Origin of the sequence: Chryseobacterium hagamense, assembly GCF_007991455.1 — a bacterium.
Lineage (GTDB): Bacteria > Bacteroidota > Bacteroidia > Flavobacteriales > Weeksellaceae > Chryseobacterium > Chryseobacterium hagamense.
The window spans coordinates 115,344-170,919 of the sequence record NZ_BJYJ01000008.1 but is presented as its reverse complement, the minus strand read 5'-3'; the positions used below and the strand labels follow the sequence as shown (position 1 = coordinate 170,919).

Here is a 55,576-nt window from a genome sequence, read left to right as displayed (position 1 = left end):
TGGACGAAGAATGTTATTTCTTCCTGATGGCCTCCATGCGGAAGATGAGACTGAATATTCCTCTACGTTATACCCTGGAATTTTTCCAGTCGCTTTTCAGGAAAGAGGTGATCGAAGGAAAAGGCATGGTAAACGGGATTATCAATTTTCAGGTATTCCGGAATTCCGACGGTGTTACACTTTCAAAATCGTCTGTTTCCTATCTTTACGATGTAACTGAGAAAGAAGATGTGCTTGCCGTTCATGAAAGGGTCTTGGAAATGGACCTGATCAAGGAAATCAATGTGAATAACAACCTTTTAAGCAATATCCGTGTTCACAGTCCGGAAAATATTTACGGATCGATTTATGCCCAGGAAAATGACCTGGATGATGTTATTCTTCTCAACCCCAATAAAAGGATCGCCCGCACCACTACCGGGAATCTTCTGTTTCTGGAAGGAGACGTCATCAAAGTCCCGAAACAGACGGAAGGTGCTTACATTTCGCCTTTGATGGAAAATTTCGTGACCTTTCTCCATAAAAATAACCTGGCCGATATCCAGGAACACGAGATCATCGCCTTCGAATCGCAGAAAGCTGAGGAGATCCTGTTGATTTCCGATGAAAAAGGAATCTTCTCCGTAGGAAAGATCCGGAATAAAACATTCGGCAATACCCGTTTCAGGGAACTGACGGAGGACTGGAAAAACATTTTTTTATAACAGATATTTTCATATAAATTTATATAAATGAAACCCGGTCATGTTTGGCCGGGTTTATTGATAAGCGAGAAGCGTTATAAAAAATAAATGATACCTATTCTGTAAACATCCCGCTGAGCATGATAGTAACCAAGTAGTAAATCATCATATTGCTTTGTAAATCCTTTTGAAAAGATTCCCTCTATAATAAAATGTTTTGAAATTTTATAATTCATCCCCATATCTCCGCTTATACCGAATCTTTTACGGAAATAATATGGCTGGCTTTCCTCACTGTCAGGAATATAATTAAATTTTGGACCGATAATTATAGATAAATTATTGTAAATGTTAGCTTTATAATAAATAGGCATTTCCAAGAAAGTTATTGCGTCTGTATAGGAAATAACAAATCCGGATTGGATATATGATTTTTTTGTGATTTGTTTTTCCAAAGCTATTCCACCATAAAGTTCTCCTTCATTGCTTAGATAGCCTGATGGTTCGCTATTTTCATCTATTGCATTTACATTGGAGTAGTTCCAGCCTGTTTTTATACCGTACTTTACTGGATATTTTTGGGAGTATGTGAAAACAGCCGATAGTAAAAATAAGGCAATAAGGGAAGATCTGGAAAAGTTCATCTTAATTAATAAAATAAATTAATCCAATTCTATACACATCCCGGCGGGCATTATAGTAAGTTAATACCAAATCATCATATTGTTCGGTGAATCCTTTTGAAAAACATCCCTCTATAACAAAATGTTTTGAAACCTCATAATTTAGGCCAATGTCTCCGCTGATACCGAATCTTCTTCTGAAATAGTAAGGCTGGCTTTCTTCACTGTCAGGAATATAATTCAGTTTCGGACCTGCAATTAGAGACCATCTTTTATAAAAATTATATTTATAGTAAATGGGAAGTTCTAAAAACGTGACCCGATCAGTAAAAGAAATTAATAAGTTTGATTGAATACAGGATTTTTCGGAAATTTGTCTTTCAAACACAAAGCCTGCATAAGCTTCATCAATAATATCGCTAAGATATCCGGAAGATTCGCCTTTTTCATCTACTGCATTTACGTTGGAGTAATTCCAGCCGGCTTTTATACCATACTTTAGAGGATATTTCTGGGAATAAGTAAAAACAGAGGAAAGAAAAAATAATGTAATGAGGGAAGGTTTAGAAAAAATCATACTCTCCATCTTAATTAATAAAATAAATTAATCCTAATTTATAAACATCTCGTCTGGCCTGATAGTAGGTTAGTATCAAATCATCATATTGTTTTGTGAAACCTTTCGAAAAGCTACTTTCAATCATAAAGTGATCAGATATTTTGTAATTTAATCCAATGTCTCCACTGATACCGAATCTTTTTCGGAAATAATAAAAATTGTTATACTGTTCATCTGGAATATAATTAAGTTTCGGACCTATTATAAATGAAAATTTTCGGTAAAAATCATGCTTGTAATAGATGGGTAATTCAACAAATGTTACCGATTCAGTATATGATACCGTAGGAGCAACCTGCAGATATGATTTACTTGAAATTTGTTTCTTTAAAATAAAACCTGCGTAGGCCTCATCAATAATATCACTTACATAACCCGAAGGTTCACCTTTTTCATCCACAGCATTTACATTGGAGTAGTTCCAGCCTGCCTTTATACCATACTTTACTGGATATTTTTGGGAAAATAAAAAAGTTGAAAAGAATATCAGTGAAAATTTAAGAAATTTCTTGATACTCTTATCTTTGTTAGAATATATCATTCTGTTATGTGACTTATTTTCTAATTACAAATATTGATACTGAAATTATTAAAAATAATACGCAACACCTATTCTAAAAACATCTCTTTTAGCATCATAAAAAGTTAATATATTATCATCATATTGTTTGACAAGTTGCTTTGAGTAATAGACCTCGATATTAATCTTTTTAAAAATTTCAAAATCAACACCAAAATTAGCAGAAACACCCATTCTTCTTTTAAAATACAATGAATGATTATATTGTTCATCCGGTATATAATCAAGTTTTGGACCTCCAATTACAGATAGTTTTTTATAAAAATTGTACTTATAAAAGAAGGGAGCTTCTACAAAAGTAATGACATATGAGTATGATACCAAAGCTCCAGATTGGAGGTAGGATCTTTTTGTGATTTGTTTTTCTAAAACTAAACCCCCATACAATTCCCCGCCATTGCTCAAATATCCTGAAGGCTCTCCTTTTTCATCTATTGCATAAATATTAGAAAAGTTCCAGCCTGCTTTTATACCGTACTTTAAAGGATATTTTTGGGAGTAAGTGAAAACAGCCGAAAGTAAAAATAAAGCAATAAGAGAAGATTTAGAAAAGTTCATCTTAATTAATAAAATAAGTTAGTCCAATTCTATACACATCCCGGCGGGCATCATAGTAAGTTAATACCAAATCATCATACTGCCTGGTAACTCCTTTTGAAAAACTGCCCTCGATAACAAAATGTTTTGAAATCTCATAATTCAGTCCTATGTCTCCGCTGATACCGAATCTTCTTCTGAAATAGTAAGGCTGGCTTTCTTCACTGTCAGGAATATAATTCAGTTTCGGACCTGCAATTAGAGACCATCTTTTATAAAAATTATATTTATAGTAAATGGGAAGTTCTAAAAACGTGACCCGATCAGTAAAAGAAATTAATAAGTTTGTTTGAATATAGGATTTCACACAAACCTGCTTTTCTAATACAAAACCTGCGTAGGCCTCGTCAATAATATCACTTACATAACCCGAAGGTTCGCCTTTTTCATCTACAGCGTTTACATTGGAGTAGTTCCAGCCTGTTTTTATACCGTACTTTAAAGGATATTTTTGGGAGTAAGCAAAAATAGTTAAAAATAAAAACAAGACATTAAGGGATTTTCCCTCAATGCCTTTATGGAATTTAATATACTTCATTTTCATAAGAATTTCCTTCCTGTTTGTGTACGCTAAAGAAAACATTCTTTTTAACGGCCAAATCTCCGAGTAAATATTCTCTTTGCTTAACTTTTTTCCTTCTTTTTTCTTTACCGGTTAAGGATTGACTGCCATAATCATTACACTGATAGGCGGTTGCTGTTTTACCATAAAAACCAGTGTAAATGGTTGCTTTGAATTTCTTCCATTTCCCTTTTTTCTTTCTATACGATCTTGTGTAAGTTTTCATTAGTGTCTGCCCTGGGAAATTAGGAAAATGGGCATCTTTGAATTTATGTTTCCAAACTATTTTTCTTTCAGGACTAAATAAATATTCACCTTTATCCTTAATCTCACTATGGCAATAACCGCCTTGTGGAGCAGGAACAGTAGCAACAACGGTTACTCCTGAATCTTTATACGGTTCTACAGCTTGGGATACCTGTCCTTGAGTAGCCCCGTTGATGTTGATCGGCTGTTGCGTAGGGTTGGTAATGTTGTTTAATGCAGTCAGGATATCAGTTGCTGTTCCGATATCATTGATAGCAAAGCTTGCGTATCCCCAATCATATCTTTTATAAAGCGTGTAACCATTTTTGCAGTCACCAACAATAAATTCCGAGCCTAAGCTCAATAAAGCCCTTTCGGTCTCATCATCTATATAATATTCATCAGGAGAAGTATTTAAATCCCAGGCTCCGTCAACCTGCTGATCCAGCCACGCATCATCCAGATTTGCCAGATGTTGTCTGAGTGAGCAGAACTTCAATTCTTTTTCAAAATCAATTAGTGGTTGATTCTCGTCGAAATCTACCGATTCGGCATAATCATCTGCTTCCGTATCCGTCATACCTGCGGTCTGCTGATCGAAAGCGTCATTATAATCTTCAATCTGCTGATCTAATTTTACAATAGCGTTCTCGTAATCCTGCAGGGTAGGAAATATTAAGATGTTATTCTGGCATGAAGTCGCGAGACTGTTGTCCAGATTTACAGCCTTTATACCGGGAATAACAGTACTTGCCGTAGAATTCTCAAAAAAGTCACAAACGGATTTCCGTCCTTTAGCTGATGTTTTTGCATTTGAATTGGAGTTTGTTTCAGAATCAAATTCTCTCTCGGAAGAGCAGGAATAAATTAATGAGCTGGCTATCAGGCTCATGATTAAAGTTTTTTTCATATGAGTATTTTTTTTACTCGACAAAAATAGGTGAATTTTTATGGTACCACAAAAATATTTATGAACAAATTATTAATTTTTTTTAATCCCATGCTATTCAAAAAGTGGAGTTATTTGTTTTACAGATATTTTGCAAAATACTTTCTATACAATAAAAAATTCTAAATCAGTTAGATATATCACTCTAAATTGACAAACCCGGTAAACAACCTCTGACAGTCCTTTACCGGGTTTTATTCTGAACAGGTCAGAATTTGTATTTTTATTTTAGTATTCTTTAAAAATTTCTGTAAATTTTCGGGCAATTTCCTGTCGGCCTTTTTCGCTGGTCAGGTATTCCCGGTCTTTGGTACTGTTCATAAAACCCAGCTCTACCAGTACCGTCGGTGCTTTGGATTCTCTTAAAATATGGAGGTTTTTCTCGCCGGCAATAAAGCTTGGATTAAATTTTTGGGAAATTTTTTCTGCCAGTTTCCGGGAAGCATCTGTATTTTGGGTGAAAATTTCCTGTCCGGACCTTTCCGATTCTTTATGGGGGCTGCTGTTCATATGCAGGGAAATAACCATTTCAGGATTCAGCTTGTTGATCAGTGTCGTGCGATCACTCAGCGGGCTTTCGGTATCATAATCCCGTGTCAGAATCACTTCATAGGTATTTTGAGTGCTGTTGAACTTCTGAATTTCTTTACCGATACGGAGAACGATGTCTTTTTCGTAAACACCTTCCCGGGTACTTCCCATATCGGTTCCGCCGTGGCCGGCATCGATAACGATCAGTTTTTTATTTTCAGGAGTAAAAGATAAAAAGGCTGCTGCGAAAAAAGAGGCCGCAAAAAGTTTTATTCCTTTCATATCGTCTGGATTTTGGTCTAACAAATAACGGAAATCTTAACCTTAAACTTTGTTAATGGATTCCTAAAGTTTGTTAAACTTTTATACGGATAATATAGGGGATTATCTAATTCAGTGAAATGTCTTCAGGAGAATTGGCCCAGAGCAGGAATTCTCCGCCCAGGTTCTGCATGATGGATTTCCATAAAGTCTGGTCATTGGGTAAAGTATAATCCAGATTATAAACGTCTACAACCGTCCATACTTTCCGCTGGATTTCACCGTCCAGTTGCAGGGCGGTCCATCCGGAATATCCTGAGAATATTTTCACATCGTTGATGTCCAGCTCTTCGTTCAGGACGGCACTGATAATCTTTTCGATATCTTCGGTAAGATAAAATTCAGGGGTAATTTCCGTATAGGCTTCAGTTACTTTTTTACCCTTTACAATAAAGAAAACCTTGTCGTTTTCTACAGGGCCGCCGTCGTAGACCTCGATTTTAAAATCAAAAAAATCTTTGAACTTACTGCTCATCTGGCTGTTCTTCTTGTTCAATATTAAACCGAACGCACCATTTTCGTTATGCTCTACAACGAGGACTACCGAGCGGGAAAAAATATCGCCGGAAATGTCAGGGGTGGAAATTAATATTTTACCTTTGTAAGAGTAATTCATACTCAAATTTAATAAAAAATATTTATGGAAAACCTGCACGATAAGAGAAAAGTGTATGATAAATCCCAACTTATTGAAAGTGAGATAAAACAAAACCCTATTGAGCAGTTTCGGGATTGGTATCTGGAAGCAGGAGAGAATCCGGATATTTCCGAGGCCAATGCCATGGCGGTTTCTACGGTGGAAGAAGACGGCTGCCCGCGTACCCGGATGGTTTTGCTGAAAGCCTATACGCATGAAGGGTTTATTTTTTACACCAATTACGACAGTAAAAAAGGCCGTGCCATAGAGAAAACCCATAAAGCCTGTCTTCATTTTTTCTGGCCGGGTCTTGAGCGGCAGATCATTATTAAGGCAGAGCTGGAGCGTGTAGCGGAAAACCTCAGTGACGGGTATTTCCATTCACGTCCGAAAGGAAGCCAGCTGGGTGCCGTAGTTTCTCCTCAGAGCAGGGAAATCCCGGACCGCAGGTTTCTGGAAGCGAGACTGAAAGAACTGGAGCTGGAGTATGCAGATACGGAGGTGCCGAGACCCGAAAACTGGGGCGGATACCTGGCAAAGCCTTATGAAATTGAATTCTGGCAGGGAAGGCCCAACCGGCTCCACGACCGGATTATATATGAACTAACGCAAGACTTCGACTGGAAAATCTCCAGACTGGCACCTTGAATTATCAATTATTAATGTGAACCCCAAGTAGAATTCGCATGAAAAGGCTGGAAGAGGAGTGCCGGATGCCGGAAGTTTCTCTTATCAAAAATAGGATCAAAGTTCCTGATGATAAACTGCATCTTTTGTCATTCTACCAAAAGTCCTTCTGTTTAAATCCTGAATTAAACAGCATTAATTTTATCTTTAATTAAATAATAGCTTGAATATAAGCTAAATATGATCAAAATTATAATCTTAAGTCCTGAAGGGACGGCTTATCACAGAATAGGATAAGATCCTGTCAGAAGCATGGAACATTGATTTATCCTACGAAGGGTCATTCTATTTAATTTCCTGACTGAATTAACCTTATTTAAAAAAAAAAAATAATTAAATATCTGAATATTAGTTGAATACAGCCAAATTTACGCTATTTTAAATCAGAACATAAAAAAAACCTCATCGCCTGATGAGGTTTATTTTTGTAATCGGAGTGATTATTTTTTCTTTTTACCGGCAGCAGGAGCAGGAGCGTTTGCTGAAGCTACGGCTGATGAAAGATCAGCACCTGCCTTGAACTTAGCAACTGTTTTTGCTTCGATGTTGATCGGCTTTTTCGTTGCAGGGTTGATTCCCTGTCTTGCAGCTCTTTCAGCTACAGAGAAAGTACCGAATCCTACTAAAGAAACCTTTCCGTCTTTTTTCTTCAAAGTAGTCATTACGTTGTTAATGAATGATTCTAAAGCAGCTTTAGCCGCCACTTTGGAAATCCCTGCATCCTTTGCGATTGCGTCGATTAATTCAGACTTGTTCATAATTTTTATTATTAAAGTTAGTTCGTTATAAGAGCAAATATAATACTATTTTGTAAATGTGCAATTTTAATGCAAAAAAATAATTAATTTTTTTAATTTTAAGTAAAATTGGTTAAAATATGATAATTTGATATTTTACGAAAAATCTACGTTACCCGTTACTAAAATCATGCCAATTGCTTATCTGTATTGACTTTAGTAAAATGTGAATTTTATTTTTGCTATTTATTAAATCCTGAATTTGATAGCAAGAATTAATGGTTTTGAGGATATGGTTATAAATTCGGTAACTAAAATCTTCAAAAATTACATTTAAAGAAATTAAACTGCTGTGTATCTGTTAGTTTTAAATTCATTTTAAAAGTCGGTTTTGTAAATTATTATTAATAAATTTGCATCATGTTAATAGAAGTTTTTAAGTCTAAAATTCACAGGGTGAGAGTTACGGCTTCTGACCTTAATTATATTGGAAGCATTACCATCGATGAAGAGCTGATTGAAGCTGCAGGTTTGGTTGTGGGAGAGCGGGTTTATATTGTAAATGTAAACAACGGTGAACGTTTTGATACGTATGTGATCAAAGGGAAGAGAAAATCGGGCGAGGTTTGCCTTAACGGCCCTGCTGCCAGAAAAGTACAGAGGGACGACATTATCATCATTATTGCCTATGCACAGATGACCCCTGAAGAAGCACAGGTTTTCCAGCCTAAAATTGTATTTCCGGATGAAAAAACCAACCTTTTGACGTAACCGGATGGACAAAAAATCAAAAAAGCCTTTAAAAACAATCCTTACCATTGTAATATCGCTTGCTTTTGCAGGCTTTTTTTTATGGTTTGCCTTAAAAGGACTGGATTTTAAAGTCATTCAGAAGTCTCTGGCAAAAGCAAATTACTGGTGGGTTTTGTTTGCCGCCTGTTTCGGGATTGCCGCCTACTGGTTCAGGGCCATCCGCTGGAACCTGATGCTGGAACCGATGGGGCACCCTATTTCAAATTCAAATGCTCTATGGTCAATTTCCTTTGGGTATTTAATGAACCTCACCATTCCGAGGAGCGGGGAAATAGCAAGAGCTACTGCTTTGTATGGAGTTGAAAAAGTGCCTGCCGATAAATCTATTGGAACAATTATCTTGGAGAGAGTTGTAGATTTGGCTTGCATGTTTATTGTTTTAGGACTTACTCTAATTTTTAAATTTGATACAATTATTTCTTTTTGGAAGTACATTGAAAAGGAATTTTTTAAGAAAGTGGAAAATTTGATTTTTTACTTTTATATGTTTATTATTTTCCTAACAGTTTTTCTAATCATATTCATTGTATTTAGAAAGAAACTAAAAAATAATCACATTTATAAAAAAGTTATAGGAGTTATATTGGGAATTCTTGAAGGTCTAAAAACAATTTTTAAATTAAAACAAAAAGGAAAATTCATCCTTTATACCATAGGCATCTGGGTTTCCTATTATTTTGCAGCATACCTGGTTTGCTTTGCGCTGCCTGAAACGTCGGATTTTACTTTTGATGACGGTTTCCTGATTCTGGTCGTAGGAACCTTCGGAATGATTATTCCGGCAAGCGGCGGAATCGGTGCTTTTAACCTCGCGATGAAATACGGATTCATGGCTTTGTTCATTTCTATGGGAAGAAGCGGCGAACTGGGAGGCGAAATAGGACTCACCTATTCGTTCATCTCGCTGCCACTGCAGATTGTAATCATGCTGGTGATGGGTCTGATTTCCATCCCGATGCTCGCTAAAGCAAGAAACCGGCTGACCGAAAATACGGCACCCGAATCATAACAAAACAACAATAATTCTAAATCCGGCAGCACGCCGGATTTTTTTTGCCTTAAATTTTATTCCCATTTCATTTGGAAAATTGCCGGATGAATATTAATTTAGAGGGAACAACACCTCATATTATGGCAATTAATTTACAGAAAGGTCAGCGGATCGAATTAGGGTTTACCAAAATGACCATCGGTCTTGGCTGGGACCCTAATGAAGGGATGGGATATGATTTTGACCTGGATGCTTCCGCAATCATGATTGGTTCCGACCGGAAACTGATCGGTGAAGACTATTTCGTCTTCTACAACAACCTGAATTCTCCCGACGGTGCCCTCACCCATACCGGGGATGATCCCAGCGGCAAAAACAGCGACGGCGATGATGACGAAGCCATTATTCTGGATCTGGAAAAAGTAGACCCGCGGGTAGAGGAAATCCTTTTTGTGGTAACGATTGAAGATTTTGAAAGACGAAAGCAGAACTTCGGGCAGGTGAGGAATTCATACATCCGGATTATCGATAACCTGACGCATCAGGAAATTGCAAAGTACGAACTCGATGAGGATTTCTCGATAGAAACGGGAATCGAATTCGGCAGGTTGTACAAACGCGGCGGCAGCTGGAAATTTGAAGCTTCCGGAATCGGCTACCGTGCGGATCTCAGCTTTTTTCTTGAAAAATATTACAAAGGACAAATCATCAAATAATATGGCGATCAATTTGCAAAAAGGGCAGACCATCAATCTCCGCAAAAGCGAGCGCGGAGACGAAGTGTACGATCTTTCATCCGTGACCATCGGTCTGGGCTGGGACGTAAAGAAATGCGGAGGGTTCTTCAGCCGTCTGCTGGGGATTAACAGCGGTCCGGAATATGATCTGGATGCCATCGCTTTTCTTCTCGACCACAACGGAAAGGTGGCCAACATGGGCAAAACCTGTCCGGCAGGCAATGGAAAAGAGATTGTTTTATATAAAGGCGACGTTATTTATTTCAACTCCATGCGCCATCCGAGCGGAAAGATCTGGCTGACCGGCGACAACAGGACCGGAGCCGGTGAAGGCGATGATGAACAGATCATTGTAAAATTAGACGAGCTCGATGAACGCTACCAGAAGATCCTGTTTGTGGTCTCAATCTATCAGGGGCTTACCCACCGTCAGCACTTCGGGATGATCGAAAATGCTTTTATCCGGGCAGTGGATGCGGGAGGAAAGGAAATTACCAAATTCAGCCTTTCCGGTGACGACAGCATGAAAGGCATGTGCTCCATGGTTTTTGCTGAAGCCTACCGCCACAACGGCGACTGGAAGTTCCGCGCGATCGGGGAACCGCACCGCACGGACAATTTTATCGATGTACTTGTCCCGTATACGTATTAGCGGATAGCTTCTGGCAGCTGATAGGGCAGCCGCAATAATTTAATCTTCAGCATCAAATTCTGAGGAGTGAAAGATCTGCGCCATCTGCAAAGTCTGCATGCGTTTTTTCTGACGCAAAGATTTCTATCATAAGTCTGCATATTTCAAGTGAGCAAAGAGTGAATCAGCAAGCTGATTTTGACGAAGCGTATACGTACGCTTCGCGTGGCAAATTCATTTGTCTTAACTTCTAATTTTAAAGTTGTGGAAATTCATCTTTGCGTTAAAAAGATCCACAACAAAAAATTTGCAAAATCAGCGTGATAATCTATTTCAGTGCTATTTTCAGGCCCATTTCGTTCTTCATATACAGCAGGACTTCCGCATTTCCCCTGGCATCATCTACCGGATGATGGGTATGTGCCGTTTTTCTCAGATGCTTCCATTGGGCAAACGTGTCTTTTTCCAGCCCGCAATACAGGTCGGCCAGCCTTCGTGATGAAAACCCGAATGGATTCCGTCCGGTAAAATGATGGAAATACCAGCAGATGAACATCCAGTCGAAACCGTTGTTGTCGCTGATGAAAACCGGCCGGCCTTTGGAATTTTCCTCAATCCAGGCTGCAAAATTCAGCATTACCTCTTTCGGATCATCGAAATCCCAGGTTTCTTCCCTTGTGAATCCAGAAACTGCCAGCGCATCAGGATTAAAATTTCCGGAAATGGGCTTTAATTTTCCGTAAAAGGTTTTGTCCAGATGTTCATCTACCAGGACCGCTCCGAAACAGACCATCGAAAAATCCCCGGGAATCGGCCCGTCCGATTCGATATCAACTGCAATGTAGCTCATGTTCTGTGTTTTTGATTTAATTTTTAACCTGACGAATATATTAAAAAATTACCTCTGAAAATCCGGAATTTATGAAAGTTCAAAAAAACCTCTTTTACCGATTCTGATTTTTATTCCCTGCTGCAATTCAATTTCTTCCTGAGGATCGGTTTTGGTCACCCTATTGATTTTGACGCCGCCATTTTCGATCAGTCTCCGGACAAAAGATTTGCTTTCCCCGTTTTTCAGACGATGGCATAATTCCACCAGGTTTATGGTACGCTGTGCGGGAAAAACAGAATCGATGGAGACTGCTTCAAAAGCCTGTTCTTGCGGGTTTTTATTCTGGAACTGGCTGATAAAGAACCGGTCTGCATGTTCTGCTGCCTCCGGATGATGGTACTGCCGGACAATATTTCCGGCAATGAGTTTCTTAATATTCATTGGGTTTTCTCCGTTTCTGATCCTCTGTTTCAGTGCTTCTTTTTCGTCAGGTGAAAAGTCGGTGGTTAAATCGATAAACTCATCAATTAAAGAATCGGGAATGGACATGGCTTTTCCGAACATCTCGTTCGGTTCATCGGTTAACCCGATGGTGTTGTTTAACGATTTGCTCATTTTCTCCCTGCTGTCCAGTCCTTTCAGCAGGGGCATGCACATCACGGTCTGCGGCGGTTGCCCATGGCTTTCCTGCAATTGCCTTCCCATGGTGCAATTAAAGAGCTGATCGGTTCCGCCCATTTCGATATCGCAGCTGATCTGTACCGAATCAAATCCCTGTAAAACCGGGTACATCAGTTCGTGCATGGCAATCGGGGTGTTTTCGGCAAATCTTTTACTGAAATCCTTCCGGTGCATCAGCCGGGCAACGGTAACTTTGGACATCAGCTGAATGATGTCGGAAAAAGGCAAGGAGTCCAGCCATTCGGAATTAAAAACAATTTTTGTCTTCTCCACATCAATCACTTTGGAAAGCTGGCTGATGTAGGTTTCCGCATTGTGCCGGACTTCCCCGGCAGTTAGAGGTTTTCGGGCTTTATTTTTACCGGTCGGATCACCGATTCTTGCCGTGAAGCTTCCGACCACGATCACGATCTGATGACCCAGTTCCTGAAACTGCTTCAGCTTTTTCAGCACGACGGCGTGTCCAAGATGCAGATCCGGAGCGGTGGGATCGAAGCCCAGCTTGATGATGAGCTTCCTGTTTTCTTTTCCGGCCTGTACTAATTTTTCTTCCAGACCATTTTCAGGCAGAATAATTTCTGTGTTTTCTTTTAATGTACTGATCATTTTTTGAATTTTAAGCATGAAAAAACCCGGACGAATGGTCCGGGTTCCTTATTATTTGAGTTGAATTTTTTTACTGAAATAAATTTACAGAAGCTTTCCCGAACCATAAGCCGGGTAGTAATAATTGCTGAAAAAAGGCAATCGCAATATAGAGTTTAGTTGCTTCATTGATGCAAATATAGAAGTTTTTATTGATCCTGTGAAAAAATATTCAGGTTATAAATGGGACAGCATTAGAATATTTCCTTTATAAAACTTGGTATCATCATACAATATGGAAAAATGATGATGGATCTCCGCTGCCGGGAATTCACCGGATTTTTTTTCATGAACAGCTGCTTCAGCGATTGTGTACAGGTCTTTATTACCGGATTTCAGATAGTCGAAATGAAAGTTGGCCCGGCTGTCTTCATTGGCTAATCCTGAAAAAAAGATTCCGTAGATCAGGAAGCGGTTAAATGCTCCGGCCTCCGCTTTGTAGCCCAAACTGATGCGGAAATGTTTTTCATAACCGGACAGGATCTGATGAAATGCCTGCACATCCAATGAATCCGGAATTTCATGGAAAATATCGATTCCATGAGTAAACACCAGGCTTTTAAGTTTTTCAGGATCCGTACCGCATGTGGCATCAAACCATCGGAAAAGATCCTGCAGTTCTTCTTTTGAAAGATGATCGATATGGTCCAGCGCTTTCTTCTTGATCAGTTCCAGGCTTGTCTTTTTATCATCCTTTAAGAAGGGAAGTACCTGTGTTTCTTCACGGCAGAGTCTGTTGTACAAATTGATTTTTGCAACAACCGGATTGGTCTTAATGAAATAGAGTTTTTCTGCCATATATTATGTGATGCCTTGTATTTCAGCAATTTCATTACTAAGATAATGAAAAAAACAGATGAAACGGCAGACTTTCATAATTTCGCAGATTTTTAATTATCTTTGATCACATCATCTTTCGGATTCAAAATGAAAATGTAAACCTTCTTGTACTTTGAAAGTGAAAATACAAATGAGATTTGCTGAATCCGTTTAAGGACATTTTTAAATTAAGTTTAGACCCTGATTTTCCAATTATAAGATTATTGCGACTGCGGATCGAAATACGCTTTGAAAGTCAGCGGATCTTCCGAATAATGTTCTGCTGTTTCCAGATATTCATGGTATTCTTCAGGGTGCATCTCCATATATACCATGACGATTGCCAGATTGGTGTACAGGTTCTTATCAGCAGATCCCAGCTTTAATGCATGCTGTAAGTACTCCAGTGCTTTTTCATTTTCCCCCATATCGGAATAGATGGCTCCGATATTGATCAGAGCGGCGGTATTCTGAGGTTCTGCCGATAAAATATCGTCCAGCTCCTTAATCAGCAGATCGTTGATTTCATCCCAGTGGTCTTCGTTTTCCCAACGCTTGGCCTGGAATTTCTTTACGTTTTTTAATCTTGTAATGATATCAGTCATAAGACGTTTTCCTTTTAATTAAAAATTATATACAAATACTAACCGGACAGGAATATTGGAAACATCGTCTGCGTGATCATCATACATAATCGGAGTAAAATAAATCCTGATCCAGGTTGTGCTTTCCTCATAATCACTCCTGCTTAGAATATGTCCGTAACTGATTTCTCCCAGGATTCTGTTGTAATTTGTCTTGGGATGGTTGCCGTATTCCGATGATCCGACGAAAATTTTCGAATAGCTTGCGCCGATTCCGATATTAGTCGATCTGTGAAATTTCCATAACACTTCCACGGGCAAATTGATATGCGCAAAATTGGGAACGGAGTTTTCCGGATGTTTACTTTCTTCGTCACCCGAGCTGGGCACATATCCCGCTTTTAGACCTGTATTAACTGAAAGCTGAGAAAAACTGAACACGGATCTTGTATAGCCGATATGCAGAAACCCCAGATTTCCCAACAGGCCGAATTCAATATTGTTTTTAAGTTCCTGTGAATGGTAAGTGCCAAAGCCCAGTATAAAAACCAGGAATGTGAGGATTATTTTTTTCAAAAGACAGGCTGTAAGTTTAGTTTTTACCGCCGGAAGATAAGAAAATCCTTTGACAAAGTTTAAAATGATCTCTAATCGATTTCAAATATTGCCGAAAGTTTTTCAAATTTCGAGAGGTTGATGAACTGTTCCTGCGTAAGCTTTACGACTTCATCGTTTTTGACGTATTCAATCCCGGTCACCTCGGTATATCGGTTAGAAGCCACGTCTATCTGGGTTAAGGAATGGGAAGGAAGTATGACGGATATTTTGTTTTCGCCTTCAGGATGACCGCTCAGCTTTATCTTGTCTTCAGCTTTTTTAAAGTCTTTTACACGGGACGCTTTGCTTGAAAGCAGCGTGATATTTTTATGATAGATCCCTTCTTCTTCCCGATAGAAAGAAGTGCTGCTTCCGGAAGAAGGAAGAGTCAGAATAATTTTCTGATCTTCAGAAGTCGTATTTTTTACATAAAAATACATTCCGATAGAACAGCTGTTCATGATAAAAAGTTGGGACAGGAACAGGAAGATTTTGAAATATCTTGTCATGGAATTAAATTTTTTTTATCCATAACGGTAAATCAGATGAAAAATTTTCTTTTTTTAGAATTCATAAATTATCTCTACTTCATCCGCTAGTATGAAATAATCAGATTCTCCCTTTAAAGGATTGTAACCTGAAGGTTTAGGTGTGATTATATCGATAAAAGCTGAGGGATTGAATTGCTTTTACTCTATTTAAACCAACTGTTTCTCCATTTTAATATCCGCCCTTTCGTACAAGCCTGGTTCGAGCAGGATTTCCCGGAATCCGTATTTTTTATAAAGGTGTATGGCAGACTGTAATTTCGTATTGGAATACAGGATCAGTTTTTCAATGGACTGTTCTTCTGCAAACCGGATGCAGTACTCAAGTAAAGCGGTTCCTATGCCGTGGCCCTGGGCTTTTCCGGAAACGGCCATTTTACCGAGTTCGAAAACAGATTTGGTTTTTTTCAGTAAGGAAGCAGTCCCCACAATTTCACCTTCCAGTTTTGCGTAAAAGATGAATCCGCCTTTGTCTATGATTTCCTTTTTCGGATCGGATAATGAAATCCGGTCCCCTTCCTCGATCCGGAAATATTTTTCCAGCCATTCATAGTTGAGGATTTTGATAGGATCCTTCAGATCATCAGAGAAGGGGATGATTTCAATCGGGTGAGCATGTTTCATAAAGGTCCGTATTTTTCGTTGTTTGATCTGAAGTTTTTTTATTTTCAATCTCTTTTTTCACTTTTTCATAGTCATGATTTACGCCTGTATCTTCTCATCAAGTAATTCAAAAATTCTGATATCTCTCTTTAAAATCAGCCCCATTCTCATATTCCGCGGGGTTCACAAAAGTAATGACCCCGATATTTGAACTTAGTTTTTGTTTTAAATCATGCAAATATATTTCAGCCAGGGCGATGGTACCGTCTATCGTCAGGCTGAATATGGTTTTGTTGTCATCCGTTAGATTGACGCCAAAAGAAATTTTGTCGGGATTGTCAACATATTGGCTCCAATAGAACGTTTGGCTGATATGATCCGTATCCACAAAGTATTCAATCATCTCTTCATTGCTTTCAAATCCTTTTTCACTATCCTGTCTGTAAGTATAATCCAGATTTAACGGCTCATATTTCGGGAGATACAAATTCAACAGGCTGAATATCTTTTCGGATGACTTTCCGTCAAAATAAATCTGGCAGACAATGTCTGGTATAAATTCCATTCTTCAAATTTAAAATAAAAACCATTAAGCTAATCAACTTAATGGTTTTAAATATCTCTACCCAAATGCTCTTTTCAGTAAGCTCTCCACTTTCGGTTCGCTTCCCCGGAAGCTTTTGTACAGCTCCATTGGATCTTTGGTCCCGCCGGAAGAAAGCAGGATCTTGTATTTGGCGGCAATTTCCGGATTGAAGATTCCGTTTTCCTTGAAATACTGGAAAGCGTCGGCATCCAGTACTTCCGCCCATTTGTAGGAATAGTATCCTGCGGAATACCCGCCCTGGAAAATATGCGAGAAGCTAGGGCTCATCGCCGTTTCCGGATTGGAAGGGTAAAGTTGGGTTGCTTTCGTATATTCCTCCTCAAATTCTTTGACGCTTTTATTTTCCAGCTCTCCAACTTTGGTGTGGTAATTCATATCCAGTAATCCGAAACCAAGCTGCCTAAGGGTCTGGTAGCCTTCCATGAAGTTTTTCGACTGGGCGATTTTTTCTATTTTTTCATCCGGTAAAACTTCCCCGGTTTTATAATGTTTCGCAAAGGTTTTAAGGAATTCCGGCTCGTAGCAGAAATTTTCCAGGAACTGCGACGGCAATTCCACGAAATCCCATTTTACGGAAGTCCCGGAAAGGGTAGGATATTGCGTATCGGCCAGCATCCCGTGGAGCGCATGGCCAAATTCATGGAACAGCGTGGTCACTTCCTGGAATGTTAATAAGCTTGGGGTATCCTTCGTCGGTTTGCTGAAATTGCAGACGATCGAGATGTGCGGCCGGGAATTTTCGCCGTCTTTTTGGTACTGGTTTTTATAACTCGTCATCCACGCACCGGCTCTTTTGCCCTTTCTCGGGAAATAGTCGACATACAAAAGGGCTTTGAAGGCTTCCGGTTTCTGGTTTTCAGTTTCCCAAACTTCATAAACCTTTACATCTTCGTGATATTTGGGAATATCATTTCTTTCCTTAAAGCTAAGGTGGAAAAGTTCTTCGGCTAAGCCAAAGACAGCATCCTGAACCTGGTTCAACGGGAAATAAGGTTTCAGCTCCTCGTCATTTAAATCATATTTGGCTTTACGGAGCTTTTCCGCATAAAAAGCATGGTCATACGCCTGCATTTCATCAATTCCATCGGCTTTTGCCAAGTCTTTCAGCTCTTCGATTTCCTGGGCTGCATAAGGTTGTGCCTTGGTTAAAAGTTCGTTCAGGAAATCGATCACTTTCGCCGGAGATTTGGCCATTCTCTCCTCCAGCACATACTCCGCATAATTTTTATAACCTAAAAGTTCCGCTTTATGTTGTTTTAAGGAAAGAAGTTCTTTAATCAAATTCTGGTTGTCGAATTCGCTGCCGTCAAAGGATTTTTTACCGTTGGCCAGTGCCAGCTCCTTTCTCAGTTCCCGGTTTTCGACATACGTCATAAAAGGGAGGTAGCTCGGGTATTGAAGGGTCACGACCCAGCCTTCAAGGTTTCTTTCCTTTGCTTCTTCCGCATATTGTTCCAGAATAGCTTCGGGAATTCCGGCCAGGTCTTCCTTATTGGTAATGTGCTTAAAATAATTATTGGTTGACGCCAGAACATTCTGCCCGAACTGAAGCGACTTTAAAGACAAATCCATATTGATTTTCTTTAATTTTTCCTTGTCTTCTTCATTCAGCAGCGCTCCGCTTCTTACAAAACCTTTATAGGTCTCGTTTAAAAGCATCTGCTGTTCCTCGTTGAGGCTGTATTTTTCCTTTTCGTCGTACACTTTTTTAATTTTATTGAATAAGGCTTCGTTCTGGAAAATTTTTGAAGAATATTCTGTCAGGATCGGGGAAACTTCCTGGGCAATCTGCTGCAGTTCGTCGCTGGTTTCGGCAGAGTTCAGGTTAAAGAAAATATTGGAGGCTCTGTCCAGCTGCTCCCCGGAGTAAGCCAGGGCTTCGATTACATTTTCAAAAGTTGGTTCTGCAGGATTATTGACGATCGCATTGATTTCATCTTCCGATTTCCGGATTAATTCCTTAAAAGCGGGAAGGTAATCTGCATTGCTGATCCGGTCGAATGGGGCTGAATGATATGGCGTATTGAATTTTTCTGTTAAAATGCTCATAGTCTGATTTTAATATTTATAAAGGTAACGATTCTGGTGAACTGACAGCAAAAATGCTCAAAAATAATGCCCGAGGCAAGAGATGTGACAAAATTGACGGGATTGCATAATCTTGTCATAGGCAAAGTTGCCATGTTGAAAAATTGGTTAAATTTGGCAGCAACGGGATCGTATAACTGCTGAACATATTAACCTTTAAAATTACTTTGGACTATGAAAACCTTTTTAAAAATGATCGGGATCTTCATCTTTTTACTTATTGTGTATGCTGTAATTGCCATGCTGGCTTTCGGTAAAAACTATCATTATGAAAAATCGATGGTCATCAATGCGCCTAAAGAAAGAGTATGGCAGCAAATCAGTTCGATGAAAGCGGTCAATCAGTGGAATCCGTGGCTGAAGCTGGATCCCGGAATGAAGCTTGTATATTCGGGAACGGAAGGCCAGGTTGGCGATAAGTACTGCTGGGACAGCAAAAATGATGAGGCGGGCGCAGGCTGCCAGGAAATGAAAGAACTGGTTCTATATCAGAGGCAGAAAACGGAAATGATTTTTAAAAAGCCTTTTGAAGGGGAGGCCATGTCGGAGATGATCCTTTCTCCGCAAGGAAATACGACGAAGGTAACCTGGACAATGGATACCGAACAGGATCCCATGATGAAGATCATGAGGCCCGTGATGGATTATCAGATGGGAAAATCCTACGAAGAAGGTCTCAATAACCTGAAAAAATTAGCTGAACAATAAAAACGAAAGCCTTGTCCGTCGACAAGGCTTTTTATTAAGCTTCTTTTTTACCGATTTCATTAATCGAATTGTAATTTCCCTGGCCTTTAGGATTCGGTCCGTATTCATTGGGTCCGTTCTCGCCGTCTGCAAACAGCATCCACAGGCGTAGAAAGGAATCAGCTGGAACCATCCGGAATTGCCGCGGTCGTGACATCTCTTTGCGCCCTGCGCCAGCATAAACCATAAAAAAGGAATAAGCAGAATAAAGAAGATCGCCAGTACCGTCCCTGATGGTCCTTCGTAAGAATTTTCAGACATTCTTAAATAAACATTGAAAGGAAGGGCAAATACGAGGTAAATAAGATAAGACAATCCGTACTCCAGTCTTCTGATTCTTCCGTTAAAGGAAAATGGTGCTTTAAACATGATTTTAGTTTTTATAATTAAGGCCGTAAATGTATAAATAATTTTTAAAAATCGAAAAAATAAATCAGAATGTTATTTTATGTTAAGCCGAATACAGATTATTTAAAAAATATTATCTTTATATGAAAGATTCGATACATGGAGAAGACCGTATTTGAGAAAAACAACATAAGGAGTTATGTAAAGGACGTGATCGCCGGAAAAATTGAGAAACTGAAAAATTTTATAGAATTTACCCTTGAAGCAAGCCGCGAAATAAAAAAGACCCCGAAATATGACAGTATAAGAGAAGAAATGCAGGAGGAAATCTACCAGATGCAGCGTCAGCTGGGGGCTCTGCATGACCTTCGGAGAAATATGGCCAAGGTACTGAACAATCCTACCGGCAGGGTACAGCTGGGTTCACTGGTTATTACCAATAAGGCCAGGTTTTATATTTCGGTCTCATTGGGAGAATTCTTCTTTGAAGGCGACCGGTTTTATGCCATTTCTTCGGAAAGCCCGATGGCCCAGAAAATGATGGGCATGAAACCCGGTGATGAATTTACCTTAAATAAAATTCATCAGAAGATTGTGGAGGTTTTGTAATCGCTTCCGGTTTCCGGCATCATCTCGTGCGAAACATTAAACTTCCTTCATCCCGCTTCCGGCTTCCATCTTTTTTGTAATTTTGCCGTATGAACAAAGCAGAAGTTTTAAAAGAAATCATAGGGCAGAGAAGAAGTATTTTCCCTAAAGATTATACGGATGCGGATATCCCTCAGGAAATCCTTGACGATATTTTACATTCAGCGACACTGGCTCCCAATCACAAAAGGACGAAACCATGGCGTTTTAAAACCTTCAGAGGGGAAGAAAAAGCCATGCTTGCCTCCGAAATGCAGGCCATCTACAAAGCTACCCAGCCGGAACAGGTGTTTTTGGAGAAAAAGTACAACGATATCGGCTTCAAGATCAATAAAGCGGGTACCGTGATTTCCATCGTGGTAAATTTCAGCGGCATGGTTCCGGAGTGGGAAGAAATTGCCGCGGTTTCCATGGCGGTACAGAATATGTACCTTACCTGTACGGCCAACGGAATCGGCTGCTACTGGAGCTCCCCGAAGCTGGTAGACCATCTGAAAGAATCCCTTACCATCGAAGAAAACCAGAAGTGCCTGGGCCTGTTTTATATGGGCGTTGCGGATTCAATGTAACAATATAACAATGGAACAATGGAACAATGTTACGATATGAAAATTTAACGAGGTAACAATAGGTTCTTATTATTGTTGTACTGTTGGATTGTTCCATTTATCAATTGTTACATTTATTAATTGTCCAATAAGTTTTTTTGTTTATCTTTGCACTCTTAAATATTTAACTGGGACGAGTTCCCGTAAAATTCAAACATTATGTCAGTAAAAATCAGATTACAAAGACACGGATCTAAAGGAAGACCTTTTTTCCACATCGTGGTTGCCGATTCCAGAGCTAGAAGAGATGGTAGATTCATCGAAAAGTTAGGAACTTACAACCCAATTACAAACCCTGCAACTATCGATTTGAACGTTGATTCTGCTGTAAAGTGGTTAAACAACGGTGCTCAGCCAACTGATACTGCAAGAGCGATTCTTTCTTACAAAGGAGCCCTTTACAAAAAACACTTACAAGGTGGTGTGGCTAAAGGCGCTTTTGATGAGGCTGAAGCTGAAAAAAGATTTGCTGCCTGGGTAGAAGCTAAAGATGCTAAAGTACAAGGTAAAGTAGAAGGTTTGGCAACGGCTAAATCTGATGCTAAAAAAGCGGCTTTCGATGCTGAAACCAAAGTAAACGAAGCAAGAGTTGCTGCTGCTGCACAAGCGGAAGCCGATGCTAAAGCTGCTGAAGAAGCTGCCAACGCACCTGCTGAAGAAACTACAGAAGGAGAAGCTGCTGCTGAATCTACAGAAGAAAACACTGAAGCTTAATAACAGTCCCGTATGCGTAAAGAAGATTGCTATTTGTTAGGAAAAATCACACGCAGACACGGACTTGCGGGAAACGTTATCCTTAAACTGGATACCGACCAGCCCGAGCTTTACAATAAACTGGAATCAATATTCGTTGAAATCAACGGATTATTGGTTCCTTTTTTTATTGAAAGATCCTCATGGAGCAAGCTGGATGCTCTGAATATTGCCTTCAAAAATTCCTCAGAAGCTCTGGTAGGCCAATCTTTAGGAAAAGATGTTTACCTTCCGCTGGCTTCCCTTCCAAAACTTTCAGGAAAACAGTTCTACTATCACGAAATTATCGGATACAGTATTCTCGATGAAAACGATAATGACTGCGGTATAATCCGGTCTGTCAATGATCAGACGGCCCAGGTCTATTTCGTTACGAATCTTGACGGTAAAGAAGTGGTGATCCCCATGATCAAAGACTGGATCATTGAAGTGAACCGTGAAGAACGTTTCATCAAAATGCAGCTGCCCGAAGGACTCATCGATGTTTTTATGGTCCCTTCCAAGAAAGACGAATAATTTAACTTTGCCATAAGCCATAAGCCATAAGCCATAAGCCATAAGCCATAAGCCTTACGCTTAACTTAGTTTCTCTCCCAGACTTTCGATCTGTCCATACATTTTATTGAAAAATATCTTACGGTCCCGGTTTCCGGAAGTATTCAGTGATTTCGAATTCTTGATCTGATGCTCAAAATAATTCTGCGTCTCGCGGCAGGTTTTCTCATCATCGATTAAAATATACCCGAACATATTGGTCGGGATTGCAAACAGCGACTGTTGCGGATGGTGGAAAAAGATATCATTCGAAAGATGAATCAATTCATTTTCGTATAACTGGAACTTCGGGTTGTTTTCCGTTTTCTCTTCGATATATCCGATAAGTTCCGTTAATTCCTGAAGAATGATCAGGGCTTCATTTTTTTTCAGCAATCCGGTTTCGGAATAAAACAGGATCTGCTGCAAAATGCTGGAAACCGTGCGGTCGTTCCACAATTCAATTACCTTCTGCTCTTCATATTTTTTCTTCAGTTCTTTGGTGTCGGGTTCGAAATCTGGCGGTGCAAACTCCAGGAACGGAATGAAAACCTGCTTTTCGTTCAGCAGATTCATCCAGACATAAATTTTAAACCTCGAAAGCAGGGTATCTGACAGGGTATAAAAAAACGGGATGTCCTTCGCCGAATAGTAAATCGTCATCTTATCCGAAAGCGGAAGGTTCTCAAAAACGCTGAGGTTATGCCGGAAGAACGACTGTAAATCGTCCGTTTCGGTGACGGCTGTTGTTTTCTGTACCAGAACCCGGTGATCCGATGTCAGGAACTGATCGAGTGAAATCCGGTAATACTGGGCCAGTTCCAGGGCTTCTTCAAAACTGAATTTTGCTTTCAGGGATGTCCGGCGGTGGGCGGCGTCATAACTGATGTCGAGGATATTGGCGATCTCATCATTCAGAGACCGGTCACCGATTTTACGTCGGATCTGCCTGAGTAAAAGTTCCTGATGCATGTTTTGCGATTTTCACAAATGTAGCCATTTATTTTAATTTTTTTCCGCATTTGGTTTTGCGTATTCCACAGGTAATTTCGGATGAACATCTAAATAATCGTTATGAAAAGAATATTTTTTTACCTTGGAACCGTACTAATGCTTAGCAGTTGTGCAACTTTTGACAAAGGTAAGCTCAGTGGAAATCATTTAAAAAGGAATAATCTCGGTTTCATCAACGGGACTTATACCAATTTTCCGTCTTCCGGTGGTGGTTTTTATGTAAGAAACCTGACCGATGTTTTTGACAGGAATACCGGAATGTTTGATTTTAAAGAAAAGCATGAAGACAAAGATTTCAATATTGAATTAAAAGCAGTTGGTAAAAAAAGGCTGAACCTGAAAATATATGATGCGGGAAATCTGCAGACTGATAAGAATTTGAGAGTAGCCCTGAAGGAAGATGGTTTTATTTATCTGCAAGAAAAAAGGTTTATGCTCGATGGAATCCCGTTGGTTTTTGGAGGATGGAATATTCAGAAGTCACGCTTTGCACTGGACGAAAACAACAATCTGAAAGTCGAATCGAATTATTTTTTCTGTAATGGCATACTGGTCGTGATGAGTGATTGGAAAACTTCTCATTATGACTTAACTTTTAAAAAGCAGAATCCATGAAAAAGGTACCCTATATCCTGATTGCAACCCGGTTTATTCTGGCTCCTTTCATGCTTTTATTAGCGTATTTAAGAGGCGAAGAATCGTCGTCTTTAATTTTAAGTTTAATGTATTTTGGTTTACTGACCGATATTTTCGATGGAATTATCGCCCGAAAGGTTGGCGTTTCATCGGAAAAATTACGGAGGCTGGACAGCCAGACCGATCTCGTGTTCTGGCTTTCCCTGGGCGTATCGGCTTACCTGTTGAATCCGGAACTGATAAAGGCCGAATGGAGGGGGATCGCTTTGCTCTTTACGATGGAAGCGCTCTGTTATCTCACCAGCTGGCTCAGATTCGGAAAAGAAACCTGCATCCACGCGTGGCTGTCCAAACTGTGGGGACTGAGTTTACTGCTGGCATTTACTTTTTTAATAGGTTTCCAGGAAACGGGCTGGGCATTTGATCTGGCGGTTGTCCTGGGCTTCATTTCCCATGTCGACGTGATCCTGATTATTGTATTGCTCCCGAAATGGCAGTATGATGTTCCGAGTTCTTACCATGCCTGGAGGATACGAAAAGGGAAGCAGCGGAGAAAATCGATTTTCTTTAACTGATTTGTATGCAGAACATTCTTTTTTGATAAGTATTTTTTAATTCGCGCAGCGCGGCCTTCAGATTGCGCTGTTTTTTTGTAACTTTGCACCCACTAATAATCAAGGGGATTTATGTTAAAAAAAATTGTTTATTGCCTGTTTGTATTATGCATTTTTACGGGATGTGCTAATTTGCCTTCAATGAATATTCCTCAAAATTTTAATGAAAATGATTCGGAAGGAATGATTGTAGGAGCTTTTTCGATTAAAAATGAAAAGCCTATTTTCAATGGATATGGATTATATTATAACGTAATAGGCGGGAAAAACAAGCTGAATGGAGAGAATAGAGTCTGGATCGTTCCGGAGCAGATGGTAAAAATGAAGCTGAAGCCAGATTTTTTTGATGGCGACAAGGGAGTGTATTATTTTGCATTCAAAAAACCTGCAGGAGACTATCATTTCAATGCAGTAACCTTATTTGAGAATGGGGGCTTATATTCAAGAAATGCCGGGATAAAAATAGATTTTCCTTTCACTGTAGAAAAAGGGAAAATTACTTACGTTGGAGAAATATATTTAGACTACAGAAATCAAAATGTAACTCAGAATATGCTTTCAGAAAGAGATCTACCGAAATTAAAAGGAAAGTTTCAAAGCATAGACTGGGACAAATTATTAAGATAAAACCGGGATAAATTAAAATCCTTTAAAACAAATGAAAAAGCAGACCATTAAGGAAATCCTACAGGATTACAAGAAAGTATTACATCATGACATTACGGTTTACGGCTGGGTAAGAACGTTCCGTGCGAATCGCTTCATTGCGCTTAATGATGGTTCTACGATTAATAATTTGCAGATCGTTGTTGATTTCGAAAATTTCGACGAAGAAATTATAAATAAGATCAGTACAGCTGCCTCTTTGAAAATAGTAGGTGAAGTGGTGGAAAGCCAGGGAGCAGGACAGGCCGTTGAGATCGTAGCCAAGAAAATCATCCTGTTAGGCGATAACTTTACGGAAGAAAGAGACAAGACGATTCTTCAGCCTAAAAAACACTCATTGGAAACCCTGAGAGACCAGGCGCACCTGCGATTCAGGACGAACTTGTTCGGAGCGGTTTTCAGAGTACGTCATGCCGTGAGCTTTGCAGTGCATTCGTTTTTTAACAAGAACCAGTTTTTCTATATCAACACGCCCGTAATTACCGGGGCTGATGCCGAAGGTGCGGGTGAAATGTTCGGAGTGACCAATTTCGACCTGAATGCTATCCCGAGAGATGAGCAGGGAGATATTGATTTTTCCCAGGATTTCTTCGGAAGAAAGACCAACTTAACGGTTTCCGGACAGCTTGAAGGAGAAACGGCAGCCATGGGATTGGGTAGGATTTATACGTTCGGGCCAACCTTCCGTGCAGAAAATTCCAATACGACAAGACACCTTGCGGAATTCTGGATGATCGAGCCGGAAGTGGCTTTCAACAACCTGGAAGACAACATCGATCTGGCGGAAGACTTCCTGAAATATGTAATTCAGTATGTGCTGGATAATTGTAAGGATGATCTTGAGTTCTTAGACAAGCGTTTTGAAGAAGAACAGAAATCCAAGCCTGAAAAGGAGAGGGCAAAAGAAGGGCTGATCGAAAAGCTTGAAAATGTAGTGGCTAAGAGATTCAAGAGGGTTTCTTATACCGAAGCGATTGAAATTTTATTAAACTCAAAAGAGAATAAGAAAGGGAAGTTCCAGTATCCGGTTGAGAATTGGGGAACCGATCTTCAGTCTGAGCACGAGAGATATCTGGTGGAAAAACATTTTGAAAGTCCGGTGGTGCTGTTCGATTATCCGAAAGAGATCAAGGCATTCTATATGAAGCTTAATGACGACAACAAAACCGTTGCGGCGATGGATGTCCTTTTCCCCGGAATCGGCGAGATCATCGGGGGTTCCGAGCGGGAAGCCCGGCTGGATGTATTAAAGCAGAAAATGGCCGAAATGCACGTTGATGAGCATGAACTTTGGTGGTATCTGGATACCCGTAAATTCGGATCCGTGCCACACGCCGGTTTCGGATTAGGACTGGAAAGATTGGTCCTTTTCGTAACGGGAATGACAAACATCCGGGATGTAATTCCTTTCCCGAGAACACCGAAGAGTGCCGAATTCTAAAAAACAGACTTAAACCATATCAAATCCTTCTGAAAACCGGAAGGATTTTTCTATTAATGCCGATACTTTAATGTATTGGAATATTCATAATTTTTCAGAAAAATATTCTAAAAAATTAAAAAAGGAAGTTGAAAAAAGATTAAGGCAGCTTATTGAAAATCCTCAGACAGGTTCTCTTTCTGAGATGGAAGGTATAAGATTTATTTTGATAGGCAAGAATTTCTCACTTTATTACAGGACATAACGAAGATGCGATAGAAATTCTGGCCTTCTGGGACAACCGGAGAAATCCTGAAAATCTGGATCTGTAAAAAGATTAAGCTTTCTTTTTCTTTTAGACTCTCCGTTTTGCAATCTCTGCAGTATTTTAAATATAAACGTAAAAAAGCCCTGATAGTCATACTTCAGGGCTTTTTTTGTTTATTTTAAATAGCTTATTATGTGGCATTGAATACAAAAATCGTGCTAAAAACTCTTTTTGTCAAAATATTTTATTAAATTCGTAGAATATGTTATGTTAAAACACCATCCAGTAATATGCTAAAACAACACTTACAACTCAAATTAGGGCAAAAGCTGGCACCCCAGCAAATCCAGTTGATGAAGCTGATCCAGCTCCATACTTTAGAATTTGAGGAGGAACTTGAGAGAGAATTAGAAGAAAACCCGGCATTGGAAATTGCAAAAGAAGATTCTAAGGAAGATGAATATGCTTCCGTAGAAGATTCGTACGAGAGCGAAGGAACAGAAAGCATTGAAACGGATTTTGATGTAGACCAGTATCTCTATGATGATGAACCAAGCTATAAAACCGCATCCAGCAATTATTCTTCAGATGATGAGGAATTCGATAATGAAAGCCTGCTGACAGAAGGACAGTCATTGTATGATTATTTATTGGAGCAGATTCACCTGGTAAACATCAGCGAAGAAGACGAGAAAATTGCAGAATACATTATCGGGAACCTTGATACCGACGGCTATCTGAGAAGAGAAATAAAATCGTTGGTTGATGACCTGGCTTTTTCCCAGGGAATTTATACAACGAAGGAAAATGTGGAAGACATCCTTGAAAACTATGTCCAGAAGCTTGATCCGCCGGGAGTGGGCGCAAGAGGACTTCAGGAATGCCTTTTGTTACAGATCGAGAAGAAAGTAAGTTCCGACAAGGCCGTTTCCCTGGCTGCCAATATTTTACGGTACCAGTTTGATGCGCTAACCAATAAGCATTATAACAAAATTATCCAGAAATACGATATTGAGGAAGAAGACCTGCGGAATGCTTTGGATGAAATTTCAAAACTATCGCCGAAAGTCGGTGGTAATTTCGATACCCAGACCATTACCATCAACCAGGAGATTATCCCTGATTTTGTGATCCAGGTGAAAGACGGACTGGTAATCCCGATGCTGAACAGCAAAAACGCCCCTACCTTAAGGGTATCGGAAGAGTATAAAGATATTCTGTCAACCTACTCCCACGATAAAAACTCTTCAGAGCACAAACAGGCGGCTTTATTCATCAAGCAGAAGCTGGATGCTGCAAAGTGGTATATCGACGCGATTAACCAACGCCAGAATACGTTGTTGCAAACCATAACGGCGATCGTAAAGTTCCAGAAAGATTATTTCCTTACCGGTGATGAAAAATCACTGAGGCCGATGATCTTAAAAGATGTAGCTGATATTACCGGATTTGATATTTCTACGATTTCCAGGGTGGTAAAAAGCAAATACGCCGATACCCCGAACGGAATTATCTACCTGAAAGACCTGTTCTCAGACAGTCTGACGAATGATGACGGTGAGGAAGTTTCCACCAAGGAAATCAAGACCCATCTTCAGGAGGTTATCAGCAAGGAAAATAAGAGAAAACCGCTGACGGATGATGCGTTGGTCGTAATCCTGAAGGAGCAGGGCTACAACATTGCCCGGAGAACCATTGCCAAGTACCGGGAACAACTGAATATTCCGGTAGCAAGATTAAGAAAAGAACTTTAAAATATAACAGAAAAGCATTTCAATTTGAAATGCTTTTCTCTTCTTATGATGTGCCAGGTCTCAGGCCTTTAGGTTTTCCAGACCCAGTTCTTTAATTGAAACTTCCCGCATTTCCACTTTCCGGATTTTTCCGGAAATCGTCATCGGAAATTCCTCCACAAATTTCCAGTATTTCGGAACTTTGTAATGGGCGATCTTTCCGCTGCAGTATTCCAGCAGTTCTTCTCTGGTAACGTCGGCTCCTTTTCTGATCTTCACCCAGGCCATCACTTCCTCTCCGAACTTTTCACTCGGTACACCGATGATCTGGACATCCAGAATATTCGGATAGGTATACAGGAAATCCTCAATCTCTTTTGGCGAAATATTTTCTCCGCCGCGGATAATCAGGTCTTTTATTCTTCCGGAAATGGTAATATAGCCGTCTTCATCCATGACGGCCAGATCTCCGGTATGCATCCACCGTCCTTCATCAATCACTTTCCGGGTATTTTCCGGGTCGTTCCAGTACTTCAGCATCACGGAATAGCCTCTCGTGCAAAGTTCACCGTGTTCACCGCGTTCCACGATCTTTCCGTCCTGACCGATGATTTTTATTTCCAGGTGATCCTGGACGGTCCCTACCGTATTGACCTGTTTGTCAAAAGGCGTTCCGATCAGCGTTTGGGTAGATACCGGCGAGGTTTCCGTCATTCCGTAGCAGATGCTCATTTCTTTAATGTTCATCAAACTTTCCACCTTTTTCATAATTTCCGGCGGGCAGACAGAGCCGGCCATTACGCCGGTCCTTAAGTTTGAGAAATCGAAAGTATCGAAATTTTTTACGGCCAGCTCGGCAATGAACATCGTGGGAACTCCGTATAAAGACGTACATTTTTCATCGGATACTACCTGCAGGGTAATTTCAGGATCGAAGCTGTCATTCGGGATCACCATACAGGCACCGTGGGCCGTACAGCATAGGTTGCCGATCACCATTCCGAAACAGTGATAGAACGGAACAGGAATGCAGACCCTGTCTTTTTCACTGTATTTCAGACGGATTCCTATAAAATAGCCGTTGTTCAGAATGTTGTGATGGGAGAGGGTAACCCCTTTCGGAAAACCCGTGGTTCCCGAGGTATACTGAATGTTCACCGGATCATCGAATTGAACATGCTCTTCGAAACTATGCAGGGTATCATCGGAAATCTCCTGTCCGGTATTCAGGAAATCTTCCCAGTTGGCATCAAAGAAAATCTCAGATTTCAGGGTGGTACAGAACTCGCGGGCATCCGCGATCATCTTTTTATAATCACTGGATTTAAACGTTAATGAAGAAAACAGATGGGAGATTTCCGACTGGTTGATCACGAAAATCAGTTCGCTGGTCCTGTAAGCCGGATTGATGTTCACTAAAATAACCCCGATTCTGGCGGTAGCGTATTGCAGCAATACCCATTCATACCGGTTGGCAGACCATACTCCGATACGGTCGCCGGCTTTGGCTCCGAGAAAAACTAAGGCTTTGGCTACTGCCGTTGTCTGGTTATAGAATTCCTGGTAAGTAGCGCGGTAATTCTGGTGTACACAGACTAAAGCTTCGTGATCCGGAAATTTTTCAACGGTGCGTTTAAAATTGTTTCCGATGGTTTCACCTAGTAAAGGAATACCGGAGGCCCCGTGAACATAAGATAGTTGCATAGAATAAAAGATTTGGTGAATAAAATTAACAATAAAATCTTATATTCCTGCTGTGCCTTCTAAATTTCCTGCGATTCGATTTCCTTAAGCTGAGTCAGGTTGCGGTCGAGCTTTTTAATGATAATCCCGTATACCACCCTGTAGTAAAGCCAGACCATCAGCACCGTAAATAAAGTACTGATTACCGTTCCGGCAATAAAGCCGACCAGCGTGGAATTGGTAATTTCTATATTCTGGCTGTTCAGGATATAAACAATGAATACCGTAAAAATAGAAGTGAATGTAACCAGCAGGGCAATATTAATTAAAATAAAAGCATTGACCGTTTTTTTGAACTGGATGATTTTAAGAATGAAGTTTTTCAGGTTTTCTTCCACCTTAATGCTTCTGTAATTCAGGTAAAACCGGTAAACAAAATAAGCGGTTACCAGAAGGCTTAATATTTTCAGTACAAAGTAGATGTTATCAAATGTAAGTTCGAGTTCAGGAGTTTTCTGTACGCCGAGCCTGTCGAGAATATTGAGGAACGAATTCGCTTCTTTTCCCTGGATGATATAAAACAGCCCGACAAAGGTAAAAAACAGGAATTCCGCTGCACTGATCCAGAAAATATACTTCACATAATTCCGTGACTTCCTGTTGAGCATCTGAAGGATTTCATTGCTGCCGTATTTCTGCTGAACAGGTTGTTCCTGCCATGTTTTCTTAAAGTTGTCTAAATCGAATTCAGGCATATTTCTCCATCTGTTCTTTAAGGGTTTTCTTTAATCGGTTCATTTTCACACGCGCATTCACTTCGGTAATCCCGAGGTTTTCTGCAATATCCTTGTAAGGCAAATCATCCAGGTACATCATGACGATCGCCCGCTCCACATTAGGCAAGGTCTTGATGACGGTATACAGAAGGGAAACCTGCTGCTGTTTTTCATCATCATCTTCAATAAAATCGGCATGATTGATGTCCAGTTCGTTGGTAGGCAGGCTTTTGCTTTTTTTTCTGAAGAGGGTAATGGCTGTATTCAGGGCTACCCGGTACATCCAGGTGGAAATCTTGGAATTTCCTTTAAAAGAATCATAGCTGCGCCAGAGCTGTAATACAATTTCCTGGAAAAGATCCTCCTCATCCTCCAGAGAATTTGTATAGAGCCGCGAAACCTTGATAATCAGACCCTGATTATCCTTGATAAGCTGCGCAAATTCTTTTTCCTTTGAAGCCAATGGCGATGTAATAAATGGTTGCACGAAGATAAAAAATTAATCTAATAATGAAGCAATATAGTAATGTAACAATGTATCAATGTACCAATGTACCAATGTATCGATATAACAGTTTGAAGATAAACTGCTCGATTTAATATACAATACTTATTAAGCTGAATCGTACTGTTGTACTGTTGGATTGGTAAATTGTTACATTAAATCATTATCTTTGCATCCACGAGAAAATCGGCCTGTTGATTCTTATTTCGGTAAGGGTAGGAAAGTCCGGACACCATAGGGCAGCAAAGCGGATAACCTCCGTCACCCGCGAGGGTAGGACCAGTGCAACAGAAAGAATGTACAGTTCGGCTGTAGTGAAACCAGGTAAACTCTTTGTGGTGCAATGATAAGTATATCTGTTCTTTTCAGCAATGGAAATAGGGGCGGCCCGTCCTGAAAGCCGAGGGGTAATCAGCTCAAGTGGTGCAGCAATGTACCACGCAGATAAATAACAGGCATCCTGTTTTCGTAATGGGATACAAAATCCGGCTTATAGATTTTCTCGTGATTTATCTGGAATTCAGATAAAAAATGCGGAGCAGAGCTCCGCATTTTTTATGGATAAATATTAAAAAAAGTAAGATCCTGTGATCCTGAAGTGACTGTAAACCATTCTGAAAAGACGCCGGTAGCGGTGCCCGTTTGTGATGAATTGACCTGCATGTTGGCGGTACCTGCTACGGCAGGATCCCCGACCTGAAAATAATCATACTGGTTTCCTGTAGAAACATCCTGAAGCCAGAAGATAAACCCGGCCCACTGATTGTTGGGAACCATAAATGAGGTAATAAAAGGATCATTGTAATTGTAGGTTCCAGAATTGGCAGGATTTACGTAGTCGCTCACATACCATTGGGTAATATCCATTATGCTTCCTGTTCCGCCGGTAGTATCAAAGCTTCCATACTTGTGGTAAATACCTGAAGGCATGGTAAAGGTTCCGTAGTTGGCATTGGGAGCTGCAAACATAACCAATGGACTACCTGCAGTCGGCCTTGAGGTGAAAAATCGCCCCACGGCGTCAAAATGCGGATTCATATTGTTCATAACGAAGATGGAAGACTGAGCGAAAGTGGAGGCGCCTGATAGTGCAAGCAGTGCCAATATTGTTTTTTTCATAAAAATCGTTTTAAATTGAGTGATTGAAAATAAGCGAAAGCTGCCTGGATAGCGGCTTCCTGAGATTTAATTCTGGGATTTTAATTTACCTGCGATTTCACTGTTTTTCTGCTGATAAATCTTGGTGGCCCAGATGATGATGGCACTGGTATCGCCATTGGTCTCTCTCATCATCTGTGATTCCGAAACGCCGCTTGATAATACCAGATCTCTGCAGGCGGGTAGCAGCAATGCTTTCCTGCGGTCACTCAATTCGGTGGTGTTGCTTTTTCGTTCTTCTTCGTTAGGACGGTTCTGGGGATCTCCAAGGCTTCTGAAGGCCTTGTCGTAAGCCTGCATAGCCGGGGTTTTCATGCTTTCGGCCGTATTGGCCAGCGTACTCTCATTAGTACATGAAGTTAAGCCTAAAATAAGAAAGGCTGATAATAATAAATGCTTTTTCATAGTTAAAATTCAATGATTGGTTACTTAAATTTAATTTTTGATAAATATAATAAATTATTCAATACATAATTAATTTTTTTTCACTAAATAGTGTATTGTGATAAAACCAATCATTGAATTCTACAATATACTTAAAATCATTAATATCTATTCATTTTCCAGAATCTTTTTGGATTCGTCGAGGCTTTGTTTTTCGTCCTCCGAAAGTTCCGGGTATTTGAGGTTCATTTTTTCCAGGGTATCGATAATGATCTGGATCGCGGCGATCCGGGCAAACCATTTGTTGTCTGCGGGCAGAACATACCAGGGTGCATCCTCTTTTGCTGTTTCATTGATGGCGGTCTCATAGCATTCCATGTATTTATCGAAAAGGGCACGCTCGGGAAGATCGGCCGAAGAGAATTTCCAGTTTTTATCAGGCTCATTGATTCTGTCCAACAGTCTTTTTTTCTGTTCATCCTTAGAGACATGAAGGAATATTTTGACGATAGTGGTTCCGTTCTGGGCCAGATGCTTTTCGAAATTCCGGATGCTTTCATACCGGTTGTCCCAGAATTTACCGTCAAAATCTTTCACGGATTTCCAGGTTTTTTCGCTTAAATTATAGTCGGGATGTACTTTGCAGACCAGCACGCTTTCATAATGGGAACGGTTGAAGATCCCGATCATCCCTTTTTGGGGAAGTGCCAGATAATGCCGCCACAGGAAGTCATGCGCATATTCCTTCGAACTCGGCGTCTTAAAGCTCGTTACATTGCAGCCCTGAGGATTTACCCCGCCGAAAACATGCTCGATCAGGCTGTCTTTTCCCGCGGCATCCATCGCCTGAAGGACAACCAGAATCGACTGGCTTCCGTCGGAATACAGCCGTTCCTGCAGTTCACGAAGTTTTTCTTTTTCCCGGATCAGTAATTCCGCCCCTTCTTCCTTGGTCAGCTTGCCATTATATTCCGTTGCCGCTTTTTTGATCGAAAATTTTCCTTTGATTAAAAAGTCATTTGAAAAGTCAGTATTCATATTTTTATTTAAAGATTATAATTAGTGTGAAATTGCAGCCGGCTGATCTGCCGGCTGGATGCGGGAAGTTTTGATCGATACAGATCCGATAGCTTTAAATATCAGATGATTTTGTCAAGGTAAACTATTTTTCAAAATTTATTACATCCTTTAACCATCTTCTCCGTTAACCTCCATTGTCCGGCATCCGGCTTCAATCCTCACATAAATATACTAAAAAAACCGCCTCTTTGGGAGACGGTTTCTTTATCTGTAGTAGAAATGTATTATTTCGCGGCAGTTTTAGCAGCCTTTTTTGCCGCTTTAGCAGCAGCCTTTGCTTCAGCTTTGTCTGCCTTTTCTTTAGCTTTAAGCTCTTCAGGCGTCAGTGGCTTCGGTTCAGGAGCATTTGCATCTACGTTTCCTTTGATGTAGATTACGCTTCTGCTGTTCACAGGGTCATTGGAGAATACTTCAATCATCTTGTTGAAACCACCATTGATTGCAGTATTGTATCCTACCTTGATTTTAGCAGATTTCCCCGGCATGATCGGATCCTGGCTGAATTCAGGCGTCGTACATCCGCAAGAGGCTTTTACGTTTGAAAGGATAAGCGGCTTATCACCGGTATTGGTTACGGTGAAAAACCGGATGCCGTCTGAACTGGGCTTTACCGTCCCGTAGTCAAAGGTCGTTTTGTCAAACGTAATCGTTTGTGCAGATGCAAGAGCGAAGGTTCCGAATAATGCAATTCCTGCGATTAATTTTTTCATATTCTTAAATGTTAAATATGTTGTTAGATAAATTTCGGGAACAAAGTTAAAAATTATTTTAATTCATACTTAAAATTTTTTTTCTTTAGACTATTTTTGCAAATTGTAAAGTAAAGAAACAGAATTTATGCAGATTTCAGAAAAGTACAATCCACAGGAAACAGAACAAAAGTGGTACAATTACTGGTTGGAAAACAAATACTTCCATTCAGAGCCGAATGATAAGCCGCCGTACACTGTTGTAATTCCTCCGCCTAACGTAACGGGGATTTTACACATGGGGCACATGCTTAACAATACCATTCAGGATGTTCTGGTCCGTCGTGCGAGAATGCAGGGCTTCAATGCCTGCTGGGTGCCGGGAACAGATCACGCTTCCATCGCTACGGAAGCGAAAGTGGTTGCCAAACTGAAATCGGAAGGGGTCAGCAAGTCTGATATCACCCGCGAAGAATTCCTGAAGCATGCCTGGGACTGGACCGATAAATACGGCGGAACCATCCTGGAGCAGCTGAAAAAGCTGGGCTGTTCCTGCGATTGGGACAGAACCCGTTTTACCATGGAACCCAAGCTTTCCCAACAGGTAATCAAATCTTTTGTTGATTTATATAACAAAGGACTGATCTACCGCGGATACCGCATGGTAAACTGGGACCCGGAAGCCAAAACCAATATTTCAGATGAAGAAGTCATCTTTAAGGAACAGAACGGAAAGTTATATTTCCTTAAATATGCCGTTGAAGGTTCGGAAGAATTCCTTTCGGTAGCCACCACCCGCCCTGAAACCATCTTCGGGGATACGGCAATCTGCATCAACCCGAATGACGAAAGATATGCCCACCTGAAAGGCAAAAAAGTAATCGTACCGATTGTAAACAGGGTTATTCCGGTAATCGAAGACGACTATGTGGATATCGAGTTCGGTACGGGAGCACTTAAAATAACACCGGCGCACGATGTAAACGATTACGAAATCGGAAAGAAACATAACCTGCCGATGATCGATGCCCTGGATGACGACGGAAACCTGAACGACCACGGACTGCATTATGCCGGGAAAAACAGGTTTGATGTAAGAAAACAGATCGCCAAAGAACTGGAAGAAAAAGGCCTTCTGCTGAAAGCGGAAGATTATATGAACAAAGTAGGGACTTCGGAAAGAACCGGCGCGGTGATCGAGCCTAAAGTTTCGGTTCAGTGGTTCCTGAAAATGTCTGAAATTGCCAAGCCTGCTCTGGATGTGGTGATGGATGATGAGGTGAAATTCTATCCTGAAAAGTTTAAGAATACCTATAAATACTGGATGGAAAACATCCGCGACTGGAATATTTCCCGGCAGCTTTGGTGGGGACAGCAGATTCCCGCTTACTATTACGGGGACGGCGAAAACGATTTTGTCGTAGCTGAAACCATTGAAGAAGCCCTTGAACTGGCCCGACAGAAAACCGATAACGGTCAGCTGACAGCCGGAGACCTCAAGCAGGATGAAGACGCCCTGGATACCTGGTTCTCTTCATGGCTGTGGCCGATGTCAGTTTTCGATGGATTGCTTGATCCTGAAAATAAGGATATCAATTATTATTACCCGACGTCCGATCTGGTAACCGGTCCGGATATTATTTTCTTCTGGGTAGCCCGGATGATCATGGCCGGCCTGGAATACCGGAAAGAAGTTCCGTTCAAAAATGTTTATTTTACAGGGATTGTAAGGGATAAACAAAGAAGAAAGATGTCCAAATCTTTAGGGAATTCTCCTGATCCGCTGGAACTGATCGATAAATACGGAGCTGATGGCGTTCGTGTGGGGATTTTATTGAGTTCGGCAGCAGGAAATGACCTTCTTTTTGACGAAGACCTGATGTTGCAGGGAAGGAATTTTATGTCAAAGATCTGGAGTGCATTCCGATTGATTAATCTTTGGAACCATGAAGATAAACCGGCAAACGATACGGAAAATCAGGCCATCCAATGGTTTGAAAATAAATTGAATAAAACGATTGCTGAAATTGGTGACCAGTTTGAGAAATTCAGAATTTCCGACGCACTGCATCTGATCTATAAACTGATTTGGGATGATTTCTGCGGATCTTATCTGGAAGCCATCAAACCGAATTACGGTGAAGGAATTTCCAGAGAAGTTTACCTTAAAACAATAGAACTTTTTGAAGAATTAATGAAGCAGGTTCATCCATTTCTGCCTTTTCAGTCAGAAGAAATCTGGCAGTTAATCACAGAAAGAAAGACGGATGAAGCTTTGGTAATTGCCCGGCAGAAAAAAGCCGGAGCATTTGATGAGACCATCATTAAAAACTTCGAAACGGCATCGGAAATGATTTCCGGAGTAAGAAATTACCGTCAGACCAAAGGGATTTCTCCGAGGGAAGCGGTTGAAATTTATACCAATGCAACGGAATTCGCCAATGAATCGGTTATCCGTAAACTGGCCAACGTTTCAGAAATCCATTTCGGAACGAAGACCGATAAGCCGAGCTTTACCTTCCTGGTAGGGGCAACGGAAATTTCAATTCCGTTAAGCGACAACCTGGACCTGGAAGAAGAGAAGAAAAAGACTGAAGAAGAAGTAAAATATCTTAAAGGATTCCTGATTTCCGTTGATAAAAAGCTGTCAAACGAAAAGTTTGTAGCCAATGCAAAACCGGAAGTTGTAGAGGTCGAGCGTAAAAAACAGAAAGATGCAATGGATAAAATTGCCATCCTTGAAGAAAAGCTGAAAAGCCTTTAATTTAAAAATAATAAACAGATCGATGGAGGACAACAGAGGCATCGTTACATTGGATAGTGATACCGTAGCTTCCAATCCGGGGAGCGTACGGATAATGCCTTTCGTATTGATGAGGTACATGCACAAATCTGTTTTGCTGCTGATTCCTCTGTTGGTTTCCTTGGTCTTTGCTCTTAAGATTTCCCTGCTGTGGGGCGGATTATTTTCAGTCATCTTTTTTGTGATCAATTATTTGTACTGGAGAAGAAAAAGAGAGCATTTTGCCTACGGGGATTCCAATGGCGGTATTGTGGTTTCGGAAAATCCCAAATTGATTGCCGTTACTACGGATCTTTCCAAAGGATTTGCCGGAGGAAGCTATCCGGTGGTAAAGATCATACCTTATAAAGGAAAAGGCCTGCTGAATGACAGAATCGGGACGGTTGCCCTATACGAAGGAACTTCAAGCTGTACCCCCCACTGGAACGATTTTTTCCCGGTTCCGGTAGAATATGTAAACAGCAACAAGGCCGAACTGAAAGCTGTTTTACGCTCTTATTCCGAAGAAAGCTGGGAACTGCTGGAGGCCAGGATAAAAAAAATAGGCCAGCCTTATAAAGAAGGCCTGTTTAAAATTTCCACAGAAAACAGCAGCTGGTAAAATCATTCAGATTATTTAAAATAGGATTTGCCGGATCTGAAAGTCAGGTGACAGCGATAAATTAAAATTAAATGACACATCTAGAAAACATAAAAAAACTATTTTCCAAAAACTTCGTCGAAAATCCTTTGCTGGAAAGCTTCGAGGTCGGGAGAATTTATTTGTCCAGCGGGAAGCTTGTGGCCTGTGATCCTGTAATCACAAGCGATATGAATCCGTTCACCGTAAATTTTCCGAAGGGGGATTTTGCTGTTTTACTGCATAAGGAACGGGAAAGCAATTGTGTCGCCTATGCCGAAATTATTTTCAGCAATGCAGAAGCAGCAGACTGGAAGCTGGCCGTAACGGAAGGACAGAATGTAAAAGAACTTGCGGAAGGCGAAGTGTTCGGGTATCCTGTGGAAAGCGGAATGGGATGTTTCATGGATGTTGATACCCAGAATGCCCTGAATGCCCTAGAGCAGCGGCTGTACCAAAGTAAAGGGGTAGACTTTATGGGAATCTATGAAGAATTCTTTCACGAATATTTTTTCGATGAGAACGGCGCGATCGACCAGTTTGCCTTTCTGAAACCGTCGGAAAAACATCCTGGAACCATTTTTGCCTTTGAAACCGGATATGGTGAAGGTTTTTATGCAAGCTATATTGCTTATGATAAAAACGGCGCACCGGTAAAAATTATTACTGAATTTATTGAAATCAGTTAATAAATGTTAATTGTTCTTGAAACTCCGTTGCGAGATGGTAACTTTAGCCGAATCACAAAATAATAACAGCTAATATAAAACACAATGAATTTTTCTTCAGAACAGCCGAAAATCATCGTTGTCGGAAGCTCTTCCATAGATCTTGTTTTAGAAACAGAAAGAGTGCCCTGCCAGAATGAAACCGTTATTGCCTATAATTCCGAAAGCTATTTTGGAGGCAAGGGAGCCAACCAGGCAGTAGGTGCTGCCAGACTGGGAGCCAGCGTTTATTTTATAGGCTGTGTCGGGATGGATCCTCTTGGCCAGCAGATCATGAGAAATATGGTGAATGAGGGCGTAAACGTCGGCTTTGTCTTCGAGACTGATCAGGAAGCGACGGGAACTGCGTATGTAACGACCTCTGACGGGAGCTCTGCGATCGTTGTAGTGCCTGCTGCCAACAATTATCTGAGCATCGAGCATGTAGAAGCCGCAGATAAATATTTCCATACGGCAGATCTTGTACTCCTTCAGCTGGAAGTTTCTCTGAAAGTAATTGAGTATACCGTGAAGAAAGCTAAAAAGTACCGGAAAAAAGTAGGTATATACGCTTCTCCCGCGCAGCCCTTAAGCAGCGAAATCCTTGATCATGTGGATTTCATTATTGTAAAAAGCAGCGAGCTGCATATTGTTTTCGGCGAAGAGCAGCGGGAGGAAATCCTGAAAAAATACTTTAACAAGGTTTTCGTAAGGGATGACATCAATTCTACCGTTTATTTCGATGGTACGGAAATGAAGTACTGCAGGAACGATAAAGATAAAACCGTTTATAAAATGGGAATGGGAGATGCATTTACCGCAGGATTTGCCGTTGCCCTTTGCCATGAAAATCCTATCGAGGATTGTGTAAAATTCGGGAATGAAGTTTCTGCCAGGGTTTCCGGAAAAAAAGGTTCCCAAACCGGGCTTCCGAGGATTTCCGATTTTCTTTAAATTATTTGCAGCATATCGAAAAATACGGCAAAGTCTTAAAATACAGCATAAAATTTCCACTTTTACAGTGGATTTTTTCTTTTACCTATGAGAGAATTAAAGCTTACAGCCTCTGATCAGTTTTCAATTGCCGCCCATCTTTTTCTGCCCGGAACAAGCAATGGTAGGCTGTTGCTCATCAATTCGGCGACGGGAGTAAAGCAGCAGCTTTATTTTTCTTTTGCCCATTATTTTTCACAGAGAGGATTTACCGTGATCACTTACGATTACCGCGGGATCGGTCTTTCCAAGCCTGCCCGGATGAAAGGCTTCAAAGCTTCAATGAGGATTTGGGGGACTGTAGATTATAAAGCGGTAACGGATTATATTAAAATTCATTTTGGTGACTACAAAAAATATCTTCTCGGCCATTCGGTGGGGGCTTTGATTCTTGGGATGAACGAAGACTCCCGGATCTTTGATGATTTTGTTTTTGTCGGGACACAAAATGCCTTCATCGGAAATTTGAAATTCAGAACCCGGATAGAAGCTTTGCTGGGATTCGGAATTGTCCAGCCGCTAACCACCGGATTGCTGGGATATTTTCCCGCCCACTGGTTCGGGCTTGGAGAAAGTCTCCCGAAAAATTGCGCATCTGACTGGAGAACCTTAATTTTAAACAGGAAATCCACCAACCGGCTGCTGGAAAAAACCGGTAATTTTGCTGAAGAGCTTACCCGGCGTGTATTGGTGATCCGGGCGGAAGACGACGGATGGCTGACTGAAAAAGGTGTAAAAAGCCTTTTGAACGATACCTACCCGAATCTTAAACCGGTTTATAGATTAATTAAAACTTCGGAATCTGAACAGGGGGAAATAGGCCACGTTAATTTTTTCAGGAGTTACAATAAAAGTCTTTGGAATATTATATTAAACGAATTGACAGAACATGAATAAGCTGATTGACAACACGGTAGCGTTTGTAAAAGAAAAACTGGAAGGCGCAGAGGCAGGACACGACTGGTTTCATATCGAAAGGGTATGGAAGCTGTCTGAAAAAATTGCTGAGACGGAAATCTGTAATCGGGAAGTGGTAGCACTGGCTGCCCTGCTGCATGATATTGCCGATCCGAAGTTCCACAACGGAGATGAAACCATCGCGCTGAAGATATCCGGGGCGTTTCTGGAGAGCCAGAATGTTCCGGAAGAAGTGATCGGGCAGGTGCTGTTTATCATTAAAAATATTTCCTTTAAGAACAGGGGCGAGGTGCCGCAGAACCTCCCTGTCGAACTTAAGATCGTACAGGATGCGGACAGGATCGATGCCATCGGGGCCATCGGAGTAGCCAGAACATTCAATTTCGGAGGTTTTAAAAACAATCTGATGTATCACCCCGACATCGAACCTAAACTGAACATGTCCAAAGAGGAGTACAAAAAGTCGGACGGGACGACCATCAACCATTTTTATGAAAAATTACTGTTGCTGAAAGACCTGATGAATACGGAAAAAGGGAAGGAAATTGCACAGGAAAGACATGATTTCATGCTGAAATTCCTCGATCAGTTTTATAAAGAATGGAATGTTGATTAGCATTCCCGATAAACTCTTTTAAATAAGTATCTTTGCAGTATGGTATTGATGGTCCTGCTTATTTTCTGGGCATTGGTTTTTTCCCTTATTCTTTTCAAGGTAAAGAAAGGAAAGGGTGCGGAATGGGCGAAGATCTTCCGCATCCTGACGATGGTTTTTGCCATTTCATTCTTTACCTACTGGTTTATCAAAAAAAGTTCCGTAGGTATTGTACAGGACTCCGTTGCCCTGCAGGTGATCAACAAGCTGCCGCAACCGATTGACTTTTATGTGATCAACCTGAATAATCCCGAAGCGGGAAAAGCAATTGAAACCAAGCACATCGGCAATATCCGGTCAGAATACTACCGAATCGAATATCTGAGGATGGATAAATCCGATGAATACTGGATCATAGGATATCTCGGAAAAAAAAACCTGGTCTATTTTTCCCAGCATTCCGTTCCCAATAAGAACATCGATCAGATCATTGAGGTCAACAACTACATCAACCAAAGCGTAAAGCTTTCGGAGATTGCCAAAAAGCAGGTGGAAGCCTACAATTACGAAAATACAAAGCTCGGCATCTGGGTAACGCTGGATTTCCTGTTGCTCTTCCTCAATCTCGTCCTGATTACAAGAAAACGTAAATAAAAAAAATCCCGGTAGGTGCAAAGCTCTTCCGGGATTGTATTTTAATTCCGATCAATGTAACTTCGGCCATAATTTACATTCGTGAGTTATTTGATGAAGTAGAAAGTAAAAGTCTGGTTTTATGAATAAGGATTACCAGATGATTACGTGACAGATCTTTTCATTGGATAAATCATACCTTTGATGTGACATTAACACAAATGACTTCCGGCATCCGGCTTCCCTCTTCCATCCTGTTGATTTCAGGTTCTTAAGGATAATCCAGGATCAGCATAACCGTTTCCTTGAATTCTTCCGGGCAGTTCTTTATGAGTTTATCTTTATTCTGCTTACTGATCTGTTTCGGTTCCAGCCATTCCGTTTTATCCGAGCTCAGGCTGTTGTTGTCATACGTCCTTTTTATTTTATGGTCTTCATAAAAAGTATAGGCGTCATCCAGCCAGTTGTTGGCGATGCTTATGGTGCATATTTCCTTTTCCATTGCTTTTTAATAAATAGTTCGACATTCATTTAGTGGTTGCTGTTTCCGAATGTACTAAATATAAGGACGCAAATACAGGATTGTACAGAATTTTTTTAAAGGCAGGAAAAGTGAATTATTTTCGTTAAAATAATACTTTTTAATGTAATTTATTTCACTAAATAGCGAATAATGTTAAAAATTAAAATTTTTTAAAATAAAGTTCCGATGTTTTCAGTCGCCATTTTGGGGACATGAAGGTCTGTTTTCCATGCTTCGTTCATTTTTCTGATCAGATAGGCTGATAAAAGAGGGGAGTCTTTTTCAAAGCCCTGATGGACAAAAAAGTAGATATTCTGTAAACCTTCATTTTTCCAGGCGGTCAGACGTTCGATCCATTCGTCCAGCCGGGTAAAGTCGATGGGTGTACCGGCTGCCACAAAGCGGATGAAAGTAGTCGGGGTCGTAAGCCGCATATGAAGCATGTCTCTTCTGCCGGGGGTATCTACAATAATCTGGGTAATCTGATGCTTTTCAAAAAGTTCACAGGTGGCATTGAAAACTTCTTCGTTGTTATGCCATTCGGCATTTCTCAGCTCGATAGCCAGCGGAACTTCTTTCGGCCATTCTTTTACAAATTTCTCAAGCCGGCTGTAATCCTTCGGCTGGTAATTGTCATGCAGCTGGAGAAAAGCCATGCCCAGTTTTTCTTCAAAATTCAGAACTGCGGTGGCAAATTGGGTGACATGGTCCGTAACGTCAATCAGTCGCCGGTAATGGGAAATCGTACTGGTGATTTTAGGGAAAAATTTAAAGTTTCCGGGCGTTTTGTCTTTCCAGGTAATAATCTGTTCAGGAGCCGGCATTCCGTAGAAGGTACCGTTCAGCTCAATCGAGTTAAACTGGGTAGAATAATGCTTCAGCTCGTCTTTCGTGCCTTTAGGATAAAATCCCTTCATCTCGCTTTTCGTCCATTTCGCAGCCCCTACTGAGATATTCTCAAGCCCTCTGGTATTCCGGCTTAAAACTTCTTTGGTTTGCGGATGGTCTTTGGGCAATGTAAAATCGATTTTTGACGGATCTTCCACTTTTCCGAATTTCATAACTGAATTTTTTTGATTAGGCACTAAACAAATATAAGATAAAACCTACAGAAAACTGACTTCGGTACGCTGTAATTCATTTTTATATCCGGTCACAAAAAGGCACGCTGAAAAGCGTGCCGAAGTGAATATGTATTGTTTATTATTTGGGAATCTTATGCTTCACAAGCCGTGCAGGTAACAAAATTTACCATCATTTCTTTAGAAACAGAAGAACTTCTTTGATAATAAAGGGTTTTTACACCTTTCTTCCATGCTTCGATGTAAAGGTAGTTGACATCTTTCACAGGCATTGTCGAAGGGACCTGCAGGTTCAGAGACTGCGCCTGGTCGATATACTGCTGTCTTTGGGCCGCCTGGGAAATAATCTCCATCGGAGAGATTTCCTTAAAGGTTTTGAACACTGCTTTCTCTTCATCGGTTAGTTCCTTCAAATGCTGTACCGAACCGTGATTCAACATGATGGTTCTCCATGTTTCCTCATTGTCAAGCCCTTTTGCTTCAAGCAATTTCGCCAGGTATTTATTTTTACGCATGAAGTTTCCTTTGGCAAGTCCGGCTTTGTAGTAGTTGGACGCAAACGGCTCGATTCCCGGAGAAGTCTGTCCTAAAATCGCAGAACTTGAGGTCGTGGGAGCAATAGCCATCGTTGTGGTATTCCTCAATCCGTATCCTTTCAGTATTTCCGGTTCGCCATAGATATTGGCGAGTTCCCTTGAAGCCAGTTCAGATTGTTCTTTAATACGTCTGAAAGCCCTGGCATTGAACTGGGTGGCCTCAAAACTTTCAAACGGGATCATATTTTTCTGCAGATACGAATGGTATCCTAAAACCCCTAAACCTAAAGCCCGGTGACGCATCGCAAAGTTTCTTGCTCCCTGGAGGTAATAATTTCCTTCCGTCTTATCGATGAACTCGGATAATACGGCATCGAGGAAGTAGATGGCCAGTTTTACGGCATCGGTATCCTTCCACTCGTCATACAGTTCCAGGTTCATGGAAGACAGGCAGCAGATGAAAGATTCTTCCCTTGTGGAAGGAAGCATGATTTCGGAGCACAGGTTACTTGCATTTACCGTCAGTCCGAGATCTTTATACACCTGAGGTTTGTTGCGGTTCACGTTATCCGTAAAGAAGATGTAAGGAAGCCCCTTCTGCTGGCGGCTTTCCAGTACCCTTGCCCAGATTTTACGTTTGTCCATATCGCCGTCGATCATGTCCTGCATCCAGTAATCCGGTACACAGATCCCGGTAAAAAGGTTCTGGATCGGGCTTCCGATGTCTTTGATCGATAAAAATTCCTCAATATCACCGTGGTCGATATCCAGGTAGGCGGCAAAAGCGCCTCTTCTTACGCCACCCTGGGAAACCACATCCATTGCGGTATCGAAAAGTTTCATGAAAGAAACGGCTCCTGAAGATTTTCCGTTGTCCGTTACCGCTGTCCCGCGGTTACGCAATTCCCCGAAATACCCTGACGTTCCGCCCCCGATTTTTGTCTGCATGATCACTTCCCCCATTTTGTGGGTAATGCCTTCGATGCTGTCCGGGATGTGGACGTTGAAACATGAAATAGGAAGACCCCTCTGGGTTCCCATATTGGCCCAGACCGGCGACGAGAAACTGATCCATCCTTTGGTGATCATTTCCTTGAACGCAGGCTGAAGTTCCGGCTTGTACAGTCTTTTTGCCGCAGCCGTGGTAATCCGGTCGATGGCGCCGTCCACCGTTTCCCCTTTCAGCAAATAGCCTCTGTTCAGCATTTGCTCAGACTCTTCATTGAGCCACCATATGTTGTTGTTCTGTTCGTCCATAGTTGTTGTATATTTTCGAATTCCCGAGCGGTTTTAAGGCTCAGGAATTTTGTTTTTTATGTTATTAAAGGAAATTGTAAGACAAATAATCCGGAATTGTGAAAACCAATGTTTTATTCACTTAGAACAAATCGTTCGCCGTAATACTCTTATCGTGCTTCGTATAATCCACCGGTCTTTTCGCAAAGAAATCATCCATGGAATTGGCGAAAACCTCTTCCTCGAACCATACCATCGGTCTGTACTGCTCGGCAGTGATGTTGTATCTCGGCTGCATGTCGATTTTCTTTAAGCTGTCATCCACACGGTATTTCATGAAATTCAGAAGGTCTTCTTTGGAAACATGGTCGATTTCACCCAGTTCGAAGATCCAGCTCAGGATGTCGCCTTCTCTTTCGATGGATTCGTCTACCAACGTGTAGATGTCTTCGATATCGCTGTCGGTTAAAAGCTCCGGCTGCTCCTCTCTGATTTTGTTGATCAGGAAAATTCCCGCATTGGCGTGGATCTGCTCGTCAATGGAAGTCCATGCAATGATGTTGGAAACGTTTTTCATGAATCCTTTGAATCTCGTGAAAGAAAGGATAATGGCAAACTGAGAGAAAAGAGATACGTTTTCTACCAGGATACTGAACAGCAATAAGGCCGAAACGTATTCCTTAGGGGTTGCCGAATTGGCATGTCTCAGGGCATTTCCCAGGAACTCGATTCTGCTTTTTACGGCAGGGATTTCAATAACGTTAAGGAATTCGTCATTGTACCCCAGCACCTCAAGAAGACGGGAATATGCTTCCGAGTGACGGAATTCACATTCGGCGAAGGTAGAACCCAGACCGTTGAATTCAGGTTTTGGAAGATGCGTGTACAGGTTTCCCCAGAAGGTCTTTACAGACACCTCAATCTGTGCGATTGCCAAAAGCGCATTCTTCACTGCATGTTTTTCATGCGGCTCCAGCTGCGAATGAAAATCCTGAACATCTGCAGTAAAATCCACTTCGGAATGTACCCAGAACGATTTGTTGATCGCCTCTACGAACTGAAGCACTTCAGGGTATTCAAATGGCTTATAACTTACTCTCTTATCAAAAACTCCCATGTTAAAATGTCTTTATATTTAATTAATCGGATCAGTGTGGAAAAGTCCGGTTTGGTAAGCAAGTGTTTGATTGATAATATTTTAAGTTTAAAAGTTATTCACAATCAAAACCGCTGTGCATTCCCGGCTGTCTAAGTACAAAGTTAGAAAACAAGAACTGTAATTAAAAGGGGAAAACACTAATTCGTTGACTTTTAACATTAAAAGTTTTCCACATTTGCACGGAAAGCCTTTAGATATTGACTTCCAAACCTTTATCGTGGAAAAATAGGGGATATTGTGCGATTTGTATTAAACAAAAAAATACAAAGCCTTATTAATAAAGGATTAAGTAGTTAAACATGAATTTGTGGAAAGAAATTTCCTTTCTCCGTAACAAATTAAAAAATGTATCTACTTATTGGATATAAAACATAACATTACTTCATGTTACTAATTCAGGATTTACACAAATCGTACGATACGGGAAAAAGCAAACTCCACGTCCTCAAGGGAATCAACCTCAGCATTTCTGAGGGGGAATTTGTTTCGATCATGGGAAGTTCCGGATCCGGGAAATCCACGCTGCTGAACATCATCGGGATCCTTGATGAAAAAGATTCCGGGATCTACGAACTGGATAACGTGCCGATCGAACATTTGTCTGAAATAAAAGCCGCAGAATACAGAAGCCGGTTTCTGGGATTTATTTTCCAGTCTTTCAACCTGATCGGATATAAAACCGCTCTCGATAACGTAGCCCTTCCGCTGTATTACCAGAACGTTCCGAGAAAAGACCGTAACAGGAAGGCGATGGAATACCTGGAGAAAGTAGGGCTGGCCCAATGGGCAAACCATTTGCCGAATGAGCTTTCCGGAGGGCAGAAACAAAGGGTGGCGATCGCCAGGGCCCTGATTACCGATCCGAAAGTGGTGCTGGCCGATGAACCGACCGGAGCCCTGGACTCCAAAACCACCCACGACATCATGAAGCTCCTTCAGGACATCAACAGTGAAGGGAAAACCATCATTGTCGTTACCCACGAACCAGACGTTGCTGCGCAGACCAAAAGAAACGTGATTCTCCGCGACGGCATCATCGAAAGCGATGAGTTCATCAAACAGCATGTGTTGTTGTGAAGCGGTGCTCGGTGATGGAAAAAGGAGGTTATAATAAATAGAATTAAATCAGCGGACAGGTGGAGAATTCCCTCATCCAGCTTCCCGCTTCAAGCTTAAAAATATGTTTGATCTAGATCGTTGGCAGGAAATATTCAGTTCGATCCGCAGTAATGTATTGCGGACGGTACTTTCCGGTTTTACCGTGGCTTTGGGATTGTTTATTTTCATCGTGCTCTTCGGAATAGGATCGGGGCTGCAGAATGCTTTTACCCAGGGCTTTGCCCGGGATGCCCAGAACCTGATTTCGATTATGACGGGAAAAACAACCCTTGCCTACAACGGGCTGCAGTCTGACCGGCAGGTAACGATGAACAACGACGATTATGATTTCCTTGTTAATATCGATAAAGAAAAAGTGGGAAGTTCAACACCGCGATATACCTCGAATCTACTGGTGAAATACGGAAAAGAGAGCGGAAATTACCAGATCAACGGCGCAAAGCCTGAAGAACAGGTCATCGAAAACCGGAAAGTACTGGAAGGCCGGTACCTGACCCCGACGGATCTTGAGCGGAAACAGAATGTGGCCGTGATCGGCAGAATGGTACAGCGTGACCTCATTAAAAACGGAAGCCCGGTAGGAAAAGAACTGAACATCAACGGTACCATGTTTAAAGTGGTGGGCGTTTTCTCGGACGACGGCGGCGACTGGGATGAAAGGCATATTACAGTTCCGATCACCACATTGCAGCAGATGAAGAAAGGATCCGATACGGTAAGCATCAATTATATTGCCTACAATGAAAAGATGACTCCGGAACAGGCCATCAAATACGGTGACGAACTGAAAGACCGCTTAAAGGCCAGGAAAAATGTAGCTCCCGATGATGAAAACGGTATCCGGGTCTGGAACAATGCCAAGAATATGAACGATACCTTCGCATTTATGGCGGTGCTGACCGGAATTGTAGGATTTATCGGGATGGGAACCCTGCTGGCGGGAATCATCGGGATCAGCAACATCATGGTCTATATCGTAAAAGAAAGGACCAAGGAAATCGGGGTGCGGAAAGCCATCGGGGCAAAACCCGGAAGCATCGTAGCCCTGATCGTCCAGGAAAGTGTGGTCATCACCGTGGTTTCGGGACTGGTCGGTGTCGGGCTCGGCATTCTGGCTTTGTATTTAATCGGCAATAACCTGGAAGACTATTTTATCAAAGATCCGAGTGTAGGGTGGGGGCACATTATTGCGGCTTTTATCGCACTGGTTTTTTCTGGGCTGATTGCAGGGTTCGTTCCGGCATACCGGGCATCGAAAATCAAACCGATTGAAGCTTTGAGAACGGAATGATGAAAAGTGGGTGGTGAATGGTGAATTTCGCTTAGCGAGTGAATAGTGAATTTTAAAACTAAACTGAAATTGACAAGTGAAAGATGAATTTGCTTTGCAAGTGAAGAGTAAATTTATAGCTAACGAGTTATAGGTCGTATGAAGTTTAATCAGAAGCAGAACCGGAAAATCCTTAACCTAAATTCCACTCCTCAGGAGGGGTGGCGAAAATTCTGAAAGATTTTTGAAGGGGTGGTTTTTGGAGAAGGCTGAATGGCAAATTAAAGCTGAATTGAGAAAGTAAGCATTAACAGAAATAGAGGAAAAGTGAATTTTGCTTTGCAGGTAAATTTCAGGATTATATAAAATTGACCATTGACTCCCCAGGAATTCACAATTGACAATATAAAAATGAACAGTTTAAGATGAACATAATATTTAAAAAAGATACCTGGCAGGAAATTTATTATTCGTTGCGGAATAATAAGCTCCGGACGTTCCTTACCATGATCGGGGTAGGCTGGGGTATGTTTTTGTATGTAAGTTTGCTGGGCGCAGCAAAAGGAATGGAAAACGGTTTCGATAAACTGTTTTCCGGTTTTGCAACCAACTCCATTTTCCTTTGGGCACAGAACACGTCCATCCCGTATGAAGGTTTTCCTAAGGGCAGACAGGTGCATCTTCACCTTCCGGACATCGACATGCTGAAAAGGAAAATTCCGGACATCGACTATATTTCCCCTCAGAACTCACGAGGGAGCTTTACCGGAACGCCGGGGGAAGCCATGTCTAAAAACGGTAAAACGGGAACCTATTCCTTAACCGGGGATTATCCGATAGGAAATAAAATTTCTGAAAAGAAACTGATTTTCGGAAGGTACATCAACGATGCCGATGTTTCCGGAAATAAAAATGTTGCCGTGATCGGGGAAGAAATTTATAAGAACTTCTTCGACGCCAAAAAAAACGAGAACCCGCTGGGGAAATCCATCAACATCAAAGGGATCTTTTTTAACGTCATCGGGGTTTTCCGGGTGAAGAAAGGCGGCGGTTTCGAAAATGACCAGACGGTTTTTATTCCGCTTTCCACTTATACGAAAATGTACAATGCCGCAGACCAGATCGATATGTTTGCCATCGTAAGCAAACCGAATGTAGATGTGAATTCCGTGGAGCAAAAAGTAAAGCTTGAACTGAAAGCCCAGAATAAAGTTTCACCGGAAGATACCAATGCGTTCGGAAGCTTCAATTTGGGAAAAGAATTTAAAAAACTTACCGGATTTCTGACGGGAATGCAGCTTTTGACCATTATCGTAGGAACCTTAACCATCCTTGCCGGAGTTATTGCCATTTCCAACATCCTGCTGATCACGGTGAAGGAAAGAACCAAAGAAATCGGGATCCGGAGAGCATTAGGCGCAAAGCCTTCCGAAGTAAGGAACCAGATCCTGCTGGAAAGTGTGGTCATTACGCTTTCATCGGGCCTGCTCGGCTTTATCTTCGGGATTTTTGTGCTGATGATTCTGGATATCGCCACCAAGGGCCAGGACTCGTTTCCGTTCTACAACCCGACCGTAAACTACGGGAATGTGTTTGCCGCGATGTCGGTCATGGTAATCCTGGGACTCATCATCGGGCTGATCCCGGCGCAGAGAGCTGTAAAAATCAGACCGATCGAAGCATTGAGAACCGAATAACTGAATAAATTTAATTTAACAGAAAAAATAAACTATACAATGAAAAAGAAATTCACCTGGAAAAAAGCCGTTTATATTGTCCTGGGGCTTTTGTTTGCCGTGGCCCTATTCGCAGGAATCGTGTACCTGGTAAAATCCAATTCAAAGGAAGATGAAGCGTTCCTTACCCGAAAGCCTACCGTTCAGAATATGGACGACAAAGTAATGGCCACGGGAAAAATTGTTCCCAAAGAAGAAATCGAAATCAAACCGAATATCGCAGGGATCATCGATAAAATCCTGGTGGATGAAGGCGACCGGGTAGAAGTCGGGCAGCTGATTGCCACCGTACGGATTGTTCCCAATCTTTCCGAAGTGAACAATGCGCAGCAGAACGTAACCAACCAGCAGCTTCAGATCAGCAATGCCAAACTGAATGTCGACAACATGCGCAAGCAGTTCGACATGCAGGAAAGGCTTTATAAGCAGGGGGTAGCTTCCAAACAGGAATACCTGAATGCCCAGCAGCAGCTGTATTCTACGCAGCAGACGCTTAAAAATGCCCAGCAGCAACTGGTAACGGCACAAAAAGCTTTACAGATCGCCAGAACGGGGTCTACACCGGAACTGCAGGGGCTGGCAACGACCCAGATCCGCTCCAAAGCGTCAGGGACGGTTCTTGAAGTGCCGGTAAAAGTGGGAAGCCAGGTGATCGAGGCAAACTCGTTCAATGCCGGAACCACCATCTGCTCGATTGCCGACCTGAATTCACTCATCTTCCAGGGAGAGATTGATGAAGCCCAGGCCGGAAAGCTGAAACAGGGAATGGATATGAACATCGTGATCGGTGCCCTTCAGAACAAGACATTTCCCGGAAGGCTGACGATGATCGCCCCGAAAGGGAAAGACAACAACGGAACCATCAAATTCCCGGTGGAAGGAGACGTCTTCAACCCGAACAACGAATATATCAGAGCCGGGTTTTCGGCCAATGGTGAAATTGTCCTGAATTCCCAGAAAAATGCACTGTTGCTGGACGAATCTCTGATCCAGTATGAAAAGAAAAACGGCAAGGACGTCCCTTTCGTTGAGGTAAAACAGAAAGACGGCAGGTTCAAAAAGGCGTATGTGAAGTTAGGCGCAAGCGACGGCATCAATGTTCAGATCCTGGCAGGGCTTGATAAAAACGCAGAGGTGAAAGTATGGAATCCTTCCGATAAAGACAAAGAAGAATTAAAAGACAAAGCGAAAAAATAGTAAACAATCACTATACATTTCTTTAAACATGGTCCCGGGATTTCCCGGGATTTTTTAATTTCAGCCGAAAGTTTTTTGGAGCTGTTTCCTGCTTTCCACTGTATCTTTTTTGTCACAGCCGCGCTGTTCCCGCCGCAACAAAAAAGGATGCCGTTGCAATCAGGGCTAAGACAAAAGCCGTTCCTTACACCTGACAGGGAAACTTCCGGTATCCGGTCCGGACTCTGATCTTTTAAAAATTATTAATGAAACAATGTTGCATTAATTAAAAATTGTTTTACCTTTGACGGAAATAAACGGTGCAGTACTTGTACTGGAACCCTCAATAATAAACAGTTATGGAAAACAATTTTGATGTCATCATTATAGGAGGAAGCTACGCGGGGCTATCGGCAGGAATGTCTTTAGGAAGATCGCTCAGAAAAGTTTTAATCATAGACAGCGGAACGCCCTGCAACCGGCAGACCCCGCATTCACACAATTTTCTGACGCATGACGGAAAAACCCCGAAAGAAATTTCTGATCTTGCTAAGGAGCAGGTCTTGCAGTATAAAACCGTGAAATTTTATAACGGATTGGTAAAACAGGTATCTAAGCACCCGGAAAATTTTGAAGTACGGACCGAAAGTAATGATACATTCGTCGCTAAAAAAATAATCCTGGCATCCGGCGTAAAAGATGTTATGCCGGATATTCCCGGGTTTGCCGAATGCTGGGGAATCTCGGTAATCCATTGTCCTTATTGCCACGGGTATGAAGTTCATGGCAAGGTTACCGGGATTATGTCTAACGGGGATATGGGTTTCGAATTTTCTAAAATCGTTTATAATCTAACCAAAGAACTTACCCTTTTCACCAATGGCATCTCAACACTGAATAGTGAGCAAACCGCGGGATTCGGCAGAAACAAAATTGGGATTACAGAAACGGAGATCGAAAGAATTGATCATGAGAACGGGCAGATCCGCAAGGTTATTCTCAAAGGTGGAGAAGAAATTCCTCTGGATGCCTTGTATGCCAAGATCCCCTTTAAGCAAAATATCAATGTCGAAAATCTGGGGCTGGAGCTTACAGAACATGGACACCTTAAAATAGACCATTTCCATAAAACCAATGTGGAAGGCGTTTTCGCCTGCGGGGACAATACCACCATGATGCGTGCCGTAGCTAATGCGGTAGCCCAGGGTAATTTAACCGGAGCTGTTGTAAACGGAGAACTCGCTGATGAAAGTTTTTAAAAATTCATCTTTAAATTTATTTTATTGCCTCCCGGGTGTCCGGGACGTTTTTTTTGAAAAACTTGGCTCATAATGAATATTTATCGTAATATTGCGATATAGTTTTGGATATGGGTGCTACAAAGACAGATTTCTTTACCGAACGGCAGAACCGGATTGCTGTTATTGCAAAGGCATTGGGCCATCCCGCACGTATTGCTATTGTAGAATACCTGCTGAAAGTAAATGAATGTATCGGCGGAGATATCGTTAATGAACTTCCCCTGGCACAGCCTACCGTTTCCCAGCACCTCAGGGAACTGAAGAATGCCGGCCTGATCAAAGGGAATATTGAAGGCAATTCCGTTTGTTACTGTATTGATGAAAAAGCTTTTGAAGTACTTCATCTGTTTTTTTCGGAAGTGATTGCTACCGTAAAAAAGCAAAATTGCTGCTAAAAAAAATTTAGAACAGAATATCGTAATATTGCGATATTACAATTTAAAAATAGAAATAAGATGACTCTTGAACAGATTAAAAAAATCCTTCCTGAATTAAATGCCCTGAAATTTCAGCTGGAAGACGGAACTTTTGTTCCTGAACATTTCCACGTGACCGAAATCGGAAAGGTTACCAAAAATTTTATCGATTGCGGGGGCACCGTAAGAAATGAAGCGAAAGTAAATTTCCAGCTTTGGAATGCCGGCGATGAAGAGCACCGTCTGAAACCGGAAAAGCTTCTCGATATTATCTTCCTCTCTGAAGAAAAACTGGGAATGGGAGATCTCGGAATCGAAGTGGAATACCAGGGTATAACCATCGGAAAATACGATCTTGATTTTAACGGAAGGAATTTTGTCCTTAAAAATAAGCTGACTGCCTGTCTCGCCGAAGATTCGTGCGGAACACTGCCGCAGAAGCAAAAAGTTACCTTAAGTGAATTAACCGGACAGAATTCCGGATGTATCCCGGGCTCCGGATGTTGCTGATCTTATGAAATATTTTTTGCTCAAATACAAAAAGCCTGTCGTGATTACGGCATCCGTTGCTCTTTTACAGGTAATTTTCGGATTCGACCCTAAATTCTGTTTGATTAATCTCATTTGGTTACTTCTTTAAAATATGAAAAAGAAAATACTTGTTCTCTGCACCGGAAACAGCTGCAGAAGTCAGATGGCGGAAGGTTATCTGCGGTACTTTGCCGGGGATAAAGCCGAAGTGTACAGTGCAGGCATCGAAACCCACGGCCTGAATCCAAAAGCGGTTGCGATCATGAAAGAGGACAACCTGGATATTTCCAGCCACACGTCCAATCACATCAATGAATACAGATCTCTCGATTTTGATTTTGTGATAACCGTTTGTGATCATGCCCGGGAAAACTGTCCGTATTTTCCGGTAAAAGCAGAAACAGCCCATTACAATTTCCAGGATCCTGCAAAAGCTGAGGGAAGTGAAGAAGAAATTTTCTCCGCCTTTAGAAAGGCCCGTGAAGAAATAAAAAAATATTGTGAACATTTCATCAGAGAAAAAATTCTTATAGGCTGATCTGATCATTTTTAACACGAAAAAACCTAATTCCCCATGGCTCAATCTCGCCGGAAATTTCGTACTTTTGGCATGGAAAATTTCTAAAACTAAAAGTAAAATGGACATTATTTTCGACCTGATTGAAAAAGAAAGACAAAGACAGACTCATGGCATTGAGATGATTGCATCAGAAAACTTTGTTTCTGAAAATGTAATGAAAGCCGTGGGAAGCGTATTGACGAATAAATATGCCGAAGGATATCCCGGAAAAAGATATTACGGGGGATGTGAAGTGGTAGATGAGGTCGAAACCCTGGCAATCAGCAGAGCAAAAGAACTTTTCGGAATCGAGTATGCGAATGTTCAGCCTCATTCCGGTTCCCAGGCGAATGCAGCCATTTACCTTGCCGTTCTGAAACCCGGTGATAAAATCATGGGGATGGATCTTTCCATGGGAGGGCACCTTACGCATGGTTCAGCGGTGAACTTTT

Annotated in this window: 63 protein-coding genes and 1 other RNA gene (2 of these 64 only partly in view); 33 read left to right on the top strand and 31 right to left on the bottom strand. The window is 41.3% G+C overall.

The window, feature by feature from the left end:
- Window positions 1-704 carry the 3' portion of an aminotransferase class IV gene (locus CHA01nite_RS09965; RefSeq protein ID WP_146941167.1) on the top strand. The gene continues 109 nt to the left of window position 1, outside the view, so the window shows 704 of its 813 coding nt (coding positions 110-813); the start codon falls outside the window, past its left edge; its stop codon occupies window positions 702-704.
- Between the two features lie 74 nt (window positions 705-778).
- Here the strand turns inward: CHA01nite_RS09965 and CHA01nite_RS09960 are convergent, their stop codons facing one another.
- The 8 genes from CHA01nite_RS09960 to CHA01nite_RS09925 form a co-directional block, all read right to left on the bottom strand.
- Window positions 779-1,327, bottom strand: a complete 549-nt coding sequence (locus CHA01nite_RS09960; protein ID WP_146941166.1) for a hypothetical protein — start codon at window positions 1,325-1,327, stop codon at window positions 779-781.
- Window position 1,328: 1 nt separating this feature from the next.
- On the bottom strand, window positions 1,329-1,883 hold the full coding sequence (locus CHA01nite_RS09955) for an outer membrane beta-barrel protein (protein WP_170234713.1): 555 nt from the start codon (window positions 1,881-1,883) through the stop codon (window positions 1,329-1,331).
- A 10-nt stretch (window positions 1,884-1,893) separates the two neighbouring features.
- The gene (locus CHA01nite_RS09950; RefSeq protein WP_146941164.1) at window positions 1,894-2,466 is read right to left on the bottom strand and encodes a hypothetical protein; all 573 of its coding nucleotides are present in this window, start codon (window positions 2,464-2,466) and stop codon (window positions 1,894-1,896) included.
- 48 nt (window positions 2,467-2,514) lie between these two features.
- Complete coding sequence (locus CHA01nite_RS09945) at window positions 2,515-3,063, bottom strand: PorT family protein (protein WP_146941163.1); 549 nt, start codon at window positions 3,061-3,063, stop codon at window positions 2,515-2,517.
- A 1-nt stretch (window position 3,064) separates the two neighbouring features.
- Window positions 3,065-3,640, bottom strand: coding sequence for an outer membrane beta-barrel protein (locus CHA01nite_RS09940; RefSeq protein ID WP_170234712.1), 576 nt, complete (start codon window positions 3,638-3,640; stop codon window positions 3,065-3,067).
- Window positions 3,627-4,820, bottom strand: a complete 1,194-nt coding sequence (locus tag CHA01nite_RS09935; RefSeq protein ID WP_146941161.1) for a hypothetical protein — start codon at window positions 4,818-4,820, stop codon at window positions 3,627-3,629. Before CHA01nite_RS09935 ends, CHA01nite_RS09940 begins: the two co-directional genes overlap by 14 nt.
- A gap of 267 nt (window positions 4,821-5,087) precedes the next feature.
- Window positions 5,088-5,672 (bottom strand): N-acetylmuramoyl-L-alanine amidase family protein, encoded by a 585-nt coding sequence (locus CHA01nite_RS09930; RefSeq protein ID WP_146941160.1) that lies wholly within the window; start codon window positions 5,670-5,672, stop codon window positions 5,088-5,090.
- Between the two features lie 106 nt (window positions 5,673-5,778).
- Window positions 5,779-6,327 carry a YqgE/AlgH family protein gene (locus CHA01nite_RS09925; protein WP_146941159.1) on the bottom strand — a complete coding sequence of 183 codons (549 nt, stop codon included), beginning with the start codon at window positions 6,325-6,327 and terminating at the stop codon, window positions 5,779-5,781.
- A gap of 24 nt (window positions 6,328-6,351) precedes the next feature.
- On the opposite strand from CHA01nite_RS09925, the gene pdxH reads away from it, so the two are divergent.
- Complete coding sequence (pdxH, locus tag CHA01nite_RS09920) at window positions 6,352-6,996, top strand: pyridoxamine 5'-phosphate oxidase (RefSeq protein WP_146941158.1); 645 nt, start codon at window positions 6,352-6,354, stop codon at window positions 6,994-6,996.
- A gap of 479 nt (window positions 6,997-7,475) precedes the next feature.
- Here the strand turns inward: pdxH and CHA01nite_RS09915 are convergent, their stop codons facing one another.
- Entirely contained in the window at window positions 7,476-7,793 is a 318-nt protein-coding gene (locus CHA01nite_RS09915; RefSeq protein WP_146941157.1) for an HU family DNA-binding protein, read from the bottom strand.
- A gap of 399 nt (window positions 7,794-8,192) precedes the next feature.
- On the opposite strand from CHA01nite_RS09915, the gene panD reads away from it, so the two are divergent.
- The 4 genes from panD to CHA01nite_RS09895 all read left to right on the top strand — a co-directional run bounded on the left by panD (window position 8,193) and on the right by CHA01nite_RS09895 (window position 10,965).
- Window positions 8,193-8,543, top strand: coding sequence for an aspartate 1-decarboxylase (gene panD, locus CHA01nite_RS09910; RefSeq protein ID WP_146941156.1), 351 nt, complete (start codon window positions 8,193-8,195; stop codon window positions 8,541-8,543).
- 4 nt (window positions 8,544-8,547) lie between these two features.
- Window positions 8,548-9,594 (top strand): lysylphosphatidylglycerol synthase transmembrane domain-containing protein, encoded by a 1,047-nt coding sequence (locus tag CHA01nite_RS09905; protein WP_146941155.1) that lies wholly within the window; start codon window positions 8,548-8,550, stop codon window positions 9,592-9,594.
- 122 nt (window positions 9,595-9,716) lie between these two features.
- On the top strand, window positions 9,717-10,292 hold the full coding sequence (locus CHA01nite_RS09900; RefSeq protein ID WP_146941154.1) for a TerD family protein: 576 nt from the start codon (window positions 9,717-9,719) through the stop codon (window positions 10,290-10,292).
- A gap of 1 nt (window position 10,293) precedes the next feature.
- Window positions 10,294-10,965: a TerD family protein gene (locus CHA01nite_RS09895; protein ID WP_146941153.1), complete on the top strand. Its 672-nt coding sequence runs from the start codon at window positions 10,294-10,296 to the stop codon at window positions 10,963-10,965.
- Window positions 10,966-11,272: 307 nt separating this feature from the next.
- Here CHA01nite_RS09895 and CHA01nite_RS09890 read toward each other — a convergent pair whose 3' ends face one another.
- The 9 genes from CHA01nite_RS09890 to CHA01nite_RS09850 form a co-directional block, all read right to left on the bottom strand.
- Window positions 11,273-11,794 carry a 3'-5' exonuclease gene (locus tag CHA01nite_RS09890; protein ID WP_146941152.1) on the bottom strand — a complete coding sequence of 174 codons (522 nt, stop codon included), beginning with the start codon at window positions 11,792-11,794 and terminating at the stop codon, window positions 11,273-11,275.
- A 69-nt stretch (window positions 11,795-11,863) separates the two neighbouring features.
- Window positions 11,864-13,063 (bottom strand): tyrosine--tRNA ligase, encoded by a 1,200-nt coding sequence (gene tyrS, locus CHA01nite_RS09885; protein WP_146941151.1) that lies wholly within the window; start codon window positions 13,061-13,063, stop codon window positions 11,864-11,866.
- A gap of 216 nt (window positions 13,064-13,279) precedes the next feature.
- Window positions 13,280-13,900 carry a hypothetical protein gene (locus CHA01nite_RS09880; RefSeq protein WP_146941150.1) on the bottom strand — a complete coding sequence of 207 codons (621 nt, stop codon included), beginning with the start codon at window positions 13,898-13,900 and terminating at the stop codon, window positions 13,280-13,282.
- A gap of 242 nt (window positions 13,901-14,142) precedes the next feature.
- Window positions 14,143-14,526 carry a tetratricopeptide repeat protein gene (locus CHA01nite_RS09875; RefSeq protein ID WP_146941149.1) on the bottom strand — a complete coding sequence of 128 codons (384 nt, stop codon included), beginning with the start codon at window positions 14,524-14,526 and terminating at the stop codon, window positions 14,143-14,145.
- A gap of 18 nt (window positions 14,527-14,544) precedes the next feature.
- Complete coding sequence (locus CHA01nite_RS09870; RefSeq protein WP_146941148.1) at window positions 14,545-15,081, bottom strand: hypothetical protein; 537 nt, start codon at window positions 15,079-15,081, stop codon at window positions 14,545-14,547.
- 71 nt (window positions 15,082-15,152) lie between these two features.
- Entirely contained in the window at window positions 15,153-15,611 is a 459-nt protein-coding gene (locus CHA01nite_RS09865; RefSeq protein ID WP_146941147.1) for a hypothetical protein, read from the bottom strand.
- 189 nt (window positions 15,612-15,800) lie between these two features.
- Window positions 15,801-16,274: a GNAT family N-acetyltransferase gene (locus tag CHA01nite_RS09860; protein WP_146941146.1), complete on the bottom strand. Its 474-nt coding sequence runs from the start codon at window positions 16,272-16,274 to the stop codon at window positions 15,801-15,803.
- A gap of 106 nt (window positions 16,275-16,380) precedes the next feature.
- On the bottom strand, window positions 16,381-16,818 hold the full coding sequence (locus CHA01nite_RS09855; RefSeq protein ID WP_146941145.1) for a hypothetical protein: 438 nt from the start codon (window positions 16,816-16,818) through the stop codon (window positions 16,381-16,383).
- Window positions 16,819-16,875: 57 nt separating this feature from the next.
- On the bottom strand, window positions 16,876-18,909 hold the full coding sequence (locus tag CHA01nite_RS09850) for a M3 family metallopeptidase (protein WP_146941144.1): 2,034 nt from the start codon (window positions 18,907-18,909) through the stop codon (window positions 16,876-16,878).
- Between the two features lie 213 nt (window positions 18,910-19,122).
- Between CHA01nite_RS09850 and CHA01nite_RS09845 the strand changes: the two genes are divergently transcribed.
- Complete coding sequence (locus tag CHA01nite_RS09845; protein ID WP_228458387.1) at window positions 19,123-19,656, top strand: SRPBCC family protein; 534 nt, start codon at window positions 19,123-19,125, stop codon at window positions 19,654-19,656.
- Here the strand turns inward: CHA01nite_RS09845 and CHA01nite_RS09840 are convergent.
- Window positions 19,642-20,064: a DUF805 domain-containing protein gene (locus CHA01nite_RS09840; protein ID WP_228458386.1), complete on the bottom strand. Its 423-nt coding sequence runs from the start codon at window positions 20,062-20,064 to the stop codon at window positions 19,642-19,644. The two genes, CHA01nite_RS09845 and CHA01nite_RS09840, sit on opposite strands and share 15 nt — an antisense overlap.
- 138 nt (window positions 20,065-20,202) lie before the next feature.
- Here CHA01nite_RS09840 and CHA01nite_RS09835 point away from each other — a divergent pair, with 138 nt between their 5' ends.
- The 4 genes from CHA01nite_RS09835 (at window position 20,203) to rimM (ending at window position 22,568) form a co-directional block, all read left to right on the top strand.
- On the top strand, window positions 20,203-20,652 hold the full coding sequence (locus tag CHA01nite_RS09835) for a GreA/GreB family elongation factor (RefSeq protein WP_146941143.1): 450 nt from the start codon (window positions 20,203-20,205) through the stop codon (window positions 20,650-20,652).
- Window positions 20,653-20,741: 89 nt separating this feature from the next.
- Window positions 20,742-21,260, top strand: coding sequence for a nitroreductase family protein (locus CHA01nite_RS09830; RefSeq protein WP_146941142.1), 519 nt, complete (start codon window positions 20,742-20,744; stop codon window positions 21,258-21,260).
- A gap of 198 nt (window positions 21,261-21,458) precedes the next feature.
- The gene (locus tag CHA01nite_RS09825) at window positions 21,459-22,013 is read left to right on the top strand and encodes a 30S ribosomal protein S16 (protein WP_146941141.1); all 555 of its coding nucleotides are present in this window, start codon (window positions 21,459-21,461) and stop codon (window positions 22,011-22,013) included.
- Between the two features lie 12 nt (window positions 22,014-22,025).
- On the top strand, window positions 22,026-22,568 hold the full coding sequence (gene rimM / locus CHA01nite_RS09820) for a ribosome maturation factor RimM (RefSeq protein WP_146941140.1): 543 nt from the start codon (window positions 22,026-22,028) through the stop codon (window positions 22,566-22,568).
- A gap of 60 nt (window positions 22,569-22,628) precedes the next feature.
- On the opposite strand, the gene CHA01nite_RS09815 is transcribed toward rimM, so the two are convergent.
- Window positions 22,629-23,558: a helix-turn-helix domain-containing protein gene (locus CHA01nite_RS09815; RefSeq protein ID WP_146941139.1), complete on the bottom strand. Its 930-nt coding sequence runs from the start codon at window positions 23,556-23,558 to the stop codon at window positions 22,629-22,631.
- Window positions 23,559-23,660: 102 nt separating this feature from the next.
- On the opposite strand from CHA01nite_RS09815, the gene CHA01nite_RS09810 reads away from it, so the two are divergent.
- The 5 genes from CHA01nite_RS09810 to rpoN all read left to right on the top strand — a co-directional run bounded on the left by CHA01nite_RS09810 (window position 23,661) and on the right by rpoN (window position 28,958).
- Entirely contained in the window at window positions 23,661-24,215 is a 555-nt protein-coding gene (locus tag CHA01nite_RS09810) for a membrane lipoprotein lipid attachment site-containing protein (protein WP_146941138.1), read from the top strand.
- A complete protein-coding gene (locus tag CHA01nite_RS09805) occupies window positions 24,212-24,811 on the top strand; it encodes a CDP-alcohol phosphatidyltransferase family protein (RefSeq protein WP_146941137.1) in 600 nt (199 codons plus the stop codon). Before CHA01nite_RS09810 ends, CHA01nite_RS09805 begins: the two co-directional genes overlap by 4 nt.
- Window positions 24,812-24,991: 180 nt before the next feature.
- Window positions 24,992-25,477, top strand: a complete 486-nt coding sequence (locus CHA01nite_RS09800) for a hypothetical protein (protein WP_146941136.1) — start codon at window positions 24,992-24,994, stop codon at window positions 25,475-25,477.
- Between the two features lie 31 nt (window positions 25,478-25,508).
- Window positions 25,509-26,957 (top strand): asparagine--tRNA ligase, encoded by a 1,449-nt coding sequence (gene asnS / locus CHA01nite_RS09795; protein ID WP_146941135.1) that lies wholly within the window; start codon window positions 25,509-25,511, stop codon window positions 26,955-26,957.
- Between the two features lie 537 nt (window positions 26,958-27,494).
- Complete coding sequence (gene rpoN, locus CHA01nite_RS09790) at window positions 27,495-28,958, top strand: RNA polymerase factor sigma-54 (protein WP_146941134.1); 1,464 nt, start codon at window positions 27,495-27,497, stop codon at window positions 28,956-28,958.
- A gap of 60 nt (window positions 28,959-29,018) precedes the next feature.
- On the opposite strand, the gene CHA01nite_RS09785 is transcribed toward rpoN, so the two are convergent.
- From CHA01nite_RS09785 to CHA01nite_RS09775, 3 genes are read right to left on the bottom strand one after another with little or no spacing between them, the layout of a single operon-like run.
- Entirely contained in the window at window positions 29,019-30,641 is a 1,623-nt protein-coding gene (locus CHA01nite_RS09785) for an AMP-binding protein (protein WP_146941133.1), read from the bottom strand.
- Window positions 30,642-30,700: 59 nt separating this feature from the next.
- Entirely contained in the window at window positions 30,701-31,375 is a 675-nt protein-coding gene (locus CHA01nite_RS09780) for a DUF8845 family protein (protein WP_146941132.1), read from the bottom strand.
- Complete coding sequence (locus tag CHA01nite_RS09775) at window positions 31,368-31,859, bottom strand: RNA polymerase sigma factor (protein ID WP_072954385.1); 492 nt, start codon at window positions 31,857-31,859, stop codon at window positions 31,368-31,370. Before CHA01nite_RS09775 ends, CHA01nite_RS09780 begins: the two co-directional genes overlap by 8 nt.
- Window positions 31,860-32,079: 220 nt before the next feature.
- Between CHA01nite_RS09775 and rnpB the strand changes: the two genes are divergently transcribed.
- An RNA gene (gene rnpB, locus CHA01nite_RS09770) (RNase P RNA component class A) lies at window positions 32,080-32,410 on the top strand.
- 46 nt (window positions 32,411-32,456) lie between these two features.
- On the opposite strand, the gene CHA01nite_RS09765 is transcribed toward rnpB, so the two are convergent.
- The 4 genes from CHA01nite_RS09765 to CHA01nite_RS09750 all read right to left on the bottom strand — a co-directional run bounded on the left by CHA01nite_RS09765 (window position 32,457) and on the right by CHA01nite_RS09750 (window position 35,233).
- Complete coding sequence (locus tag CHA01nite_RS09765; RefSeq protein WP_146941131.1) at window positions 32,457-33,020, bottom strand: hypothetical protein; 564 nt, start codon at window positions 33,018-33,020, stop codon at window positions 32,457-32,459.
- A gap of 66 nt (window positions 33,021-33,086) precedes the next feature.
- On the bottom strand, window positions 33,087-33,464 hold the full coding sequence (locus CHA01nite_RS09760; protein WP_146941130.1) for a hypothetical protein: 378 nt from the start codon (window positions 33,462-33,464) through the stop codon (window positions 33,087-33,089).
- A gap of 147 nt (window positions 33,465-33,611) precedes the next feature.
- Entirely contained in the window at window positions 33,612-34,481 is an 870-nt protein-coding gene (locus CHA01nite_RS09755; protein ID WP_146941129.1) for a PPK2 family polyphosphate kinase, read from the bottom strand.
- Between the two features lie 266 nt (window positions 34,482-34,747).
- Window positions 34,748-35,233, bottom strand: a complete 486-nt coding sequence (locus CHA01nite_RS09750; protein WP_146941128.1) for a DUF1573 domain-containing protein — start codon at window positions 35,231-35,233, stop codon at window positions 34,748-34,750.
- Between the two features lie 127 nt (window positions 35,234-35,360).
- On the opposite strand from CHA01nite_RS09750, the gene CHA01nite_RS09745 reads away from it, so the two are divergent.
- From CHA01nite_RS09745 to CHA01nite_RS09715, 7 genes are all read left to right on the top strand, one after another.
- Window positions 35,361-37,976 carry a valine--tRNA ligase gene (locus tag CHA01nite_RS09745; RefSeq protein WP_146941127.1) on the top strand — a complete coding sequence of 872 codons (2,616 nt, stop codon included), beginning with the start codon at window positions 35,361-35,363 and terminating at the stop codon, window positions 37,974-37,976.
- Between the two features lie 22 nt (window positions 37,977-37,998).
- A complete protein-coding gene (locus CHA01nite_RS09740) occupies window positions 37,999-38,616 on the top strand; it encodes a DUF3239 domain-containing protein (protein ID WP_146941126.1) in 618 nt (205 codons plus the stop codon).
- A gap of 71 nt (window positions 38,617-38,687) precedes the next feature.
- Entirely contained in the window at window positions 38,688-39,323 is a 636-nt protein-coding gene (locus CHA01nite_RS09735) for a DUF4241 domain-containing protein (protein ID WP_146941125.1), read from the top strand.
- An 84-nt stretch (window positions 39,324-39,407) separates the two neighbouring features.
- Window positions 39,408-40,295: a ribokinase gene (locus CHA01nite_RS09730; RefSeq protein ID WP_146941124.1), complete on the top strand. Its 888-nt coding sequence runs from the start codon at window positions 39,408-39,410 to the stop codon at window positions 40,293-40,295.
- 87 nt (window positions 40,296-40,382) lie between these two features.
- On the top strand, window positions 40,383-41,231 hold the full coding sequence (locus tag CHA01nite_RS09725) for an alpha/beta hydrolase family protein (protein ID WP_146941123.1): 849 nt from the start codon (window positions 40,383-40,385) through the stop codon (window positions 41,229-41,231).
- On the top strand, window positions 41,224-41,868 hold the full coding sequence (locus tag CHA01nite_RS09720) for an HD domain-containing protein (protein ID WP_146941122.1): 645 nt from the start codon (window positions 41,224-41,226) through the stop codon (window positions 41,866-41,868). Before CHA01nite_RS09725 ends, CHA01nite_RS09720 begins: the two co-directional genes overlap by 8 nt.
- 39 nt (window positions 41,869-41,907) lie before the next feature.
- Complete coding sequence (locus CHA01nite_RS09715; RefSeq protein ID WP_146941121.1) at window positions 41,908-42,501, top strand: hypothetical protein; 594 nt, start codon at window positions 41,908-41,910, stop codon at window positions 42,499-42,501.
- 250 nt (window positions 42,502-42,751) lie between these two features.
- On the opposite strand, the gene CHA01nite_RS09710 is transcribed toward CHA01nite_RS09715, so the two are convergent.
- The 4 genes from CHA01nite_RS09710 to CHA01nite_RS09695 all read right to left on the bottom strand — a co-directional run bounded on the left by CHA01nite_RS09710 (window position 42,752) and on the right by CHA01nite_RS09695 (window position 46,974).
- On the bottom strand, window positions 42,752-42,982 hold the full coding sequence (locus CHA01nite_RS09710) for a hypothetical protein (RefSeq protein WP_146941120.1): 231 nt from the start codon (window positions 42,980-42,982) through the stop codon (window positions 42,752-42,754).
- A 191-nt stretch (window positions 42,983-43,173) separates the two neighbouring features.
- Window positions 43,174-44,064 carry a DUF72 domain-containing protein gene (locus CHA01nite_RS09705; protein ID WP_146941119.1) on the bottom strand — a complete coding sequence of 297 codons (891 nt, stop codon included), beginning with the start codon at window positions 44,062-44,064 and terminating at the stop codon, window positions 43,174-43,176.
- Between the two features lie 155 nt (window positions 44,065-44,219).
- Window positions 44,220-45,878, bottom strand: coding sequence for a ribonucleoside-diphosphate reductase subunit alpha (locus CHA01nite_RS09700; protein WP_146941118.1), 1,659 nt, complete (start codon window positions 45,876-45,878; stop codon window positions 44,220-44,222).
- Window positions 45,879-45,999: 121 nt separating this feature from the next.
- Complete coding sequence (locus CHA01nite_RS09695) at window positions 46,000-46,974, bottom strand: ribonucleotide-diphosphate reductase subunit beta (RefSeq protein WP_146941117.1); 975 nt, start codon at window positions 46,972-46,974, stop codon at window positions 46,000-46,002.
- A gap of 426 nt (window positions 46,975-47,400) precedes the next feature.
- Between CHA01nite_RS09695 and CHA01nite_RS09690 the strand changes: the two genes are divergently transcribed.
- The 9 genes from CHA01nite_RS09690 to glyA all read left to right on the top strand — a co-directional run.
- Window positions 47,401-48,093: an ABC transporter ATP-binding protein gene (locus tag CHA01nite_RS09690; RefSeq protein ID WP_146941116.1), complete on the top strand. Its 693-nt coding sequence runs from the start codon at window positions 47,401-47,403 to the stop codon at window positions 48,091-48,093.
- A gap of 103 nt (window positions 48,094-48,196) precedes the next feature.
- Window positions 48,197-49,426 (top strand): ABC transporter permease, encoded by a 1,230-nt coding sequence (locus CHA01nite_RS09685; RefSeq protein WP_146941115.1) that lies wholly within the window; start codon window positions 48,197-48,199, stop codon window positions 49,424-49,426.
- 404 nt (window positions 49,427-49,830) lie between these two features.
- Window positions 49,831-51,102, top strand: a complete 1,272-nt coding sequence (locus CHA01nite_RS09680) for an ABC transporter permease (protein ID WP_146941114.1) — start codon at window positions 49,831-49,833, stop codon at window positions 51,100-51,102.
- A gap of 39 nt (window positions 51,103-51,141) precedes the next feature.
- Complete coding sequence (locus CHA01nite_RS09675) at window positions 51,142-52,338, top strand: efflux RND transporter periplasmic adaptor subunit (protein WP_146941113.1); 1,197 nt, start codon at window positions 51,142-51,144, stop codon at window positions 52,336-52,338.
- Window positions 52,339-52,676: 338 nt separating this feature from the next.
- Window positions 52,677-53,576 carry an NAD(P)/FAD-dependent oxidoreductase gene (locus CHA01nite_RS09670; protein ID WP_146941112.1) on the top strand — a complete coding sequence of 300 codons (900 nt, stop codon included), beginning with the start codon at window positions 52,677-52,679 and terminating at the stop codon, window positions 53,574-53,576.
- A 110-nt stretch (window positions 53,577-53,686) separates the two neighbouring features.
- Window positions 53,687-54,013, top strand: coding sequence for an ArsR/SmtB family transcription factor (locus CHA01nite_RS09665; RefSeq protein ID WP_146941111.1), 327 nt, complete (start codon window positions 53,687-53,689; stop codon window positions 54,011-54,013).
- Window positions 54,014-54,073: 60 nt separating this feature from the next.
- Window positions 54,074-54,544: a DUF6428 family protein gene (locus tag CHA01nite_RS09660; protein WP_146941110.1), complete on the top strand. Its 471-nt coding sequence runs from the start codon at window positions 54,074-54,076 to the stop codon at window positions 54,542-54,544.
- 133 nt (window positions 54,545-54,677) lie between these two features.
- Window positions 54,678-55,103, top strand: a complete 426-nt coding sequence (locus CHA01nite_RS09655; protein WP_146941109.1) for an arsenate reductase ArsC — start codon at window positions 54,678-54,680, stop codon at window positions 55,101-55,103.
- A 100-nt stretch (window positions 55,104-55,203) separates the two neighbouring features.
- Window positions 55,204-55,576, top strand: the beginning of a protein-coding gene (glyA, locus tag CHA01nite_RS09650; protein WP_146941108.1) for a serine hydroxymethyltransferase. 893 nt of this gene lie beyond the right edge of the window; only the first 373 of its 1,266 coding nucleotides appear in the window; the start codon lies at window positions 55,204-55,206; its stop codon lies off the right edge, out of view.

Bases quoted from the DNA above. Each gene is read 5' to 3' on its own strand.
- CHA01nite_RS09960 (WP_146941166.1), bottom strand. From the start codon at position 1,327: ATGAACTTTTCCAGATCTTCCCTTATTGCCTTATTTTTACTATCGGCT.
- CHA01nite_RS09955 (WP_170234713.1), bottom strand. From the start codon at position 1,883: ATGATTTTTTCTAAACCTTCCCTCATTACATTATTTTTTCTTTCCTCT.
- CHA01nite_RS09950 (WP_146941164.1), bottom strand. From the start codon at position 2,466: ATGATATATTCTAACAAAGATAAGAGTATCAAGAAATTTCTTAAATTT.
- CHA01nite_RS09945 (WP_146941163.1), bottom strand. From the start codon at position 3,063: ATGAACTTTTCTAAATCTTCTCTTATTGCTTTATTTTTACTTTCGGCT.
- CHA01nite_RS09940 (WP_170234712.1), bottom strand. From the start codon at position 3,640: ATGAAGTATATTAAATTCCATAAAGGCATTGAGGGAAAATCCCTTAAT.
- CHA01nite_RS09935 (WP_146941161.1), bottom strand. From the start codon at position 4,820: ATGAAAAAAACTTTAATCATGAGCCTGATAGCCAGCTCATTAATTTAT.
- CHA01nite_RS09930 (WP_146941160.1), bottom strand. From the start codon at position 5,672: ATGAAAGGAATAAAACTTTTTGCGGCCTCTTTTTTCGCAGCAGCCTTT.
- CHA01nite_RS09925 (WP_146941159.1), bottom strand. From the start codon at position 6,327: ATGAATTACTCTTACAAAGGTAAAATATTAATTTCCACCCCTGACATT.
- pdxH (WP_146941158.1), top strand. From the start codon at position 6,352: ATGGAAAACCTGCACGATAAGAGAAAAGTGTATGATAAATCCCAACTT.
- CHA01nite_RS09915 (WP_146941157.1), bottom strand. From the start codon at position 7,793: ATGAACAAGTCTGAATTAATCGACGCAATCGCAAAGGATGCAGGGATT.
- panD (WP_146941156.1), top strand. From the start codon at position 8,193: ATGTTAATAGAAGTTTTTAAGTCTAAAATTCACAGGGTGAGAGTTACG.
- CHA01nite_RS09905 (WP_146941155.1), top strand. From the start codon at position 8,548: ATGGACAAAAAATCAAAAAAGCCTTTAAAAACAATCCTTACCATTGTA.
- CHA01nite_RS09900 (WP_146941154.1), top strand. From the start codon at position 9,717: ATGGCAATTAATTTACAGAAAGGTCAGCGGATCGAATTAGGGTTTACC.
- CHA01nite_RS09895 (WP_146941153.1), top strand. From the start codon at position 10,294: ATGGCGATCAATTTGCAAAAAGGGCAGACCATCAATCTCCGCAAAAGC.
- CHA01nite_RS09890 (WP_146941152.1), bottom strand. From the start codon at position 11,794: ATGAGCTACATTGCAGTTGATATCGAATCGGACGGGCCGATTCCCGGG.
- tyrS (WP_146941151.1), bottom strand. From the start codon at position 13,063: ATGATCAGTACATTAAAAGAAAACACAGAAATTATTCTGCCTGAAAAT.
- CHA01nite_RS09880 (WP_146941150.1), bottom strand. From the start codon at position 13,900: ATGGCAGAAAAACTCTATTTCATTAAGACCAATCCGGTTGTTGCAAAA.
- CHA01nite_RS09875 (WP_146941149.1), bottom strand. From the start codon at position 14,526: ATGACTGATATCATTACAAGATTAAAAAACGTAAAGAAATTCCAGGCC.
- CHA01nite_RS09865 (WP_146941147.1), bottom strand. From the start codon at position 15,611: ATGACAAGATATTTCAAAATCTTCCTGTTCCTGTCCCAACTTTTTATC.
- CHA01nite_RS09860 (WP_146941146.1), bottom strand. From the start codon at position 16,274: ATGAAACATGCTCACCCGATTGAAATCATCCCCTTCTCTGATGATCTG.
- CHA01nite_RS09855 (WP_146941145.1), bottom strand. From the start codon at position 16,818: ATGGAATTTATACCAGACATTGTCTGCCAGATTTATTTTGACGGAAAG.
- CHA01nite_RS09850 (WP_146941144.1), bottom strand. From the start codon at position 18,909: ATGAGCATTTTAACAGAAAAATTCAATACGCCATATCATTCAGCCCCA.
- CHA01nite_RS09845 (WP_228458387.1), top strand. From the start codon at position 19,123: ATGAAAACCTTTTTAAAAATGATCGGGATCTTCATCTTTTTACTTATT.
- CHA01nite_RS09840 (WP_228458386.1), bottom strand. From the start codon at position 20,064: ATGTTTAAAGCACCATTTTCCTTTAACGGAAGAATCAGAAGACTGGAG.
- CHA01nite_RS09835 (WP_146941143.1), top strand. From the start codon at position 20,203: ATGGAGAAGACCGTATTTGAGAAAAACAACATAAGGAGTTATGTAAAG.
- CHA01nite_RS09830 (WP_146941142.1), top strand. From the start codon at position 20,742: ATGAACAAAGCAGAAGTTTTAAAAGAAATCATAGGGCAGAGAAGAAGT.
- CHA01nite_RS09825 (WP_146941141.1), top strand. From the start codon at position 21,459: ATGTCAGTAAAAATCAGATTACAAAGACACGGATCTAAAGGAAGACCT.
- rimM (WP_146941140.1), top strand. From the start codon at position 22,026: ATGCGTAAAGAAGATTGCTATTTGTTAGGAAAAATCACACGCAGACAC.
- CHA01nite_RS09815 (WP_146941139.1), bottom strand. From the start codon at position 23,558: ATGCATCAGGAACTTTTACTCAGGCAGATCCGACGTAAAATCGGTGAC.
- CHA01nite_RS09810 (WP_146941138.1), top strand. From the start codon at position 23,661: ATGAAAAGAATATTTTTTTACCTTGGAACCGTACTAATGCTTAGCAGT.
- CHA01nite_RS09805 (WP_146941137.1), top strand. From the start codon at position 24,212: ATGAAAAAGGTACCCTATATCCTGATTGCAACCCGGTTTATTCTGGCT.
- CHA01nite_RS09800 (WP_146941136.1), top strand. From the start codon at position 24,992: ATGAATATTCCTCAAAATTTTAATGAAAATGATTCGGAAGGAATGATT.
- asnS (WP_146941135.1), top strand. From the start codon at position 25,509: ATGAAAAAGCAGACCATTAAGGAAATCCTACAGGATTACAAGAAAGTA.
- rpoN (WP_146941134.1), top strand. From the start codon at position 27,495: ATGCTAAAACAACACTTACAACTCAAATTAGGGCAAAAGCTGGCACCC.
- CHA01nite_RS09785 (WP_146941133.1), bottom strand. From the start codon at position 30,641: ATGCAACTATCTTATGTTCACGGGGCCTCCGGTATTCCTTTACTAGGT.
- CHA01nite_RS09780 (WP_146941132.1), bottom strand. From the start codon at position 31,375: ATGCCTGAATTCGATTTAGACAACTTTAAGAAAACATGGCAGGAACAA.
- CHA01nite_RS09765 (WP_146941131.1), bottom strand. From the start codon at position 33,020: ATGAAAAAAACAATATTGGCACTGCTTGCACTATCAGGCGCCTCCACT.
- CHA01nite_RS09760 (WP_146941130.1), bottom strand. From the start codon at position 33,464: ATGAAAAAGCATTTATTATTATCAGCCTTTCTTATTTTAGGCTTAACT.
- CHA01nite_RS09755 (WP_146941129.1), bottom strand. From the start codon at position 34,481: ATGAATACTGACTTTTCAAATGACTTTTTAATCAAAGGAAAATTTTCG.
- CHA01nite_RS09750 (WP_146941128.1), bottom strand. From the start codon at position 35,233: ATGAAAAAATTAATCGCAGGAATTGCATTATTCGGAACCTTCGCTCTT.
- CHA01nite_RS09745 (WP_146941127.1), top strand. From the start codon at position 35,361: ATGCAGATTTCAGAAAAGTACAATCCACAGGAAACAGAACAAAAGTGG.
- CHA01nite_RS09740 (WP_146941126.1), top strand. From the start codon at position 37,999: ATGGAGGACAACAGAGGCATCGTTACATTGGATAGTGATACCGTAGCT.
- CHA01nite_RS09735 (WP_146941125.1), top strand. From the start codon at position 38,688: ATGACACATCTAGAAAACATAAAAAAACTATTTTCCAAAAACTTCGTC.
- CHA01nite_RS09730 (WP_146941124.1), top strand. From the start codon at position 39,408: ATGAATTTTTCTTCAGAACAGCCGAAAATCATCGTTGTCGGAAGCTCT.
- CHA01nite_RS09725 (WP_146941123.1), top strand. From the start codon at position 40,383: ATGAGAGAATTAAAGCTTACAGCCTCTGATCAGTTTTCAATTGCCGCC.
- CHA01nite_RS09720 (WP_146941122.1), top strand. From the start codon at position 41,224: ATGAATAAGCTGATTGACAACACGGTAGCGTTTGTAAAAGAAAAACTG.
- CHA01nite_RS09715 (WP_146941121.1), top strand. From the start codon at position 41,908: ATGGTATTGATGGTCCTGCTTATTTTCTGGGCATTGGTTTTTTCCCTT.
- CHA01nite_RS09710 (WP_146941120.1), bottom strand. From the start codon at position 42,982: ATGGAAAAGGAAATATGCACCATAAGCATCGCCAACAACTGGCTGGAT.
- CHA01nite_RS09705 (WP_146941119.1), bottom strand. From the start codon at position 44,064: ATGAAATTCGGAAAAGTGGAAGATCCGTCAAAAATCGATTTTACATTG.
- CHA01nite_RS09700 (WP_146941118.1), bottom strand. From the start codon at position 45,878: ATGGACGAACAGAACAACAACATATGGTGGCTCAATGAAGAGTCTGAG.
- CHA01nite_RS09695 (WP_146941117.1), bottom strand. From the start codon at position 46,974: ATGGGAGTTTTTGATAAGAGAGTAAGTTATAAGCCATTTGAATACCCT.
- CHA01nite_RS09690 (WP_146941116.1), top strand. From the start codon at position 47,401: ATGTTACTAATTCAGGATTTACACAAATCGTACGATACGGGAAAAAGC.
- CHA01nite_RS09685 (WP_146941115.1), top strand. From the start codon at position 48,197: ATGTTTGATCTAGATCGTTGGCAGGAAATATTCAGTTCGATCCGCAGT.
- CHA01nite_RS09680 (WP_146941114.1), top strand. From the start codon at position 49,831: ATGAACATAATATTTAAAAAAGATACCTGGCAGGAAATTTATTATTCG.
- CHA01nite_RS09675 (WP_146941113.1), top strand. From the start codon at position 51,142: ATGAAAAAGAAATTCACCTGGAAAAAAGCCGTTTATATTGTCCTGGGG.
- CHA01nite_RS09670 (WP_146941112.1), top strand. From the start codon at position 52,677: ATGGAAAACAATTTTGATGTCATCATTATAGGAGGAAGCTACGCGGGG.
- CHA01nite_RS09665 (WP_146941111.1), top strand. From the start codon at position 53,687: ATGGGTGCTACAAAGACAGATTTCTTTACCGAACGGCAGAACCGGATT.
- CHA01nite_RS09660 (WP_146941110.1), top strand. From the start codon at position 54,074: ATGACTCTTGAACAGATTAAAAAAATCCTTCCTGAATTAAATGCCCTG.
- CHA01nite_RS09655 (WP_146941109.1), top strand. From the start codon at position 54,678: ATGAAAAAGAAAATACTTGTTCTCTGCACCGGAAACAGCTGCAGAAGT.